Raw genomic sequence first — 56,170 nt, 5'->3', positions numbered from 1 at the left:
GGACCGGCAAGACCATCGTCCTGGTGTCCCACGACCTCAACCAGGCCGCCCTGTACGCCTCGACGATCGTCGCCCTGCGCGACGGACGCGTGGTCAGGCAGGGCACGCCGCACGAGGTCCTCACCGAGCAGACGGTCGCCGAGGTCTTCGGACTCGACTGCCTGGTCGTCCCGCATCCCCGCGCCGACCGGCCCCAGATCTTCCCGCTGGGCCGCCGGCACCTCGACCCCACCAAGGAGAACCACCCGTGCTGACCCACCCCGCCGTCAGAGCCCGCACCCGCGGCGCCCTCGCCCTCACCGCCGCCCTCACCCTCGGCCTGCTCACCGCGTGCGGCGGCGGCGACTCCGGCGGGGACGACGACACGCCCGCCAAGGACACCCGGGCCGGCAAGGGCGGCGCCTACCCGGTCGAGCTGTCCAGCGCGTGGGGCTCCACCGAGGTGAAGAAGAAGCCGGTCAGGGTCGCCACCGTCTCCGACGGCGACACCGCCATCGCCCTCGCCCTGGGCCTCGTTCCCGTCATCAGCCCCGACGCCGAGGACGGCGCGAAGCCCGCCGCCCACAAGCAGCGCGCCCTCGACAAGCTCGGCGTGAAGAAGCTCAAGACCTACGACGACACCGACGGCACCGCCTACGAGCAGATCGCCGCCGAGGCACCCGACATCATCCTCGGCGTCAACACCTGGGAGATGGACAAGGACTACGACAAGCTCGCGCCCATCGCCCCGGTCGTCACCTACACCGACAAGAAGCAGGCCGACACCATGACCTGGGAGGAGCGCCTGCGCACCGCGGCCAAGGCGCTGGGCATGACCGCCGAGGCGGAGCAGGTGGTCAAGGCCGACGCGAAGGTCACCGCCGACGCGGCCGCCGCGCATCCCGAGTTCAAGGGCAAGACGTACACCTACACGGTGGTCCACCCCGAGCAGATCAGCTTCATGTCCTACGCCGAGCAGGACCCGGGCGTCTTCGAGCAGCTCGGCTTCACCAAGACCGACAAGGCGAAGGACTACGGGCCCGACAAGAACGGCGTCAGCCTGGAGAACCTCGACCAGCTCGACGCCGACGTGCTGCTCGTCACCTACCCGTTCGGCGACCGCGGCGTGCTCAGCCCGAAGGAGCTGGAGGGCAACAAGCTCTTCCGCTCGCTCAAGGCCGTCAAGGGCAAGCACTTCGTGGTGGTCCCCTCCGACAACAACCTCGCCTCCGCCATCGCCTACCCGGACGCGCTGAGCGCCTCCTGGGTCACCGAGCAGCTGACGCCGCTGCTCGTGAAGGCCGTCGCGGGTAAGTAGCCGCCACGCGGGCGGCACACGCCGGCCGGGTCAGGCGTCGAGCAGCGTGCCCCCGGGCATGCCGAGCCGGCGCCGGGCCCGGCCGATCGTGTCGGCGCGGTGCGCGACGACGATCAGAGTCCGGTCCTCGGCCGCCGCCGCCAGCGCCTCCTCGATCCGGGCGGCCGTGCCGTGGTCGACGCCGGCCGTGGCCTCGTCCAGGATCAGCACCGCCGGGTCGGTCAGGAAGGCCCGGACGATCGCCACGAGCTGGCGCTCGCCCGCCGACAGGCTCCGGTCCGTCACCGGTGTGTCCAGCCCCGCGGGCAGCCCCGCCACCCACGCCGACAGCCCCAGCCGCGCCACCCCGGCCGCGACGCGGCCCCGGTCGGTCCCGCCCGCCCCCGGCGCGAGGTTCTCCACCAGCGTGCCCCGCACCAGCGCGACTTCCTGCGGCACCAGCACGATCCGCTCGCGCAGCGCCACCGGGTCGAGGGCGGCCAGGTCGTGCCCGGCGTAGGTGACCCGGCCCCGGTCCGGGGCGTACAGGCCGGCCAGCAGCTTGCCGAGGGTCGACTTGCCCGACCCGGTCTCGCCCACCACGGCGAGGCGGTCACCGGCAGGGACGGTCAACGAGAACCCGTCCAGCACGGCGCGCCCACCGGGCAGGTACCCGAAGCGGACACCCTGGGCGCACAGGTCCCCTCGGACGGGCAGCGCCACCGGGTCCCAGACCGGCCCGGACACCGGCTCGGCGGCGTCGATCAGGTCCAGGAGCCGGCCCAGCCGCACGTGCGCCTCCCGGGCGTCGCCCACCGCGCCCACCAGCTCCTCGAAGCGCAGCAGCAGGTCCCGGGTGGCCAGCACGAACACCACGGCCGTGCCGGCGCTCAGTAGGTCCCGGCCCACCAGGAACGCCCCCAGCACCACCAGGACGGCCAGCGCCCCGGCCTGCACCAGCGCGAGCCGGTTGAGCACCAGTTCGGCGCGCACCTGCACCCCGCGCGCGGCGAGGAGCCGCTCGTTGTCCCGCCCGAACCGCGCCAGCCAGCGCGGCACGCTCCCGCTGGCCCACAGCTGCTCCCGGGCCGGCAGTGACTCCCCGAAGGTGGCGGCCACGTCCGCCTCGGCCTCGGCGAGCCGCGCGTAGGCCGGGCCCGCCCGGTGGTGGAAGGTCCGTACGACGACGAACGCGAGCGGCACGAACACCGCCAGCAGGGCGAGGGCCAGCGGCCAGCAGGCGGCCAGCAGCAGGGCGACGGTGAGGCCCAGCACCGCAGCGGCCGAGACCAGGTCGGGCAGCGTGCCACCGGCGAACGCGGCCAGGCCGCTGATCTCACCGGTGAGCCGGCGGTGCAGCTCGCCGTCGCGGTGCCGCTCCAGGAAGCGCAGCGGGGCGGCGCCGACCGAGGCGGTGGCCCGGTCCCGCAGCGCGGCCAGCACCCGCTCGCCTGCCCGCACCAGGGTGGTGCGCGACAGCCACACCAGCGCCGAGGCGACGACGGTGAGCAGCAGCAGGAGCCCCAGCCGGCGCGGCAGCCCCGCCCGGTCCCCGTCCGCGGCGGCGTCCACGACGAGCCCGGTGACGGCGGTGGACCCCACCGCGAGCGCCGCCCCGCCGAGGTTCAGCATCCCTGTCCCGACCACCTCCCACCGCACCGCTCCCGGCACCAGCGCCAGCGCCCGCCGGAACACGCCCCGCCGTGCGACCTCCGCCGCGGGCGCGGGCGACCCGCCCTCACCGGTGTCCCGTACCGGAGCGGACCCCGCCGGGGGTGGCGACATCGATGCGGACGCGTCAGACATGGCGGGGATCCGTCCTCGGGGCGGGCAGGGTGACCTCGTGGTCGGCCAGGGCGCGGACCGCCGGGGAGTGCGTGGCGAAGACGACCACGCGCCCCGCGGTCGCCGCCCGCAGCCGGGCGAGCACCGCGGCCTCCGTGGCGGCGTCCAGCGCGGAGGTCGTGTCGTCGAACAGCAGGACGGGGCTGTCGTGCAGCAGCGCCCGGGCGAGGGCGACCAGTTGCCGCTGACCGCCCGACAGGGCGCGCCCGCGCACCCCCACCTCGGTGCCGGTGCCGTCCGGCAGCCCGGCGAGGGCGAGGTCGAGGCCCGCGGCGCGGCAGGCCCGGTCCAGCGCGTCGCGCGGGTGGTCGCCGGTGAGCAGCAGGTTCTCGGTGACCGTGCCGGTCAGCAGCAACGGCGCCTCGGGCACCAGGCCCACCGTGAGGTGCGGCGCACCGCGCAGCGGCCGGCCGTCCAGCGTGGCCGTGCCCGACGCGGGCAGCAGCCCGGCCAGCGCGCGCAGCAGCGAACTCTTGCCGCTGCCGGTCGGCCCGGTCACCGCGACCCACTCCCCGGCCCGCGCGCTGAGCGCGAAGGGCCCCAACGCGTCCCGCCCGGCCCGGCACACCGTCAGCCCGGCGACCTCCAGCACACCCTCCGCCACCGGCCCCCGCGGACGAGGCACACCACCCGGCGCCGACCCGGGACCCGGAGCCGCGCCGGCGCCCGAGACCACGCCGATGCCCCGTGCCGTGCCGGGGGTCGATGCCGCGCAGGTGTCCGGGGCCGGCCCCGGTGCCGCGGCGGCGAAGGCCGAACCGGGTCCGTGTGCCGTGGCGCCGCCGGGGGCCCCGTCGGCGTCCGGCGCCGAGTCACCCCCGGTCGCGCCCTCGGAGAGGACCACGGCGATCCGCTCCGCCGCGACCACCGCGTCCGCGCGGTCGCCGAGGCGGGCCACCGCGGCCCCGACGGCGACGGCGACCGTGCCCATCCACAGCACGAAGGCGGTCAGTTGGCCGACGCTGATCCGTCCGTCGAGGACGGCGCCGCCGCCGGCCAGCAGGCCCACGACGACGGCGAGCCGCGGCACCGCGAAGGCCGTCGCCTCCCACAGCGCGGAGACGCCGCCCAGGCGCAGGGTCTGCCGGGTGACCTCCGCGCTGTCCCGCCGGTGCCGGGCGACCATCACCCGGTCCGCGCCCACCCCGCGCAACGACACCATGGCCGACAGCAGTTCGCCGACCGTCCCGGACCGCCGGGCGTGCGCCTCGGCGAGCGCGGCCGAGCGGGCCCCGTAGAGCGGCGGGAAGACCCGGTTCACCAGCAGCACCGGCACGGTGAGCGCGGCGACCAGCAGCAGCACCGGGTCGAGCCCCGCGAGCGCCGGTCCGAGGAGCAGCACCGTCGTGCCGATGACCACCCAGGTGGTCAGCCCGTGCACCCAGTACACGACGCTCTCCACGTCCCGCCCGGCCCGCGTGGTCAGGTCCCCGGCGTCGGTGTCCGGCTCGCCGGGGCCGTCCACCGGCCGGGAGACGTCCTCGAGCACCGCCCGCAGCAGCCGCGTCCGCAGCCACGCCCCGGCCTCCGCTTCGGCGAGGTTGCTCCACAGCTGCCAGCCCCGCATCCCCGCGTACTCGGCGCAGGCGACGGCGAGCAGCGCGCCCGCGAAGCCGGCGGCCCGCGCCGGGTCGGCCCGGCGGATCGCGGAGTCGACGGCGAGGCCGAGCACCCAGGGCAGGGCGACGAAGGCGCACTGGCGCAGCACGGCCCAGGCGACCGAACGCACCAGCTGCGGACGGGCCCGGCGCAGGCACCGCCGCAGCAGCACCGCGCCCGCCGCGCGGGACGGCCGGGCGCGAGCGGGGGAGGTAAGGAGAGGAAGCGGCACCGCAGCACCGTAGGACCGCCGCGGCCCGCCCGGTCGAAGCCGCCGGGCCGGCCCATCGAAGCGGGCGGCCTTTCGCAGGCCCCCTGGGCGCCGGCGCCCGCGCAGTGGCAGGAAGGCGGACGGCTGGTTGGATGCGCCCCGCCCCGCGCCGCCTAACCTGAGCGGGCCCGTCCGCACCTCTAGGAGCCCTCCGCATGAGCACCCGCAACCCCCGCCCGGTCGTCACGTTCCCCATCGTGCTCAGGGAACTGACCGTGCTCGGCGTCCGGGACGTCACGCCGGGCATGCGCCGGGTGACCCTCGGCGGGCCGCAGCTGGGAGCGTTCCGCAAGGCGGGCCTCGACCTGCCGGCCCTCAGCACCGAGGGCTTCGACGACCACGTGAAGTTCTTCTTCGCCGAGCCCGGCGCCGGCGCCCCGGTCCTGCCCGGGCAGAACACCGCCAGCCTGGACTGGCCGGCCGACGCCCGCCCGCTGACCAAGGACTACACGCCGGTCCGCTACGACCCCGAGCGCGGCGAGATCGACTTCGACTTCGTGCGGCACGCCGGCGGCGTCGCCTCCGGGTGGGCCGAGTCCGCCCGGCCCGGGGACGTCACCTGGATCGCCGGCCCGAAGATGTCCCACGGCCACCCCGAGGGCGCCGACTGGCTGCTGGTCGTCGGCGACGAGACCGCGCTGCCGGCCATCGCGCGCTGGCTGGCCGAGATGCCGGCCGGCACCCGGGCCCGGGTCTTCGTCGAGGTCGGCGACGACAGCCACCGCCAGGAGCTGCCCACCGAGGCGGACGCGGAGGTCACCTGGCTGGTGCGCGACGGGGCGCCCGCCGGGACCACCACGCTCCTGGAGGACGCCGTCCGCGCCATGGAGTGGCCGCCCGGCGAGGTGTTCGCCTGGGCCGCCGGCGAGGCCGTCACCCTCAAGGGCATCCGCCGCCTCCTGCACGCCGAACGGGGCGTGCCGCGCGAGCGCACCGACATCACCGGCTACTGGCGCCGCACCGCCCGGCCCGACACCGCCCGGCCCGATGCCGTGCCCGCGGCGACGGCGGCCGACGAGGAGCAGCCCGACCCGCACGAGCGGCTGCACGAACTCACCGACCTGGCCCCGGGCCTGGCGATCCGCACGGCGGTGACCATCGGCCTGGTCGACCACGTCTACCGGGGCGTGCGCACCCTGCCAGCGCTGGCCGCCGCCACCGGCACCGACGAGCGGGCCCTGTCCGCGCTGCTCGCCTACCTGACCGACCTGGAGGTCCTCGCCGTCGACGCGGACGGCCACCGCCTGACCCCGGTCGGCGAGGAGCTGGTCGAGGACGACCACTCCCTGGCGGAGTACGACCTCACCGGCGCCCAGGCCGCCTTCGACCTGTCCCTGGCCGGCCTGCCGGAGGCCCTGCGCACCGGCCGTCCGGGCCACCGCACCGCCACCGGCGCCACCCTGGCCGACGCCCTCGCCGCCGACGAGCACCTCGGCGGCACGGCCCGCGCCGCCGTCGAGGAGGAGGCCGTGTGGATCGCGCCCGGCGTCCGCGCCGCCCACGACTGGGCGTCCGCAGGCGCGGTGACACTGGCCGGCAGCGGCGCGGGGGCCGTCGCCAACACCCTCGCCACCGCCTTCCCCGACCTGCGGCTACGGGTCTGCGCGCCGCCGTCGGTGCTGCGCACGGTCGCCGACGTGGTCCTGGACCCCCCGGCGCGCGCCCGCGTCGACCTGGTCGCCCGCACCGGCCCGGTCCCGCCCGGCACCACCACCGTGCTGCTCTGCAAGGCCCTGGACGTCCTGCCCGACGAGGACGCGGTACTCGTCCTGCGCGAGAACGCCGCCGCGCTCGCCGAGGGCGGCACCCTGCTCCTGGTCGAGCAGGTCGAGGGCCCGGACGGCCTCACCGGCGACCCGGAGGCCGCGCTGCACCACCTGCGCCTGACGGCGGCGTTCGGCTCCGGCCTGCGCACCGCCGCCGGCGTCGAGGCCCTCGCGGCCGACGCCGGCCTGACGGTGCGCGCGTGCCGCGACATCGGCTGGGACCACCGACTGTGGGAGCTGGCGCCGCGACAGCCCTGACCATGCCCGCCGGAGGCGGGTGCCCGACACGGGGGTGTGGGCACCCGCCTCGCGGCGTCACGTGGGAGCGGTACCACGCACGGCCGCGAAACCCGTTCGCGACCGTTGACACCCCCGGCGGGTCTGCCGGACCGTGATGCCGCTCCCCGCCGCCCTTGCCGCCCGGAGGACCGCCATGTCCCGCAGGCATCCCCGCCCCGCCCTGCCGGCCGGCGGGTCCGGCAAGGTGACCCTGCACATGGTCGCCGCCGAGGCCGGGGTGTCCGCCTCCACCGTCTCCAAGGTGCTCAACGGCCGCGTGGACGTCTCCGCCGAGACCAAGGAGCGCGTCGCCGCGGTCATGGACTCCCTCGGCTACCGGCGCCGCCCCGCTCGCCGCGCCGGCACCGCCGTCGAGCTGGTGCTGAACGAGATCGACAGCCTCTGGTCGGTCGAGATCATCCAGGGCGTCGAGGAGACCCTGCGCGCGGCGGGCGCCACCCTCGTGCTGTCCGCCGTGCACGGCCGGGACGCCGACACCCGCCAGTGGCTGGACGGGCTCGCCGCCCGCCGCAGCAGCGGCGCCATCCTGGTGGTCGCCGCACTCACCCCGCACCAGGGCCGCCGGCTCACCGCCCTGGACGTGCCCCTCGTCCTGATGTTGCCCGGCCACAGGCCGTGGAAGACCCGCTCGGTGGCGTTGAAGCCGAACCAGTCGGCGCCGGTGTGGTCGATGGGGGCTCCGGCTGCCGCGGCGACCGGGATGGCGGGAGGGCGTCGGCGGCCATGCGCCGATTCCCGACGGTTGTACCGGTAACCGGCTGCGGTGTTTTCGGACATCCCCTCGGCTCCGGCCGAGGCGTGCGGACCGCCTGCGGACCGCTCAGGCGGGCAGCGCGACGGTCAGGTCCACCTCGACCAGTTGCCCGGTGAAGCCCAGCTGGGCGACGCCCAGGAGCGTGCTGGCGGAGGTGAACGCCGGTCCGAGGGCGGAGGTGGTGAGCCGCTGCCACACGAGGCTCAGATCCGCCCGGTCGTCGCTGCGCACGTAGATCACCGAACGCACCACGTGCGGCGGCCGGGCGTCCACCGCCGCGAGGGCGGCGAGTGCGTTCACGACGACCTGATCGACCTGGGCGTCGAGGGAGTCGGCTCCGACGAGGGAGCCGGCCTGGTCGAGGGGGCACTGCCCCGCCAGATAGGCCGTGCGGCCGGTCTCCACCACGGTGATGTGGTGGTAGCCCGGCGTCTCGTGCAACTGATCGGGGTTGATACGGCTGATCTTCGTCGTCATGCCGCGAGTCTGACCGCTCCGCCGTCGGCGCGCACCGGGATTTGTGCGCCCCCCCCGGGTGCGGCGCGGGCTCGAGGACGGTCCGCCGCCTCCTTGGGCGGCGTCACCTCGCCGCACCGCCCGCGGCAGCGCATGGCGTCCCTCACACCCGCTTCCCGCAGAGCATCACGCTCTGCTACAGATGGCAGGGTCCGTACGTTCCGCGTCGAAAGTCCCGTCATGCACCCCGGCCCGAGTGCCCGCCCCCGGCTCCACGCCTTCGACCTAGACCTCACCCGCGAGGAGGCCCGGCGGCGGGCCGAAGTGGTGGCGGCGATGGGGGACGACTGGGACCCCGTGGCGGTGCTCGAGCAGGAGGAGGCCGCTCACGCGCTGCTCTACTCCGGCCTCGACGCCGAGCAGGAGCGGACCTACGCCATGCTCGTCGAGGCCGGAGTACTGCCCGGGCGGGAGCAGGACAAGGGCGATGCGGCTTCCCATTGACCCGCAGGCCGACCGGGCCCGCCGGGCCTGGGTCTCCTGCCCCGGCTGCGACGACGCCCGCGACTGCGGCACCTGTGCCGACCGGCGCAACTGCCCCCGCCACTGGCGCTACCTGATCGCCAACGAGGGCCCCCGCGTCCACCTCCAGTGTCCCGGCTGCACCCACACCTGGACCCTGGACACCCGCGCCGGATGACTCCCTAGCAGATCCGCGGGAGCTGCTCGCCGAGCGGCATGTCCACCACCCGCGTACCGCCGAGGCCGGTGCGGGCGACCACCATGCCGGGGTGCTCCGGCACCGTCTCCCCGATGACCGCCGCCCCGGCGCCCAGCGGATGCGCCCGCATCGCCGCCAGCACCTCCTCGGCGTGCTCCCGGGGCACGAAGGCGACGAGCTTGCCCTCGTTCGCCACGTACATCGGGTCCAGGCCCAGCATGGCGCACGCCCCGGCCACCGCCTCCGGCACCGGCACCGACCGCTCGGTGATCCGCACCCCGCACCCGGAGCCCTGCGCGATCTCGTTGAGCGAGGCCGCCAAGCCGCCCCTGGTGGGGTCGCGCAGCACGTGCAGGTCCCGGGTGACGCCCAGCATCGCCTCCACCAGGCCGGCCAGCGGAGCGCAGTCGCTGCGCACGTCGGCCTCGAAGCGCAGGTTCTCGCGCTCGCTCATGACGGCCACGCCGTGCAGCCCGACCGGCCCGCTGACCAGCACCACGTCCCCGGGGACCACGCGCTGGGGGCGCAGGTCGACGCCGTCGGGCACCAGGCCCACCCCCGCGGTGTTGATGTACAGCCCGTCCCCGCTCCCGGCCTCCACCACCTTCGTGTCCCCGGTGACCACCCGCACCCCGGCGGCATGCGCGGCGGCGCCGAGCGCGTCGGCGACCCGCGCCACCGTGTCGATCTCGACGCCCTCCTCCAGGATCAGCCCGCAGGAGAGGTAGGCCGGGCGGGCCCCGCTCATGGCGAGGTCGTTGACCGTGCCGTTGACCGCGAGGTCGCCGATGGAGCCGCCGGGGAAGAACAGCGGGCGCACCACGAAGGAGTCGGTGGAGAAGGCCAGCCGCGCCCCGCCCAGCTCGAAGACCGCGGAGTCGGTCAGCGGCTCGCCTGCCGCGCCGCCCAGCGCGGGCAGCACCACCTGCTCGACCAGCTCGGCGGACATCACCCCGCCGCCCCCGTGCCCCATGACCACCCGGGGCCGGTCCCGCAGCGGCGCGGGACACGTCCAGGACAGCATGTCCGGGGACGGCGACGGGACTTCGGTCACGTCAGACAACGGAGGTCTCCTTCTCGCGCGCCGGCAGCTCGAGGCGCCGGTAGAGGTAGTACGCCGCGCACGCGCCCTCGCTGGAGACCATCGTCGCGCCCAGCGGGGAGCGCGGCGTGCAGGTCGTCCCGAAGGCCTCGCACTCGTGCGGCTTCAGCAGCCCCTGGAGCACCTCGCCGCTGCGGCACGCCTCGGGCTCGCGGGTGGCGATGGAGCCGACCTGGAAGCGGTGCTCGGCGTCGTACTCCCGGTACCGCTCGGACAGCCGCCACCCGCTGCCCGGGATGACCCCGATGCCGCGCCAGGCCCGGTCGGTCACCTCGAAGACGTCCTGAAGCATCCGCCGGGCGGCCGGGTTGCCCTCGGCGGCGACCGCCCGCTGGTAGGCGTTCTCCACCCGGTGCTCGCCCCGCTCCAGCTGGCGCACGGTCCGCCGCACGCCCTCCAGGATGTCCAGCGGCTCGAACCCGGTCACCACGATCGGCACCCCGAACCGCTCGGCCAGTTCCGGGTACTGCCCGGTGCCCATGACGCTGCACACGTGCCCGGCGGCCAGGAAGCCCTGCACCCGGCAGCGCGGCGACTGCATGATCGCCTCGATGGCCGGCGGGACCAGCACGTGCGAGACGAGCAGGCTGAAGTTGCGGATGGAGTGCTTCGCGGCCTGGTGGACCGTCATCGCGTTCGGCGGCGCGGTGGTCTCGAAGCCGATGCCGAAGAACACCACCTCGCGGTCCGGGTTCTCCCGCGCGATCCGCAGCGCGTCCAGCGGCGAGTACACGACCCGCACGTCGCCGCCCTCGCTCCGCACCTGGAACAGGTCCCGGTCGGTGCCCGGCACCCGCAGCATGTCGCCGAAGGAGCAGAAGATCACCCCGGGCCGGGAGGCGATCTCCAGCGCCTTGTCGATGACCTCAAGGGGTGTCACGCACACCGGGCACCCGGGCCCGTGGATCAGCTCGATCTCCTCGGGCAGCAGCTGGTCCAGGCCGTGCCGGATGATGCTGTGCGTCTGCCCGCCGCACACCTCCATCAGGGCCCAGGGCCGGGTGACGGTCGCCCTGATGTCGTCCAGGAGCCGGGCGGCCAGCGCCGGGTCCTGGAACTCGTCGATGTACTTCACCGCTCCGCCTCTCCCGCGAGCTCGGGCCCGCCGTCCATCAGCGCCGCCTGCTCCCACGGGTCGCCGAACTCCTCCTGGAGCATGCCGAGTTGCTCGAACAGCTCCAGGGTCTGCCGGGCCGACTCCTCGTCCAGCCGCTGCAGCGCGAAGCCGACGTGGACGATGGCGTACTCGCCGACCTCCAGGTCGGGCAGGTACTCCAGGCACACCTCCTTGACCACGCCGCCGAAGTCGACGGTGGCCATCCGGGTGCCGTCCCGTTCCTCGACCGTCAGTACCTTGCCGGGTACCGCCAAGCACATCCGCGTTCTCCTCAGCCTCAGTCGTGACCGTGATGGGGGTCGTACGGGGCTCCGGCGCGGGCCGCCACGACCAGCTGCCCCAGGGCGAGGCCGCCGTCGCCCGGCGGGACCTCCCCGTGTCGCAGCACCCGGAAGCCGTCCGCCGTCAGGCCGCGCGCGCAGGCCGAGGACAGCAGCGTGTTGGCGAAGACGCCGCCGGTCAGCCCCACGGTCGCGAGCCCGGTCGCCTCGCGCGCAGCGGCGGCGACGGACCGCACCAGCCGGGCGACGGCGAGGTGGAAGCGGGCGGCGATCACGCCGGCGGGCACCCCGGCGCGTACGTCCTCGACGACCGCGGCAAGGAGCGGACCCGGCGACGCCGTGAGCGGCCCTTCCGCCTGGGCGAGCCGGAAGGCGTAGCGCGGGTCCTCGGCCACCTCCCCGGCGCCCACCGCGGCCCCCTCCAGCTCGACGGCGGCCTGCGCCTCGTACCCGGCGCGGTGGCACACCCCCGCTAGGGAGGCGACGGCGTCGAAGAGCCGCCCCATGCTGGAGGTCGGCACACAGGCGAGACCGGTCTCCAACTGCCTTCTCAGCACGTTGATTTCCCCCGCCGGACAGGCCAGCGCGCAGGGCAGATCCGGGTCGGCCGGCAGGTCCGCCGCGTGCAGATGGGCCAGCGCCATCCGGTACGGCCGCCGCACCGCCGTGTCGCCGCCCGGCAGCGGCACGTACGCCAGATGCGCGAAGCGCCGGAACCCCGCGTAGCCGGCGACCAGCACCTCACCGCCCCACACCGCACCGTCCGCGCCGTGCCCGGTGCCGTCGAAGGCGACGCCGATCACCTGCTCGCCGTCCGGCACGCGGTGCTCGGCCAGCAGGGACGCGACATGCGCGTGATGGTGCTGGACCCGGACGACCGGACGCCCCGCCGCGTGCCGCCGGGCCCAGGCCCCCGACCGGTACGCCGGGTGCGCGTCGGCCGCCAGCAGGCCGGGCCGCACCCCGGTGACGGACTCCAGCTGCCGCTCCGCGCGGCCGAACGCCTCCTGCGTGGCGAGGTCGTCCATGTCCCCGACGTGCGCCGACAGCCACGCCTTGTCGCCCTCGCCGAGGCAGAACACGTTCTTGAGGTCGCCGCCGACCGCGAGCGCCGGGCCGACGGGGAAGGGCAGGGCGACCGGCAGCGGGGCGTACCCGCGCGAGCGGCGCAGCACCAGCGGTCGGCCGTCGCAGACCCGGACCACGGAGTCGTCGCAGGGCACGTGGACCGGCCGGTCGTGCGTCAGCCAGGCGTCCGCGAGACCGGCCAGCCGCTCCAGGGCCTCGCCGTCGTCGGTGACGATGGGCTCCCCGGAGCGGTTCCCGCTCGTCATCACCAGGAGCCGGGGCGCGTCCGCACCGCCGAGCCCGCCGAGCAGCAGATGGTGCACGGGGGTGTACGGCAGCAGCACGCCGAGGTCGGGGCTGCCGGGGGCGACGGCGTCGGCGGGCACCGGCAGCCCCGGCGTGTGCCGCAGGCCGTCGCGGCGGCGCAGCAGGACCACGGGCCGGGTACGCCCGGTGAGCAGCGCGCGCTCGACGTCGTCGACGCGCACCAGGTGCCCGACGTCCTCGACCCGCGCCGCCATCAGCGCGAACGGCTTGTCGCCCCGGGCCTTGCGCCGGCGCAGCTCCGCGACCGCGTCGGCCCGGGTGGCGTCGCAGGCCAGGTGGTAGCCGCCGAGCCCCTTGACGGCGAGGACGCCCCCGGCGGCCAGCACCGCCCGCGCCCCCGCGACGGGGTCGCCCGCCTCCTCGCCGTCCGACGTGACGAGCCGCAGCCGGGGGCCGCAGGCCGGGCAGGCGACCGGCTGGGCGTGGAAACGGCGGTCGGCGGGGTCCTCGTACTCGCGGGCGCAGTCCGCGCACAGCGGGAAGCCGGCCATGGTGGTGTGATCGCGGTCGTACGGCAGCCCGGTGACGATGGTGAAGCGCGGACCGCAGTGCGTGCAGGCGATGAACGGGTGCCGGTGGCGCCGGTCCGCCGGGTCGGCCAGCTCGGCGAGGCACTCCGCGCAGGTCGCGGTGTCCGGTGCCACGAGGGTGCGCGCCGGGCCGCCGGACCGCGAGGCCACGATGCGGAAGCCGCGGTCGCCGTCCGCCGCCGCGCAGGGCAGCTCGGCCGTCTCCACCGACTCCACCACCGCCAGCGGCGGCGCCTCGGCCGACAGCCGCGCGCAGAAGCCGTCCACCGCGGCGGACGGGCCCTCCACCTCGGCCACCACGCCGTCACCGGTGTTGGTGACGTGCCCGGTGAGCCCGCCCCGCACGGCGAGGGCGTACACGAAGGGCCGGAAGCCGACGCCCTGCACCACCCCGCGCACCACGACCCGGACGCGGCGCGCCGGTGCGGTGGGCGGGGGCGGCGCCGTGGCGTCGGCCTCCGTGCTCACGCCTCGGCCCGGGCCATCACCGGTGCGTGGACCGCGTCGCCGCCGGCCGCCGCGAGGGCCCGGTCGACCAGCACCCCGGCGCCCTCGCCGGTGCGCACCGAGGTGAGGACCACCTCGACGCCCGGGTTGACCTGCTGGACGTTGGCGCGGAAGGCGGCCTCGTCGAAGTCGGCCGGGCCGGCCAGGTCGGACTTGGTGACCAGCACCAACTGGGCCAGGCCGAAGGCGGTCGGGTACTTCAGCGGCTTGTCCTCGCCCTCGGTGACGGAGGCGAGCACGACCCGCAGCGACTCGCCGAGGTCGTAGGAGGCCGGGCAGACCAGGTTGCCGACGTTCTCCACGAAGAGCAGGCGGGTGTCCTCGGGCAGCCAGTCGTGCAGGTGCCCGGCGAGCATGTCCGCCTCCAGGTGGCACAGCCCGTCCGTGAGGACCTGCTTGACCGGCACGCCGGAACGGGCCAGGCGGGTGGCGTCGTTCTCGGTGGCGAGGTCCGCGGTGAGGGCGGCGGCGGTGACCCCGCGCTCCCGGGTGAGCCGCAGCTCGCGCTCGAGGAGCGCGGTCTTGCCGCTGCCGGGGCTGGAGAGCAGGTTGACGACCGTCGTGCCGCGGTCGTTGAGTTCGGTGCGCAGGACGCCTGCCGCCATGGTGTTCCTGGCGAGCACCGCCTGCCGGAGGTCGACCGTCCGGCACATCGTCAGTTCTCCTTCGCGGGGGAGGGGGAGGGTGAGGTGGAGGCCGTCGTACGGTCCCCGGCGTCGTCGGCGGACCAGCGGACCTCGGTGATGGTGAGTTCGCGGCCGGCCACCAGCTCCGTGGCGGCCGAGCGGCAGCCGGGGCAGACCAGGTCCGGCGGCATGCCGGTGGCCCAGGTCCGCGCGCACGGCCCGCAGTGGGCCCGGCCCGGGACCGCCTCGGTCAGCAGCCTGGCGCCCTCCAGGACCGTCCCGGCGCAGGCCAGGTCGAAGCAGAAGTCCAGGGCGTCGGAGACCACCCCGGCCAGCTCGCCCACCTCGACGCGCACCTGCTCCACGCCGTGGGCGCCGCGCTCCCGGGCGGCCCGCTCGACCTGGTCCACGACCGACAGGGCGACGGACATCTCGTGCATCGTCTGCTCCGTCCTGCGGCCGGCTCCGGGTCGTGGTCATTAGAGGGGTGACGGGACGGCCGGGCCGGGCGGCACGCCGGTGCGGCGCGGCCACGTGGCCCGTTCGGACGCCGCCGGGCTCGGTGTCACATGCGGCGGATGCGCAGGTAACGCCGCACGTCCGGCCAGAAGTTGACGAAGGCCACCGCCAGCGCGGTGGCGGCGGCGACACCGGCCGCGGTCTCGCTGATGAGGCGCTTGTTCATGGTGCACGCTCCGGGTTCGGTGGGAGGTGAGGGTTCCTGCTGGTCACACGACGGCTTCGTCACCGACGAGGTCCAGGACCACGTCGACGGCCTCGGGGACGGCGGCGGTCACCGGGGGGCTCAGGCCGATGCCCTCCTCGACGGTCGCGGGTTCGCAGCCGACGACCAGGGTCCGCCGCGGAGGCGCCGCGCCCGTGCCGGCGCACAGGGTGTCGAGCAGCGCCAGCACCGCGTCCGGGGACATCCGGTGGCCGTCCAGGGGCAGGGTGCCCGGCGCGGCCGGGGCGACGTCCTGCTCGGCGGCGTCGATGACGTAGAGGGTGCCCGGCTCGCCGCCCCGCGCGGTGGCGTCGAGGATGACGAGGGTGTCGTAGCTGTCGAGCAGCTGGTAGGCGAGGTGGACACCCCGGATGCCGATGTCGGCCACCTCCACGCCGGCCGGCAGCTCCCGTCGGCCCAGGCAGCGGGCCGCCTCGACGCCGAAGCCGTCGTCGCCGAGGAAGATGTTGCCGACCCCGGCGACCAGGATGCGGGCGGGTGCGGTCACGGTGCCGCCTCCTCGACATCCTCCGCGATGTCCTCTGCCACGGCGACCTCGTCGGGCTGGAAGTACAGGAACCGGCCCTGCTCGCGCCGGATGTCGGCGCCCGGGTCGTCCTCGACGGTGACCGCGATGTGCGTCCCGCCGTCGACGTCGTGCACCACGGCCTCCACCAGCGCGGTGCGCCCGTCGAGGAACAGGTCCTGCGCGTCGCTGTGCCGCAGCCGGGGCCGCAGCACGACGCGACTCCCGGCACGGACCGGCCGCCCGTCGACCAGCACGGAGTCCCGGCCCGGATCCACGGAGGCGTCGGCGGCGGGGTCCCACCAGGGGACGTCGGGGCGCGGCACCCCACCGGCCCCGGCGCCCCCACCGGCCCCGGCGCCCGGCCCGAGGGCGATGCCTCCGGCCGAGCCGAGGCCGTCGCCTGGTGCGGACCCCGCGCCTGGTCCCGAGCCGAGGCCCGGACCATGGCCGAGGCCCGGCTCGTAGCCGGCGCCTTCACCTGGCGCAGAGCCCTTGCCCGGCCCGTGGCCGCCGTCCAGCCCGTGGCCGCCGCCCGGCCCGTGGCCGGCGGTGCCGGCGTGTGCCGTGCCGCTGCTCGGCGCGGGTCGGGCGTCCGCCGTTGTGCCGGGGGCCGGCCGCGTGGCACCGCCCGCCGCCGAGGCCGGTCCGCCCGCCCCCGCGGTGCCGTCCGTGACCTCGCGCAGCCCCCGCACCGCCCCGTGCAGCCGCTCCAGCATCTCCGCCGGCATCGAGTCCGTCAGGTCGATCACCGCGGCCGCCCGGTCGTCCGTGCCGCGGGCCTCGCGTTTCTCCTCGTCGGTGAGGGTGGCGGTGCGCAGGGCGAGGATCTCGTCGATCTCCGTGGCGTCGTAGAGGGCGCCGGGGCTCTCGGGGGCGATGGCCGGGTGGTCCTCCAGGATGATCGGGGAGGACAGCACCAGGTCGCGCGAGCCGCCCTCGCCCGCGAGCACCGGCCAGGTGTGCAGGTTGCGGCAGGCCCCGACCGCGCCCTTGGCCCACTCCGGGGGGTCGGTCAGCGACAGGAAGCCGCCCGCGTCCAGGTGCAGCAGGGTGTGGGCGGCCACCAGCGAGCGGGACAGCGCCGCGTCGCGGCCCGCGCCCGCCTCGGGGGTCCAGTCGCCGGTGTTCTCCACGGTCACCGAAAGGCGCTGCGTGCTGTACGGGCCCTCCAGCGGCAGCGCCGCCAGGCGCAGTACGCCGCCGATCTCCTCGCGGCGCCGCACCAGCCGGCCCACGATCTCCCCGGACCCGTCCGTGACCGGCTCGGTCTCCTCGGCCGCCGGCCGCGTGAAGGGGTGGACGACGCCCTCGCCGGCCAGCTCCGCCACCGGCACGGCCAGCCGGACGCACTCCTCGCGGCCCTCGTCCCAGGGCACCAGGACCCGATCGGTCAGGTGCAGCTCGGCCACCGTCTCGAACTCCCCGCCCGGCAGCGCCCGTTGCACCGTGCGGCGCTGGGCGTGCAGGAAGCGCACCTCGACGGCGAGGACGGCGCCCCGGCGGGGCTCCATCAGCACCTCGGTGTGCTGGTGGTCGTGCTCGGCCGCGGTCGCCGTCCAGGCCGGCGGCACCAGCACGCCGAACTGCCAGCGCAGCCGGTTCTTCGCGGCCGAGGCCCGGTACGGGTACAGCACGTACCCCTCGAACAGCACGGCGTCCGCGACGTGCCGGCCCGCCGCGAGACGGGCCTCGGTCGCGGCGGCGAACGTGGCCGGGGTGGTCACGGTCATGGGGTCCTCCCAGAAACCGGTGCGGGGGTGGCCGCCAGCAGGTGCTCCACCGTCGCCTCCCAGGACGGCAGCGCGTGCCGCGAGCGGTGGGCGAGCAGCGCGTCCATCGCGTCCCGGGGCAGCCGCAGCCACCCGGACCCCGGGAAGTGCTGCTCGACCATCTCCCGCCAGGTCGCCACCGGCATCCGGAACGACGCCTCCCGGTCCCACGGCACCGGCTCCACGTGGAAGCCGCCGGCCCCGGTGAAGGCCGTGCCGGAGAACAGCATCAGCAGCGGCACCTCGCCCTCCTGGAGCGCGTTGAAGTAGCGCGTGGAGGCGATGTCCATGTCGTAGGTGCAGGGCACGACGAGATCGGTCTCGGTCTCGCCGGTGAAGCCCTGCACCATGGACGAGACCTGGGCGAACTGCACGGGGTTGAGGCTGCCGCCCCAGCGCGAGCGCTCCCCGAACAGGTCGCCCAGCGCCTCGCCCTCGTCGCCCGAGTAGCCGCGCCGCGCGGGCTCGATGCGGATCTGGGTGCGCAGCGCGAGGGCGTGCACCCGGGTGTCCGGGCTCGCGGTGATCCGCAGCCGGAACACCAGCGTCGGCCCCGCCGCGTACGCGTCGGCGCGCACGCCGGTGCAGGTGAAGTCGAACCGGGTCACTCGCCGTCCCCTCGGAGGTCGCGTGGGAGGTCGCGGGCCCGCTCGCGCACGTGCGCGAAGAAGGCCGCCAGGTCGGCGCGGGCCTCGGCGCCGCCGTCGAAGCCCTGCCAGGTCAGCCGCATCCGGCCGACCAGCTCGTAGCAGATGTCGATCGGCACCAGGAAGCACTCCACCCGGCCCTCGTGCCGGCGCAGCAGCAGCGCCTCGACGTCGGGGCGGAGCTGCCCGGCCAGCGCGGTGCCGTCCAGGACGGACGCCCAGCTCTCCTCCTCCAGCTCGCTCTCGGTGGCGCCCGCCGGGCTCGGGTAGAGCGCGACCAGCTTGTCGAGGGCGGAGTTGCGGAAGAAGAAGGCGACGCCGACGGGGATCCGCAGCCGCTCCCACGCCTGCTCGTCGACGCGGTGCGCGGGATCGGCCAGGTACCGGTCGGGTACGGCGCGGAACCGACCGCCGCCCGCCACGCCGGACCCGGCCACGCCGGACCCGGCCTCGCCTGACCCGGCCTCACTGGACCGGTCGAGCAGCGTGGCGCACGGCCCGCACGCGCAGGCCAGCGCCCGCCGCTCCACGTCCACCAGATGCCGGTGCCCCTCGCCCACCACCGCCGCGCACAACTCGCACCGCTCCTCACGCGGCCCCCGGGGCGCGGCGAACCGGGCGAGCCCCCGAGGCGCGGCGGCCGTGCCCGGCACGGCCGGGTGGACGCTCACCGGGGCGTCACGGGGTGCGAGGCGCCCGCCGGGGCCGCCGCGGCGGGCGGGGCGGTGCCGATCTGGAGCAGCACCGGTTCCTTCGGCGCCTCCTCGACCGTCACCGTCGTCACCTCGGGGGCGAAGCACGCCAGCGACGCGCGGGCCGCCTCCTCGACCGAGTCGGCGGAGCCGCCGCAGCCGCAGCCGCCGGACCCGGTGGAGCGCAGCCGCAGTGTGCCCGTGGCCGCGTCGAAGCCGGCGTTCTCCACCGGGCTCGGCAGGTCGTCCAGGGCCCGGGCGATCCGCACGGCCACGTCCTCCGGGTGCAGCCCGTGCAGCACCAGCAGGCTCGCCACCAGGCCGTCGCCGGCCAGCTGGTCCAGGGCCTCCGCGGCCGGGGCGCCCGGATGGCGGCCCAGCAGCTCCATGACGCGGGCGAACCCGGCGCCGTAGAACTCCATGAGCACGCGCACCAGTTCCTCGGCCGACTCGCACACCTCGCGGTCGCCGGAGGCGGCGAGCCGGTCCAGGACCTCCTCGACCCGCCGCCCGGCCGTCGCCGCGTCCACCCGGCCCGCCGCCGGCGTCACCGCGCCGCTCATCCGCCCAGCCCGCTCAGGCCGGTCGGCATGTGCATGGTTTTCACCGTCCGGCCGTCACCGACGTACATGTGCACGCCGCACGGCAGACACGGGTCGAAGCTGCGCACCGCCCGCATGATGTCGATGCCCTTGAAGTTCTCCGGGGTGTTCTCCTCGAAGATCGGCGTGTTCTGCACCGCGTCCTCGTACGGGCCCGGGGTGCCGTAGGTGTCGCGGGTGGAGGCGTTCCACGGGGTCGGCGGGTACGGGTGGTAGTTGGCGATCTTGCCGTCCCGGATCACCATGTGGTGGGAGAGCACCCCGCGCACCGCCTCGGTGAAGCCGCAACCGATCGACTCGTCCGGCACCTCGAACTTCTCCCAGGTCTGGGTGCGCCCGGCCCGCACCTCGGCCAGGCCCTGCTCCGCGCAGTGCAGCGCCACCGCGGCGGCGTACGCCTGGAAGTAGGTGCGCGCCCGGTTGCGCTCCAGGGCGTTGCTCCACTTCGGGATCTTCCACTCGAAGGTGGTCTCCGGCTTGGTCAGCGTCTTGGGCAGGTTGATGACCACGCTGTGCCCGGTCGCCTTGACGTAGCCGATGTCCACCAGGCCCGACAGCGCGGTGGACCACAGCCGCGCGATGGGGCCGCCGCCGGTGTCCAGCGGCAGGTGGTCCTTGCCGTCGAACCAGCGCGGCGACATCACCCAGCTGTACTTGTCGTCGAAGTTCCGCTTCTGCGGCGCCGGGATGGTGTGCTGGTTCCACGGGTGGCGCGGGTCGACCGGGTTGCCCAGCGGGTCGTGGGTGACGAACTGCTCCTGGCCCGCCCAGTCCTCGTAGTACGAGCTGCCGAGCAGGATGCGGATGCCGAGGTTGATCTCGGTGAGGTCGTTGGTGACCAGCTTGCCGTCCACGACCACGCCCGGGGTGACGAACATCCGCCGGCCCCAGTCGCTCATGTTGGCGTAGGTGAAGTCGCAGTACTCCGGGTCGTTCAGGGCGCCCCAGCAGCCGAGCAGCACGCGGCGGCGGCCGACCTCCTCGTAGCCGGGCAGCGCCTCGTAGAAGAAGTCGAACAGGTCGTCGTGGAGCGGCACGACGCGCTTCATGAACTCCACGTAGCGCATCAGGCGGCTCATGTAGTCCGTGAAGAGCTGGACCGAGCCGATGGTGCCGACGCCGCCCGGGTACAGCGTGGAGGGGTGCACGTGGCGGCCCTCCATCAGGCAGAACATCTCCCGCGTGTACCGGCTGACCTGGAGCGCCTCGCGGTAGAACTCGCCCTCGAGGGGGTTGAGCGAGCGCATGATGTCGGCGATGGTGCGGTAGCCGTGCTCGCCGGCGTGCGGCGCCTCGGTGCGCTCGGCCAGCTCAAGGACGCCCGGGTTGGTCTCGCGGACCATCTTCTCGCAGTAGTCCACCCCCACCAGGTTCTCCTGGTAGATGTTGTGGTCGAACATGTACTCCGCGGACTCGCCGAGGTTGATGATCCACTCACCGAGGTGCGGCGGCTTCACCCCGTACGCCATGTTCTGCGCGTACACCGAGCAGGTGGCGTGGTTGTCGCCGCAGATGCCGCAGATGCGGCTGGTGATGAAGTGCGAGTCCCGCGGGTCCTTGCCGCGCATGAAGACGCTGTAGCCGCGGAAGACCGACGAGGTGCTGTAGCACTCGGCGACCCGCTTCTGCTTGAAGTCGATCTTCGTGTGGATGCCGAGGCTGCCCACGATCCGGGTGATCGGGTCCCACGCCATCTCCACCAGGCCGGTGCCGTCACCGGACTTCGTCGAGGTCGCCATTGTGTCGGTGCTGCCCTTCGTCGGTCTGTCGGCGGGAATCAGGTGCGGTGCGGTCCGGGCGCGGCGCTCGCGGTCACCACGGCGGGCGGTAGCCGGTGGTGATCTCGCGGCCGGTGTGCCGCCACTTCGGCTCCTTGTCCACCGTCTTGGCGGTGAGCGTGCGGAGCCGGCGGATCACCGCGCCGTAGGCGCCGCTGGCCGTGCTGGAGAACTTGCCGCCGGGCGGCTCGTCCATGAACGGCATGAACTTGTCGGGGAAGCCGGGCATCGTGCAGGCGATGCAGATGCCGCCCACGTTCGGACAGCCGCCGATGCCGTTCATCCAGCCCCGCTTGGGCACGTTGCACTTCACGACCGGACCCCAGCAGCCCAGCTTCACCAGGCACTGCGGGGAGTCGTACTCCTGCGCGAACTGGCCCTGCTCGTAGTAGCCGGCGCGGTCGCAGCCCTCGTGCACGGTGGCGCCGAACAGCCAGTTGGGGCGGAGCTTGTCGTCCAGCGGGATCATCGGCGCCGAGCCGACGGCCTGGTAGAGCAGGTAGGTGAGGGTCTCGGCGAAGTTGTCCGGCTGGATCGGGCAGCCCGGCACGCAGACGATCGGGATGCCGGCCCCCGACTTCCACTCCCAGCCCAGGTAGTCCGGGACGCCCATCGCGCCGGTCGGGTTGCCGGCCATCGCGTGGATGCCGCCGTACGTGGCGCAGGTGCCGATCGCGACCACGGCCAGCGCCTTGGGCGCGAGGCGGTCGATCCACTCGCTGGTGGTGATGGGCTGACCGGTCTCCGGGTTGTCGCCGAACCCGGACCAGTAACCCTCCTGCTTGATCGACTCGTTCGGGATGGACCCCTCGACGACCAGCACGAACGGGTCGATCTCGCCGCGCTCGCCCTTGAAGAACCACTCGATGAAGGTGTCGGCGCCGCCGACCGGGCCCGACTCGAAGTCGATCAGCGGCCAGTGCACGGCGATCTTCGGCAGCCCGGGCAGACCGCCCAGGGCGATCTCCTCGATGCTGGGCTGCATGGCGGCCGTCAGGGCGACGGAGTCACCGTCGCAGCTGAGCCCGGCGTTGATCCAGAGGATGTGGATCGGCTTCTCGGCCGAGCCGATCTCGGCGGACGCCTCGGCCTCGGTGCCGGTGTCCGGGGGTGCTGCGCTCATCGACGCCTCCTGGGGAGGGTTGCGGCAGAGCCGGTGGTTCGGCCTGGTTCCCTGCCCAGGGTCGGGCTCCCGGAGGAGTGCCGCACCCGAGCGGGTCCGTCGTACGGCTGGACGGGTGACGCCCGCGGTGGCGGTGTCCCGGCGGCCACGTGTGATGGTCGGGCATCCGGCCGCGCCGCCCGGGGCGCCGATCCCGCGCGCTCACCCGCAGGGATGACGATTCCGGCCACATGGCCCGCGCACGCCGCGCCGGATGCCGAAATGCCCGGGTACGTCCCCGGTGCGAGACTCGGTACCAGGACCCGGGGAACCGCACGGATGGGGACGGATCGGATCATGGCCGAGCAGCACAAGCAGGGCGACGCGCACCACGGCTGGTCGCCGGACGTCGACGCGCAGCACACCGAGGACAACCCCAGCGCCCACCGGTCCTTCCACGCCGAGGAGCACGCGCCGGACAAGGGCCGCGGCCGCAGGCCCTCCGACGCCGAGCGGGGCCAGGTCCCGGGCGACACGGTGGAGAGCGACCACCGCGGTGGCGAGGAGCACGCCCGCAAGGGCGACAACGGCATGCACGGCAAGGGCGGACGCGGCCGCTCCGGCCGCCCCACCGGCACGAAGGACGACTCGGCGTTCACGGGGGTCGACCCGGACGACGGGACATCGGGCCACCGGCCGGGCTGACCCGGCGCAGGGGCGCCCGGCCCACCCGGCACGATGCGCTCGGTCGGGTGCCCCGTAGAGTTCGGGCACCACGCCCGTTCGAATGCCGAGGTAATGCCCCGTGACCGCCGCCGACCCGATCGCAGTGGTGACCGTCGTCGGGATCGGCGCCGACGGGTGGCCGGGGCTGACCGAGGCCGCGCGGCGGGCCCTGCTGGACGCCGACGTCGTGCTCGGCGGGCCGCGGCAGCTCGCGCTGCTGCCGGGGGAGTGCGGGGCGGAGCGGGTGGCCTGGCCCTCGCCGCTGCGGCCCGCCGTGCCGGGGCTGCTGGCCGCCCACGCCGGGCGGCGCATCGCCGTGCTGGCCAGCGGCGACCCTCTCTTCCACGGCATCGGCCGCGCCCTCACCGAAGAGCTGGGCGAGGGCCGCCTGCGCGTCCTGCCGCACCCCTCCTCCGTCTCCCACGCCTGCGCCCGCCTCGGCTGGCCGGTGGAGGACGTCGAGGTCGTCACCGTCGTCGGCCGCCCCACCGCCCGCCTCGCCGCCGCCCTGCACGACCGGCGGCGCCTGCTCGTGCTCAGCGCCGGCGCCGCCACCCCCGCCGAGGTCGCCGCCCTGCTCCGCGACCGCGGCTACGGGCCCAGCCCGATGCGGGTCCTGGAACAGCTCGGCGGCCCGAGCGAGACCACCTCCGGCTGGACCCCCGCCGAAGAGTGGAACCGCCTCCCGGGCGACCCCCTCAACGTCGTCGCCGTCGACCTCCGCCGCGCCCCCGGCGCCCCGCGCCTCGGCGCCGTACCCGGCCTGCCCGACGAGGCGTACGAGCACGACGGCCAGCTCACCAAGCGCCACGTGCGCGCCGCCACCCTCGCCGCGCTGGCCCCCGCCCCGGGGGAGCTGCTCTGGGACGTCGGCGGCGGTTCCGGCTCGATCGCCGTCGAGTGGCTGCGCACCCACCCCGCCTGCCGGGCGGTCACCGTCGAACGCGACACCGCCCGCGCCGACCGCATCCGCCGCAACGCCGACCGGCTCGGCGTCCCCGGCCTCCGGATCGTCACCGGTGCCGCCCCGGCCGCCCTCGCCGAACTGCCCCGCCCCGACGCCGTGTTCATCGGCGGCGGTCTCACCGCGCCCGGACTGCTCGAGACCTGCTGGGCCGCGCTGCCGCCCGGCGGACGGCTCGTCGCCAACACCGTCACCCTGGAGTCCGAGGCCCTGCTCGCCGACGCCCGCCGCCGGCACGGGGGCGACCTGGTCAGGCTCGCCGTGGCGCACGCCGTGCCCGTCGGCGGCTTCACCGGCTGGCGGCAGGCGATGCCGGTGACCCAGTGGGCCGTGGAGAAACCCCACGGACAGAACGAGCCCCTCGCGGGAACAGCAGGAGCGGACAACACATGACGGTGTACTTCATCGGCGCGGGCCCCGGCGCCGCCGACCTGATCACGGTGCGCGGCGCCCGGACCCTGGCCGCCTGCCGGGTCTGCCTCTACGCGGGCAGCCTGGTGCCCCGCGACCTCCTCGCCGAGTGCCCGCCCGGCGCCCGCCTCGTCGACACCGCCCACCTCACCCTGGACGAGATCACCGCCGAGGCCGTCCGCGCCCACGAGGCCGGCGAGGACGTGGCCCGGCTGCACTCCGGCGACCCCTCCGTGTTCAGCGCGATGGCCGAGCAGATGCGCCGCCTGGACGCGGCCGGCGTGCCCTACGAGGTCGTCCCCGGCGTGCCCGCCTTCGCCGCCGCGGCCGCCGCCCTCAAGCGGGAGCTGACCGTGCCGACGGTCGGCCAGACCGTCGTCCTCACCCGCGTCGCCCAGCAGGCCACCCCCATGCCCGAGGGCGAGGACCTGGCCACCCTCGGCCGCAGCGGCGCGCTGCTCGTGCTGCACCTGGCCGCCCGCTACGTCGACCGCGTCGTCGCCGAACTGCTCCCGCACTACGGCCCCGACTGCCCCGCCGCCGTCGTCGCCTACGCCTCCCGCCCCGACGAACTGGTCATCCGCGGCACGCTCGCCGAGATCGCCGGCCTGACCAAGGAGGCCGGCGTACTGCGCACCGCCGTCATCCTGGTCGGCCGGACGCTGGGCGCCGAACAGTTCCGCGACAGCCACCTGTACTCGGCGGAACGGGACCGGCACGTCTGCTGACCCGGCCGTCGGGAACGGCTCACGCCACCGCGCTGCGGCCCACCACGACCCCGGCGCGGTCGACGCAGACCACGTCCACCGCCACCGGCGCCCCGCGCAGCACGGCCAGCGCCTGGTCCCGGGCCGCCACCGCGACCAGGTCGCCCAGCGGCACCCCGGCCTCCTGGCAGAGCCGCAGCGCGGCGAGCCCCGTGTTCGCCCCCGCCACCGCGCCGGCCAGCGCCTCGCCCCCGCCGCCCCGCCGGGCCAGCTCGGCCAGGAAGCCCAGGTCGACCTGGGAGCGGGCGGAGTGCAGGTCGAGGTGGCCTGCGGCGAGCTTGGACAGCTTGGCGAAGCCCCCGCACACGGTCAGCCGGTCCACCGGGTGCCGCCGTACGTATTTGAGCACCGCCCCCGCGAAGTCGCCCATGTCCAGCAGGGCGTCCTCGGGCAGCCCGTACTCGGCGACGACCGTCCGCTCCGAGGTGGACCCGGTGCACCCGGCGACATGCGTGCGCCCCGCCGCCCGGGCCACGTCCACCCCGCGCCGGATCGAGTCGATCCACGCCGAGCAGGAGTAGGGGACCACCACACCCGTGGTGCCGAGCACGGAGAGGCCGCCGAGGATGCCGAGCCGCGGGTTCCAGGTGGAGCGGGCGATCTCCTCGCCGTGGTCGACGGAGACGGTGATCTCCACGTCGCCGCGGCCGCCGTACCGCGCGGCGACCCGGGCGACGTGCTCGCGCATCAGCTGCCGCGGCACGGGATTGACCGCCGGCTCCCCGACCGGCAGCGGCAGCCCGGGCCGGGTGACGGTGCCGACGCCGGGCCCGGCCCGGAACACCACCCCCGCCCCGGCGGGCAGCGCGCGCACCGTCGCCCGGACCAGCGCGCCGTGCGTGACGTCCGGGTCGTCACCGGCGTCCTTCACCACGCCGGCCATGGCCCTCGCATCGGCCGGCCCCTCGCCGGCCAGTTCTTCGACCGCCAGCGCGAAGGACGGGGTCTGGCCGCGGGGCAGGGTGATCGTCACCGGGTCGGGGAAGTCGCCGGTGAGCAGCGCGGTGTACGCGGCCGTCACCGCCGCCGTCGCGCAGGCGCCGGTCGTCCAGCCGGGGCGCAGACCGGTGTGCTTGAGTTGGGCGCCGCGACCGCCGCGGGGCTCGCCGCTCACGCCGTACCGCTCTTGACGACCTCGAAGGAGACACGCCCGCCGTGCACGTACTGATCCTGGGCGGCACCACCGAGGCCCGCGGGCTCGCCGAGCTGCTGGCCGCCGAGCCGCTGCCCGGGCTGCGGGTGACGAACTCCCTGGCCGGCCGGGTGGCCGCGCCCCGGCTGCCGCCGGGCGAGGTGCGCGTCGGCGGCTTCGGGGGGGCCGAGGGACTCGCCGACTGGCTGCGCGGGCACGCCGTGGACCTCCTCGTCGACGCCACCCACCCCTTCGCCGGCACCATGAGCTTCCACGCCGCGCGGGCAGCCGAGGCCGCCGGCGTGCCGCTGCTGGCGCTGCGCCGGCCCGGCTGGCGGCCGGTGGAGGGGGACGACTGGCACGAGGCGGGCTCGCTCGCCGAGGCCGCCGCGCTGCTCCCGGCGCTCGGCCGCCGGGTGTTCCTGACCACCGGGCGCACGGGCCTGTCCGCCTTCGCCGGCCTGGACGACCTGTGGTTCCTCGTCCGCTCCGTCGACCCGCCCGAGGCGCCGCACCCGGCGCGCATGGAGGTGCTGCTCGACCGGGGCCCGTTCACCCTCGACGGGGAGCGGGAGGTGCTGCGCGCGCACCGGATCGACGTGCTGGTCACCAAGGACAGCGGCGGCGCGGCCACCGCGCCCAAGCTCCGGGCAGCCCGGGAGGCCGGGCTGCCGGTGGTCGTGGTGCGCAGGCCGCGGGTGCCGGACGGGGTGCGCGAGGCGGGGGAGCCCGGTGAGGCCCTCCGGTGGGTGCGTGAAGCGCACGCCCGCCGCCTTCACGCCTCCGGGTAGCGGCGCGGCGTCCAGACGACCTCCTCGCCGTCCCCGCGCCGTACCACCCGGGTCTGCGAGGAGCCGACCAGCAGGATCGTCCGCATGTCGACCTCGGCCGGGTCCAGGTCGCCGAGGCCGACGATCCGCACCCGCTCCCCGTCGCCGCCGACGTCCCGGGCGAGGACCACGGGGGTGTCCGGCGCCCGGTGCTCCAGGAGCAGGTCCCGGGCCTTGCCGACCTGCCAGGTCCGGCTGCGCGAACCGGGGTTGTACAGCGCGAGCACCAGGTCGGCGGCGGCGGCGGCGCGCAGCCGCTCGGCGATGACCTCCCAGGGCTTGAGCCGGTCGGAGAGGGAGAGCACGGCGTAGTCGTGCCCCAGCGGCGCGCCGGCCCGGGCTGCGGCGGCGTTGGCGGCCGTCACCCCCGGCAGCACCCGCACCGGCACGTCCGCGTACTCGGCCGCCGAGGCGACCTCGAGCACGGCCGTCGCCATCGCGAAGACGCCGGGATCGCCGCCGGAGACGACCGCCACCCGGCGTCCCCGCCCGGCCAGTCGCAGCGCGAACTCGGCGCGCTCGGCCTCGACCCGGTTGTCGGAGCCGTGCCGCACCTGGCCCGGGCGCACGGGCACGCGGTCCAGGTAGGTCGTGTAGCCGACCAGGTCGTCGGCGGCGGCGAGCACGCCGCGCGTCTCGGGCGTGAGCCAGAGCGGCCCGGCGGGGCCGGTCCCCACGACGGCTACCTCGCCGCTCCCCGCCCGCGCCGGGGGCGCCGTTCCGGCCGCCGTCGGCAGCGCGGCGACCCGGCTCGGCAGCACCGCCACCGAGAAGTACGGCACCGACTCCGCGTCCACGTCGGCGAGCGGCGCCGTGCGCTCACCGGCCATGGTGGCCCGCTCGACGTACCGCGCCTCCGGGAGCCGGCCGGCGTCGTGCAGGGCCCGGCGGACCTTGGGGAAGGTGCGGCCCAGCTTCATCACCACCGCCGCGTCCGTCGCGGCGAGGCGGGCGGTCAGCTCCTCCTCGGGCAGCGTGCCCGGCAGGATCGTCAGCACCTCCTCGCCCTCCGCGAGCGGCGTGCCGAGGCGGGCGGCGGCGGCCGACACCGAGGTGACGCCGGGGACGACCTCGGTGTCGTAGCGGTGGGCGAGCCGCTTGTGCATGTGCATGTAGGAGCCGTAGAACATCGGGTCGCCCTCGGCGAGGACGGCGACCGTGCGGCCTGCGTCGAGGTGGGCGGCGAGCCGCGCCGCCGCCTCGGTGTAGAAGTCGTCCATGGCGCCCTGGTAGCCGCCGGGGTGGTCGGTGGTCTCCGTGGTGAGCGGGTAGACCAGCGGTTCCTCGACGTGGTCGGCGCGCAGATGGGCGGCGGCGATGGAGCGCGCGATGGACCGTCCGTGCCGGGCGCTGTGGTACGCGATCACGTCGGCGCCGGCGATGGCCTCGACGGCCCGCACGGTCATCAGGGACGGGTCGCCGGGCCCGAGCCCGACCCCGTACAGCTTGCCGCTCGTGCCGGCGCTCGGCTCGCCGCGCATCCCGGCGCTCATCCCGCCGCTCGTCCCCCCGCTCACTCTTCCTCGCTCGCGATCGCGTTGAGCGCGGCAGCGGCGATGGCGCTGCCGCCGCGACGGCCCCGTACGACCAGGTGCTCAAGGCCGGACGGGTGGCCGGCCAGGGCGTCCTTGGACTCGGCGGCGCCGACGAAGCCGACGGGCACGCCGATGACGGCGGCGGGGCGCGGGGCACCCGCCTCGATCATCTCCAGCAGCCGGAAGAGGGCGGTGGGCGCGTTGCCCACAGCCACCACCGCGCCCTCCAGGCGGTCCCGCCACAGTTCGAGCGCGGCGGCGCTGCGGGTGGTGCCCAGCCGCGCCGCCAGGTCCGGCACGGCCGGGTCGGAGAGCGCGCACACCACGTCGTTGCCGGCCGGCAGCCGCTTGCGGGTCACGCCGCTCGCCACCATCTGCACGTCGCACAGGATCGGCGCGCCGGCACGCAGCGCGGCCCGGGCGTCGGCCACCACCCGGGGGCTGAAGGCGAGGTCGCGGACGAGGTCGGTCATCCCGCAGGCGTGGATCATCCGGACCGCGACCTGGCCGACGTCGGCCGGCAGCGCGGCGAGGTCCGCCTCCGCGCGGATGGTGGCGAAGGACTCGCGGTAGATGGCCGCGCCGTCCTTCTCGTAGTCGTACGTGGTCACGGTGGTTCTCTCGCTGCTCTCGGTGGGCGTCGGGGGCTGGGCGGGGGTACGGCTCAGGGGTTGAGCGCCGCCAGGGCGGCGGCGAGGTGGTCGGGGTCGTCCAGGGCGGTGCCGTGCGGCGGGCGGCCCTCGGCGGCGACGGTGAGGCGGTAGCCGCCCCCGGGTTCGGCCACGGCGTCGACCCGGTCCCCGCCGGGATGCCCGCAGCGGCGCTCGCAGCCGGACCAGTACACGGGCAGCGGGGAGCGTCGGGCGGCGTCCAGTGCCCGGGTCGCGTCGGCCCGTACGTCGGTACGTGACTTGGCGCACCCGGGGCGGCCGGCGCAGGCGCCGACCCGGAGCCAGGGGGAGCGGGGGTCGGTGACGAGGCCGGCGGCACCCAGCCGGGCGAGGGCGCCGGGGTCCTGGTCGGCTGCGGCCGGCACGACGACCCCGCGCCAGGGCGTCAGGCGCAGCTCTCCGGCGGGCCCCTCGGCGGCGAGGCGGAGCAACTCCCACCACGCGGCGCCGGTGAGGCGTCCGAAGGGGACGTGGACGCAGAGTGCGTCGCCGGCGCGTCCGGGCGCCGGTCCGGGCGTCGTCTCGGCGGGTGCCTCCGTGAGGCGGGCGGCGGCGATGCCGGCAGCGGCCAGCCGCCCGGCCACCGCGCCCAACAACTGTTCCTCGGAGACGCCCAGTTCGGCCACCCGCCAGACCCGCGCACCGGCCCGCCCGGCGACCTCCAGGAAGGTCTCCGCGGCCAGCACCGCCGCCCGGGGCGCGTCGTCCCCGGCCAGTGCCAGCGCTCCCCGGGCCCCGCCCAGGAAGAGCACCGCCTCCCCGTCGCCGAAGGCCCGCAGTGTCACGTCCGCACCCGACGCGGCAACGTCTCCGCGCCCGTCGTCCAGCGCGAACAGGAACCGCCCCGACAACCCCCGCGCCGCCTCGCTCGCGCACAGCACGGCGTCCAGCTCCGTCAGCCAGGGCCGGACGTCCCGCAGGCCGCGCCCGTCAAGACCTGACAGCGGCGAGGCGACGACGTTGCGCACCCGCTCGTGCCCGGGCGAGGGCAGCAGCCCGGCCGCGTCGAGCCGCGCGGCCAGCTCCGCCCCGCACCCCTCACCGAGCCCGCGCAACTGCAGGTTGCCCCGCGACGTGAGATGCAACTCCCCGTCGCCCAGCTCCCGGGCCGCCTCCGCGAGCGCCCGCGCCTGCGCGACGGTCAGCACGCCGCCCGGCACCCGCACCCGGGCCAGCGCCCCGTCGGCGGCGGCGTGCAGCCGCAGGGCCCCCGGGCAGGCGTCGCCGCCGGGCCGCGGCAGGGCCGCTGCCTGGGCCGACGAGGGGAGGGGGGCCGTGGACATGGCGGCGAGCATACCGACCATCACACCGGTCAGCCGTTCGGCCCTCCACCTGCGGCCCTTACTATGCTCATCACTATGCTCATCGGCGGACCGACCCGGTCCGCCATCGCCACGACGGCGACAGGGGAGGAAGCCCGGTGCGATTCCGGCGCGGTCCCGCCACTGTGAGTCCGGCCACCCACGGCCGGGCGAGCCAGGAACTCCCGCCGTCCGACACCACCCGGGGCGCGGACACCCCGAGGAAGGCCGACGCCGCATGATCCTTCTGCTGTCGACGTCCGACACCGACCTGCTCAGCGCCCGCGCGGCCGACGGCCCAGTGCCCTACCGGTTCGCCAACCCCGCCCGCCTCGCCCTGGAGGAGCTGCCCGCCCTCCTGGAGGGCGCCGACCTCGTCGTCGTACGGCTCCTCGGCGGCCTGCGCGCCTGGGAGGACGGCCTCGACCTGCTGCTCGCCGACGGCCGCCCGGTCGTCGTCCTCACCGGCGAACAGGCCCCGGACGCACAGCTGATGGCCGCCTCCACCGTCCCGGTCGGCATCGCCGCCGAGGCGCACGCCTACCTCGCGCACGGCGGCCCCGGGAACCTGGAGCAGCTCGCCCGCTTCCTCTCCGACACCGTCCTGCTCACCGGCCACGGCTTCGCCGCGCCGGCGCCCGCCCCGGCCTGGGGCCACCTGGAGCGCACCCCGCGCGCGGGCATCGACGGCCCGACCATCGCCGTCCTCTACTACCGCGCCCACCACATGAGCGGCAACACCGGCTTCGTGCACGCCCTGTGCGAGGCCGTGGAGGACGCGGGCGCCCGCCCGCTGCCGCTGTACGTGGCCTCCCTGCGCACCCCCGAGCCCGAGCTGATCGAGGAGCTGCGGGCCGCCGACGCCATCGTCACCACCGTCCTCGCGGCGGGCGGCACCAAGCCCGCCGAGGCGTCGGCCGGCGGCGACGACGAGTCCTGGGACGCCGGCGCCCTGACCTCCCTCGACGTGCCGATCCTCCAGGCCCTGTGCCTGACCGGCTCCCGCGCCGCCTGGGAGGAGAACGACGAGGGCGTCTCCCCGCTGGACGCCGCCACCCAGATCGCGGTGCCCGAGTTCGACGGCCGCCTGATCACCGTGCCGTTCTCCTTCAAGGAGATCGACGCCGACGGCCTCCCGGCCTACGTCCCCGACCCCGAGCGCGCCGCCCGGGTGGCCGGCATCGCCGTACGCCACGCCCGGCTGCGCCACATACCGGCGCCCGACAAGCGCCTCGCCCTCGTCCTCTCCGCCTACCCGACCAAGCACTCCCGCATCGGCAACGCGGTCGGCCTGGACACCCCCGCCAGCGCGGTCGCCCTGCTGCGCCGACTGCGCGCCGAGGGCTACGACTTCGGCGACACCCCGGTGCCGGGCCTGGAGTCCGGCGACGGCGACGAGCTGATCCGCGCGCTCATCGAGGCCGGCGGCCACGACCAGGACTGGCTCACCGAGGAGCAGCTCGCCCGCAACCCGGTCCGCATCCCGGCCGCCGACTACCGCCGCTGGTACGCGAACCTGCCCGCCTCCCTGCGCGAGGCGGTGGAGGAGCACTGGGGCCCGGCCCCCGGCGAGATGTTCCTGGACCGCAGCCGCAACCCGGAGGGCGACATCGTCCTGGCGGCCCTCCGCTTCGGCAACCTGCTGATCCTGATCCAGCCCCCGCGCGGCTTCGGCGAGAACCCGATCGCCATCTACCACGACCCGGACCTCCCGCCGTCCCACCACTACCTCGCCGCCTACCGCTGGATCGCCGCCTCCCAGGAGGACGGCGGCTTCGGCGCCGACGCGATGGTCCACCTCGGCAAGCACGGCAACCTGGAGTGGCTGCCCGGCAAGAACGCCGGCCTCTCCGCCGCCTGCGGCCCCGACGCGGCCCTGGGCGACCTGCCGTTGGTCTACCCCTTCCTGGTCAACGACCCGGGCGAGGGCACGCAGGCCAAGCGCCGCGTCCACGCCACCCTGATCGACCACCTGGTCCCCCCGATGGCCCGGGCCGAGTCCTACGGCGACATCGCCCACCTGGAGCAACTCCTCGACGAGTACGCCCAGATCGCCGCGATGGACCCGGCGAAGCTGCCCGCCATCCGCGCCCAGATCTGGACCCTTATCCAGGCCGCCCGCCTGGACCACGACCTCGGCCTGGCCGACCGCCCCGACGACGACGGCTTCGACGACTTCCTGCTCCACGTCGACGGCTGGCTCTGCGAGGTCAAGGACGCCCAGATCCGCGACGGCCTGCACGTCCTCGGCGCCCCGCCGGCCGGCTCCGCCCGCGTGGACCTGGTCCTGGCCATCCTCCGGGCCCGCCAGATCTGGGGCGGCACCCAGGCCCTGCCCGGCCTGCGCGAGGCCCTCGGCCTGGACGAGTCCGCCGCGACCCGCACGACGGCCGACGCGGCGGAGGAGCGGGCGCGCGCGCTGGTCCAGGCGATGGACGACGCCGACTGGGACCCGGCGGCGGTCCCGACGGAGCACGGCGAGGACGTGGCCGCGGTGCTGTCGTTCGCGGCCCGCGAGGTGATCCCCCGCCTCACCGCCACCACCGCCGAACTGGACCACTCCGTCCGGGCCTTGAACGGCGGCTTCGTGCCCGCCGGTCCCTCCGGCTCCCCCCTCCGCGGCCTGGTCAACGTCCTGCCGACGGGCCGCAACTTCTACTCCGTCGACCCGAAGGCGGTCCCGTCCCGCCTGGCCTGGGAGACGGGCCAGGCGTTGGCCGACAGCCTCCTGGAGCGCTACCGCACCGACAACGGCGACTGGCCCACCTCGGTCGGCCTGTCCCTGTGGGGCACGAGCGCGATGCGCACGGCGGGCGACGACATCGCGGAGGCTCTGGCCCTCCTCGGCATCCGCCCGGTCTGGGACGACGCGAGCCGCCGGGTGACGGGCCTGGAGCCGATCCCTTCTTCGGAGCTGGGCCGCCCCCGCATCGACGTCACCCTGCGCATCTCGGGCTTCTTCCGCGACGCCTTCCCGCACACGGTCGGCCTGCTGGACGACGCGGTCCGCCTGGCCGCGTCCCTGGAGGAACCGGCGGAGTCGAACCACGTACGCGCCCATGTCCAGGCCGACTTGGCGGACCACGGCGACGAACGCCGGGCCACCACCCGCATCTTCGGCAGCCGCCCCGGCACGTACGGCGCGGGCCTGCTCCAGCTCATCGACTCCCGCGACTGGCGCACGGACGCGGACCTGGCGGAGGTCTACACGGTCTGGGGCGGCTACGCCTACGGCCGCGAGCTGGACGGCCGCCCGGCCCGCGAGGAGATGGAGACGGCCTACAAGCGCATAGCGGTGGCGGCGAAGAACACCGACACCCGAGAGCACGACATCGCCGACTCCGACGACTACTTCCAGTACCACGGCGGCATGGTCGCCACCGTCCGCGCCCTGCGCGGCACGGCCCCCGAGGCGTACATCGGCGACTCCACCCGCCCAGAGACGGTCCGCACCCGCACCCTGGTCGAGGAGACCTCCCGCGTCTTCCGCGCCCGCGTGGTCAACCCCAAGTGGATCGAGGCGATGCGCCGCCACGGCTACAAGGGCGCCTTCGAACTGGCCGCGACGGTCGACTACTTGTTCGGCTACGACGCGACCACGGGCGTCATCGCCGACTGGATGTACGACAAACTCACGGAGACGTACGTCCTGGACCCCGCCAACCGCGAGTTCCTCCAGGCGGCCAACCCCTGGGCCCTGCACGGCATCGCGGAACGCCTCCTGGAGGCGGAGTCCCGCGGCATGTGGGAGAAGCCGGACCCGGCGGTGCTTGAGGCGCTGCGACAGGTCTACCTGGAGGCGGAGGGCGACTTGGAGGACGAGGGCTGACCTCAGTGGGCCGGCCCCGGCGCGAGCCGGGTGAAGTACTCGGTGCCGATGATCTCGTCGCGAGCGCCTTCCGGCAGACGGGCGAGCAGGCCGGGCAGCGACCTCTCCCGAGGGGCCCCAGCGCGCCGACGCCGGACTCCGGGTGCGTGGCGCAGTACACGGCACTCGCCCGCCACGGCGCTCCCGCCCAGGGGTGCCGGCGGGCGGATGCCGCTTCCTGGACGGCGAGAACGGTGAGCTGGTGGGTGCGGCGGTGGTCGGGGTGACCGGTCAACTGGCCGACGGCATCGTGCGTGACCACGACATCGGGCCGCAGCTCCCGAACGTGGCGAACCAAGGCGCCGACCACCTCGTCCGGGTCGGCGTCGACGAGCCGGGGGCGCCCGGGAGCCGCAGCCGGGTTGCGGGCGTCCCCGTACCCCAGCATGCGGGCCTCGCCCACGCCGAGTTCGCGCACGGCGTCCGCCAGCTCAGCGGCCCTGGGACCGTCCGTCGCCCACGTCATCGCGACCACGGCGGTGCGCACGCCCGCCGCGGCGAACCGGGCGAGCACGGAGGAGACGGAGGCGGGCATCATGGGAAGATCCTTCCTCATCCAGGTTCGGCCGAGGACGGGAAGCACCATGGTGAACGACACCGACCTGCGGCACCTGCGCCGCTGCGTGGAACTGGCCGCCGAGGCCTTGGAGATGGGCGACGAGCCGTTCGGCTCCGTGCTCGTCGCCGCGGACGGCACGGTCCTCGCCGAGGACCACAACCGCGTGGCGTCCGGTGACCGGACCCGGCACCCGGAGTTCGCCCTGGCCCGCTGGGCCGCGGCGAACATGCCCCCCGAGGACCGAGCCGCAGCCACGGTCTACACCTCCGGCGAACACTGCCCCATGTGCGCCGCCGCCCACGGCTGGGTCGGCCTCGGCCGCATCGTCTACGCCAGCTCCTCCGCCCAACTGACCACCTGGCTGACCGCCCTGAACGCCCCCACCCCTCCGGTACGCCCCCTCCCGATCCAGCAGATCGTCCCCGGCCTCCCGGTGGAGGGCCCCGTCCCCGGCCTCGCTGAGCAGGTACGCGATCTGCACCACCGCTTCCACGCAGCACCGTGAGGGGAAGCGCCCCGCGAGCCACTCCGCCTGCGCGGGGACCACATCGTTCCTTGGTGCTGGCGTGAGTCGGGATGCTGCGTCGGCACGGCGCGAGCGGCGGCCGGCATGGCTCGGGGTGGACGTACACGGTGGGCGCGGCGCCCGACCCGCATTCGGGGTCGATGGCCCGGTGCTAGCCCTCGATGGGCTGACCGCAGCAGTCGCAGAGGCGGGTCATCGGCGTCCCTCCCGGACAAGTCGGTAGAGGGCCCGGATCGTCTCGCACAGCTCGGGGGCGTCGGTGCACTGCTCGCACATCGGGGCGTGCTCGAAGAGGGCGCGGTGTGCCTGCGCGCCCGCGTGCCGGCGGCAGGCGCGCGGCCACCACCGGCCGGCCTCGCCGGTCCGCTCGCCGAGGTCCACGGCCGTGTCCGCGTGCAGCTGCTCGTCGCCCCAGACGCAGACCGCGCCACGGCGCTGGTCGGGGGTGAGCGTCTCGAACGGGGGGAGAGCGAGCCTCTGTGCGACCTGCTCCGGTTGCGCCGAGGTGCTCATGCTGCGCCTCCCTGCCGGAGCGCCTGGGCCAGGCTGAGGGCGACGTCCGAGCGGACGCGGCCGAGTTCGACCAGGGCGAGGTGGGGCGAGGCGGCGTCGACGGAGGTGGCCATGCCGGGGACCGTACGGAGGGGCGACAGGCTTGTGCCATGCGATGTTCTCGAATGTTCTCGCACCTTGGCTGGATGTTCTCTCGTGTTCCCGTGCGGGCGCGCGCAAGCTGTGGAGAGGAACCTGACGCGTGGCCATGCTGAAGGCGACAGCAATCCCCCGGGAGGGAATCCCCATGGCTCGACGACTCAGGTTCACCGGCACCGACAGCAAGAACGGCGGCTGCCCGGCAGTGCACGAGGACCTCGACAGCGGTGAGATCATCGTCCAGGGGCGGCCGGTCGCCGACCCCGCGGACCTGCGCCAGCTCCAGCACCTCGGCCCGGACGACATTGCGGTGGCCGTGCCTCGCGAACTGCTCGTCAACCACGGCCCGAAGGAGATGCGACGGGTGCCTGAGCTGATCGGCCTGGAAGAGTTCGGCAGGCTCTTCCACCACTTCGAGCACTCGGCCTGGCACCTGGAGACCCGCCGCGGGTACGCCTCCGACCGTGAGGACGAGGGGTACGCCATCTTCCAGGAGACCGGCGCCGCGCCGATGGACCTGGACAGCGACTGGTGCCGGAACACCACCGCGCAGACCACCGCGGGGAAGTACGTCGGCCGCGTCCGTGTCGTCGACCAGCCGCCCACCGACGGCCAGCGCTTCCTCCTCTCCTACGCCCGCTGCAACGCGGCCACCGGCGAGGACGCCCGGAACCTGTGGCGGGCCGACGCCGAGCACGCGCACCTGCCGGACGAGGACTTCTGGCTGTTCGATTCCCGGCTCGTCGCGATCCTCCGCTTCGATGACCAGGACGTGCTCCACGACGTCGAGATCGTCACCGAGCCCGCCGAAGTCCTCCGCTACTGCCAGGCCCGCGACGCGGCGGTGCACGCCTCGATGCCGTACGACGCGTTCGCCGCGCAGCTGACCGACTGACCGGGCGCCGGTGAGCACGGACTACCAGCACGCAAGAGAGGCCCTCGGCGTTCGCCTGCGCGAGCTGCGCCTCTCCGCGGCCGGTGGCCGCCTCACCGGCCCCCGCCTCGCCGGGCGTCTCGGCTGGCCCCACTCGAAGGTGTACAAGCTGGAGGGCGGCCGGCAGACCGCCGTGGCCGACGACCTCCGCGCCTGGGCGGTGGCCGTCGGCCATCCGGACGTGACCGACGAACTCCTCGCCCGGCTAAAGGGCTTCGAGTCGCACATCCGGTCCTGGCGCCGCCAGCTCGCCGCGGGCCACCGCCCCGTCCAGGACACCTGGAACCTCGCCGTCGCTCGCGCGCGAACCATCCACGTCTTCGAGGAGTCCGTGGTCCCGGGCATGCTCCAGACTGCGGACTACGCGCGGGCCATCTTCCTTCGGTACGCCGACCTGTACGGCACCACCCGGGACACCGAGGCCGCCGTGCGGTCCCGCATGGAACGCCAGTCCTGGCTGTACCAGGGCGGTCGTCGTCTTCACACGCTCGTGTGGGAGGCCGCGCTCCACGCGCTCGTCTGCCCGCCCGCTGTGCTCGTCGCGCAGCTCGACCGGCTCGCCGGGACGATCGGCATGGACACCGTCGAGCTGGGTGTCATCCCGTTCGGGGCGTCGCTCCGGGTCCCGGCCGCGAACGGGTTCTGGATCCTCGACGAGCAGCTCGTCATCGCCGAGGACTGGCACGCCGAACTCTGGCTGGAGGACACCGAGACAGTCGCCTCCTACCTCCGAGTGTGGGAGACACTGCGGCACTCCGCGGTGTACGGGGCGGAGGCGCAGAGCGTCATCGGGCGGGCTCGGCGGGGGCTCAGCCTGCGGGCATGACGAAGCGGCCCCCGCCGCCCGCCCGAGGTGCGCCTCGTGCCAGGTGGCCTTCTCGTCGCGCTCGGCGCCGATCTGCTGGTCCTTGTCGGCGCGCAGGTCGTAACCGCACCGGTCTTCAGGACGATCGCTGAGACCACGGCGACGAGGCAGGCGAGGACGGTATTGATGAGGGGGCCTGCTGCTCGGCTGAGAGGCCAAGGCCGCAGGCGGCGGCGAGCGGCCCACCCCCGCGGGCGCCTCCCTGGTCGGGCAAGTCGCAACCGACCCAGCCCGCTTCTCCAAACGGGTTGATCACGAGCAGGACCCGATCGGTAACCTCTCGAACCAGGTCAGGCAATCAACTGATCGGACCTCCCCGCTCCCGCGACCCCCGAGGTGACGACCCCGTGTTCACCACCCGCCCCACCCTCCAAGGCACCTTCGGCATGGCCTCCTCCACCCACTGGCTGGCGTCGCAGGCCGCGATGGCCGTGCTGGAGGACGGGGGCAACGCCTTCGATGCCGCCGTCGCCGGGGCGTTCGTGCTGCATGTCGTCGAGCCGCATCTCAACGGGCCCGCCGGTGAGGTGCCGATTCTGTTCGCCAGGGCGGGGGGCGGCGTCACCGTGCTGTGTGGGCAAGGGGTCGCGCCGGCCGGGGCCACCCCGGCCCATTACCGGGGGCTCGGGCTCGACCTCGTGCCCGGGACCGGGCCGCTCGCCGCCGCCGTGCCCGGTGCCTTCGACGCCTGGATGCTGCTGCTGCGCGACCACGGGACGAAGTCCCTCGGCGAGGTGCTGAAGTACGCCATCGGGTACGCCGAGCACGGGCACCCGCCCGTCGAGCGGCTCGGGGCCACCGTCGAGACCGTGCGGGAGTTGTTCGAGACGGAGTGGACCTCCTCGGCTGCCGTCTACCTCCCGGGCGGCCACTCGCCCCGTCCCGGCGCGCTGTTCCGCAACCCCGCCCTCGCCGGCACCTGGAAGCGGTTGCTCGCCGAGACCGCCGGTGCGGGGAGTAGGGAGGCGCGGATCGACGCCGCTCGGGCGGTCTGGCGGGAGGGGTTCGTCGCCGAGGCACTCGTCCGGCAGGCCGGTCGGCTCACCATGGACACCAGTGGTGCTCGGCATCGATCCACGCTGAGCGGCGACGACCTCGCCGGGTGGTCCGCCGGCTACGAGGCGCCGGTGACCTACGACTTCGACGGCTGGACCGTGTGCAAGGCCGGGCCCTGGAGCCAGGGGCCGGTGCTGCTCCAGCAACTCGCGCTGCTGCCGAAAGAGCTGCCGGCGTACGGCTCCGCCGAGTACGTCCATCTGCTCGTCGAGGGCTCCAAGTTGGCCATGGCCGACCGCGAGGCATGGTACGGCGACGCCGCCGACGTGCCGGTCGCGGAGCTGCTCTCGCCCGCGTACAACGCCGAACGGCGCGCACTCGTCGGCGACAAGGCGTCCTTCGAGCTGCGGCCCGGCAGCCCCGGTGGGCGGGAACCACGGCTGAGCGCCCACGCCCTCGCCCCCGCCCCGGCGAGGGAGGGGTTCGACGCCCTCGGCATCGGAGAGCCGACCGTCGCCAAGGGGCCCGCCTCTCCCGTCCCCGGCGAGCCGGAGGTCGGTGCCGACGGGGGCACCCGCGGCGACACCTGCCACCTCGACGTCGTGGACCGCTGGGGAAACATGGTCGCCGCCACTCCCAGCGGCGGCTGGCTCCAGTCCAACCCGGTCGTGCCCGAACTGGGCTTCCCGCTCGGCACCCGCCTCCAGATGGCCTGGCTGGACGAGGGGCTGCCCAACACGCTCACGCCCCGCCGCCGGCCGCGCACCACGCTCACGCCCTCGCTCGCCCTGCGCGGCGGCGAACCCGTCCTCGCCTTCGGCACCCCGGGCGGCGACCAGCAGGACCAGTGGCAGCTGCACTTCTTCCTCGCCGTCGCCCTCCGCGGGCCCGTGCGCGGCGGGCTCGACCTGCAAGGCGCCATCGACGCCCCGAACTGGCACCAGGACAGCTTCCCCGGCTCCTTCTATCCGCGCGGCATGCGCGCCGGCAGCGTCACCGTGGAGGAGAGGATGCCGGTGGACGTCGTCGAGGAGCTGCGGCGGCGCGGGCACGACGTCACGGTGGGTGCGGCGTGGTCGGAGGGGCGGCTGTGCGCCGTCGCGCGGGATCCGGAGAGCGGCGTGCTGTCGGCCGCGGCCAACCCGCGCGGGATGCAGGGGTACGCCGTCGGACGTTGAGCGCCGCGAGAGGGGCAGGCGAATTCACGCCCCGTCCACCCGCCGTGCACCACCCCGCTGCGGGCTGTCAGTGCCGCGTGCTCTCATGGAGCCATGATCGAGGACAACGAAACCATCGACGAGTTTCTCGCCCGGCACACCGACGACGTCGCAGAAGCCGTCCGCAAGGCCGCCGCGCAGGAGATCATGCCGCGCTGGCGGCGGCTCGCGGAGCACGAGGTCGACCAGAAGTCCGGCCCGCACGACCTGGTCACGGACGCCGACCGCAAGGCCGAGCAGTACCTCACCGAGGTGCTCGGCGCCCTGCTGCCCGGTTCCGTGGTGGTGGGGGAGGAGGCGGTGCACGCCAACCCCGCGACGTACGAGGCGGTGCGCGGCCCGGACCCGGTGTGGATCGTCGACCCCGTCGACGGCACCCGCCAGTTCGTGCACGGCGACGCCGGCTTCTGCACCCTCGTCGCCCTCGCCCGGCACGGCACGCTCCTCGCCTCCTGGACGTACGCCCCCGTCACCGACCGCCTCGCCACCGCGATCCGCGGCCGGGGCGCCCACCTCGACGGCGAGCGGCTGTGGGCCGGCCCGCCCCAGCCCGGCCGGGAGTTGAGCGTCGCCACCTCCCACCCCGACTTCACCACCGACGAGCAGAAGCGCTCCCTGCTCGGCCTGCGCACCCCCGGCGTGGCCCCCCGCCCCTGCGGCTCGGCCGGCCTGGAGTACCTCGCGGTGGCCCGCGGCGAGCTGGACGCCACCGCCTTCAGCTGGGAGGCCGCCTGGGACCACGCGGCCGGCCTGCTGCTGGTCGAGGAGGCCGGCGGCACCCACCTCACCCGCACCGGCGAGCCCTTCCGCATCACCGGCGGCAACGAGCTGCCCTTCACGGCGGCCCGGGACGCGGCGACGGCCCACCGGGTGGTGGGCCTGCTGGCGGGGGAGGAGGCGGGGGAGGAGACCTGAGACGTGAGCCCGTCGGAGGCGGGCATATCCTGATCCCCAGGAGCCGTCCATCGGCCGACGAAGGGGTCGGCCGGCGAAGGAGTCGGAAGGTGCCGGCGATGCTCGACGCGGTCGTGGTGGGAGCGGGGCCGAACGGACTGACGGCCGCCGTGGAGCTGGCCCGCCGCGGCTTCTCCGTCGCCCTCTTCGAGGCCCGGGACACCGTCGGCGGCGGCGCCCGCACCGAGGAGCTGACCCTGCCGGGCTTCCGGCACGACCCCTGCTCCGCCGCGCACCCGCTCGGGATCAACTCCCCGGCCTTCCGCGCCCTGCCCCTGAAGCGATACGGCTTGGAGTGGCTGCACGCCGACCTGCCCATGGCGCACCCCTTCCCGGACGGCAGCGCCGCCGTGCTGTCCCGGTCGGTCGGCGAGACCGCCGCGTCCTTCGGGCCGCGCGACGCGGGCGCGTACCGCAGGCTGGTCGAGCCCTTCCTGCCCCGCTGGGACACCCTGGTCCGGGACTTCATGTCCCTGCCGGCCACCGCGCTGCCCCGCGACCCGTTCACCCTCGCCCGCTTCGGCCTGGCCGGGCTGCCGCCGTCGACCTGGCTGACCCGCCGCTTCCGCGACGAGAAGGCCAAGACCCTCTTCGCCGGCCTCGTCGCCCACGTCATGGCCCCGCTCGGCGGCTTCGCCACCGGCGCCGTCGGCCTGGTCTTCGCCCTGGCCGCGCACGCCCGCGGCTGGCCCGTCGCCCGCGGCGGCTCCCAGGCGATCTCGGACGCCCTCGCCGCGTACTTCGAGGACCTCGGCGGCGCCGTCCACACCGACTACGAGGTCAAGCGCCTGGACGACCTGCCGCCGGCCCGGGCCTACGTCTTCGACACCTCACCCACCGCCCTCGCCCGCATCGCCGGCCTCGGCGACACCTACGCGCGCTACCGCTACGGACCCGGCGTCTTCAAGCTCGACTACGCCCTGGACGGCCCCGTGCCCTGGACCGCCGAGGAGCCCCGGCGGGCCGGCACCGTGCAGATCGGCGCCGACAGCGCGGAGATCGGCACCGCCCTGCGCGCCGCCTCCCGCGAGGGCCGTGCCCCGGAGCGGCCGTTCCTCATCACCGTCCAGCCCAGTGTCATGGACCCGACCCGGGCGCCGGCCGGCCGGCACGTCTTCTGGGCCTACGGACACGTCCCGAACGGCTGGACCGGCGACCTCACCGACGCCGTCGAGCGCCAACTGGAGCGTTTCGCCCCCGGCTTCCGCGACCGCGTCCTCGCCCGCGCCACCGCGGGGCCGCCCGAACTGGCCGCCCGCAACGCCAACTACGTCGGCGGCGACATCGCCACCGGCGCGGTCTCCGGGCTCCAGCTGCTGCTGCGCCCCAAGGCCACCCCGTTCCCGTACGCCACCGCGCACCCGGCCGTCTTCCTCTGCTCCTCGGCCACCCCGCCGGGCCCCGGGGTACACGGCATGTCCGGCCACAACGCGGCGAAGGCCGTCTGGCGAAGGCTGAGGCAGACATGACGACCACGATCCATCTCACCCGGGGCGACATCACCCGCGTCGACGCCGACGCGATCGTCAACGCGGCCAACTCCTCGCTCCTGGGCGGCGGAGGCGTGGACGGCGCCATCCACCGGCACGGCGGCCCCGCGATCCTGGAGGAGTGCCGCGCCCTGCGCGCCTCCCACTACGGCAAGGGCCTGCCCGCCGGCCAGGCCGTCGCCACCACGGCCGGCGAGCTGCCGGCGCGCTGGGTGATCCACACCGTCGGCCCCGTCTGGGCGGCCTCCGAGGACCGCTCCGACCTCCTCGCCTCATGCCACCGGGAGTCCCTCCGGGTGGCCGACGAACTCGGCGCGCGGACGGTCGCGTTCCCCGCGATCTCCACCGGCGTCTACCGCTGGCCCCTGGAGGACGCCGCCCGCATCGCCGTCGAGACCGTGCGCTCCACGCCGACGGCCGTCGAAGAGGTGCGGTTCGTGCTCTTCGACGACCGGGCCTACGAGGCGTTCAGCCGGCAGGCCGGCTGATCCCGGCGGTCACCGCAGGGCCGTGATACCGGCCAGGACGAGGTCCACGCCCGCCAGGAACTACTCGCGGTCGTCGTGGTCGCGGAGCTGTCCGGCGACGGCCCGGGTGAAGGCGTACTCCGCCGGGTCGAGCCGCTCCCACGCGCTCGACGCCGCGTCCAGGAAGCCGGCGCGGGTCTCGCGGGGGCCGAGCGCGCGTCCGCTCTCGCTGTTCGCCGCGTTCTGCCCGGCGGCGCCGAAGACGTAGTGCATCAGGGCCGAGGTGGGCTCCCCCTCGCCCGCATCCTGCACGTCAACGGCATCCCGTCCGCCGTCCACGAGGCGGACCCCTCGCCCACGTCCCGCCCGCAGGGCGGCATGCTCGACATCCACGAGCACAACGGCCGGCCGGCCCTGGCCGCCGCCGGACTCACCGACGGATTCCGCGCCCTCGTCCTGGAGGGCCGGCAGGCCTCCCGGGCCCTCGCCCCGGACGGCGGCGTCCTGCTCGACGAGCCCGACGACGGCACGGGCGCCCGCCCCGGGGTCCAGCGCGGCGAGCTGCGCCGGCTCCTGCTCGACTCGCTGCCCGCCGGCACGGTGCGCTGGGGTCACAAGGTGACCGGCGTCCGCGCACTCGGCGAGGGCCACCACGAGGTGGCCTTCGCGAACGGCACCCGCGTCGAGACCGGCCTGCTCGTCGGAGCGGACGGCGCCTGGTCGCGGGTGCGGCCGCTGCTGTCGTCCGCGAAGCCGGTCTACACCGGGACCTCGTTCATCGAGACCTACCTCCACGACGCCGACACCCGGCACCCGGTGGCGGCGAAGGCCGTCGGCGGCGGGGCGATGTACGCGCTGGCACCGGGCAAGGGCATCCAGGCCCACCGCGAGGCGGGCGGCACGCTGCACACCTACGTGGCCCTCCAGAAGCCGATGGCCTGGTTCGAGGCCATCGACCTCGCCGACCCCGGAGCCGTCGCAGGGGTCGTCGCGCGGGAGTTCGGGGACTGGGCGGGCGAGCCGACGGCGCTGTTCACCGACGGCGGGACGACGCCGGTGCTGCGCCCCCCGCACACCCTGCCCGCCGACCACCGCTGGGACCGCGTACCCGGTGTCACCCTGCTCGGCGACGCCGCGCACCTCATGATCCCCTCCGGGGAGGGCGCCAACCTCGCCATGTTCGACGCCGCCGAGCTGGGCAAGGCCCTCGCCGCCCACCCGGGCGACACCGAGACCGCCCTCGCCGCCTACGAACGCGACCTCTTCCCCCGCAGCGCCGAGGAGGCGCACGAGGCCGACCACCTCCACGAGCTGATGTCGGGCCCCGACTCCCCGCACGGGCTGCTGAACCTCATCGCCCCTCGGCGGTAGCCGGCCGCGCCCGCCCGGACGTCTGGCACCGGCCCTGGCCCGGGTCCGGCGCCGCCACCTATGCTCCGATCATGGACGACCCCGTACCCACCGCCCGCGAACTGGTGCGGGACCGGTTCCCCGCCGCCCGGGCGGCCTTCCTCGCCGGCAGCGTGCTGACCGACCGCCGGACGCCCACCTCCGACCTGGACATCGTCGTCCTCCTGCACGGGTCGTCCGGCCTCGGCCGGGAGAACCTGGTGTACCGCGGCTGGCCGGTGGAGCTGTTCGTGCAGAACGAGGCCGTCTGGCACGGATTCGCCGACCGGGAGACCGCGAAGCGGAGTTCGCCGCTGCTCGCCATGTGCGCCGCGGGGCTGCTCCTCGTGGACGCGGACGGGCTCGGCGCCGCGCTGCAGGCCGAGGCGCGGGAACGGCTGGCCGCGGGCCCGCCGCCGCTCTCGGACGCCGAGCGGGACCACCAGCGGTACTTCCTGACCGACCTGCTCGACGACCTGCGCGGCTGCACGGACCCCGCCGAGCGGCTGTACCTGGTGGCGCACACGCTGCAGCGCGCGTCGGAGTTCGCCCTCCTGGCCGGCGGGCACTGGCTCGGCGGGGGCAAATGGCTGTCCCGGCGGCTGGCCGACGCCGACCCCGCGACCCACCGGGCGCTGTCCGAGGCCGCCGCGCGGGCGATCGCCGGGGACGGCGGCACGGAGGGCTTCGCCATGGTCGTGACCGAGGTGCTGAACCTCGGCGGCGGCCCGCTGTGGGAGGGGTACGCCGTGCGGTGAGCGGGCGGTGCGCGTCCCCTGCCGGAAACGCGCACGCCCCGGGCCCGCGGGCCGAACCGCGTACGGCTCGCCCTGCCGGCCCGGGACGCCGAGCACTCAACGGCAGTTGATGACGAGTGACGTGACCACGGTGCAGGTGCGGACGGCGGTGTCGTTGGCGGGTTCCGGGTCGGTGGGGGAACTGGCGGTGCGCGTCGCGGTGACGGTGTAGGGCAGGCCCAGGGTGAGCGTGCCGACGGGGACGCTGAAGGCGCGCGTGGCGGTGGCGCCGGGTGCCAGGGCTCCCAGCGTGCAGGTGACCTTGGCCGCGGCGGTGGCGCAGGAGCCGCTGGTGGCGGCCATCGCGGCCGGGAGGGCGGCCGTGACGGTGGCGGAGGTCAGGGCCGAGGGGCCGTTGTTGGTGACGGACAGGGTGTAGTCGATACGTCCGCCCAGCAGGCCGGGGACGCCGGTGGCCGTCAGCGCCACGGCCAGGTCGGCGCGGGCGGGCAGGGGAGCGAAGGCGATCCCGGCCGGACGGCTGCCGACGGTGAGGGTGGACGCGACGGTGCTGGTGGCGGCGGCGATCACCGTCACCGTGTCGCTGCCGGCGTCGGTGACGTACGCCCGGGTGCCGTCCGGGGTGAAGGCCACGGCCTCCGGTCCGGGCCCGGCCGGGACCGTCGCGGTGACCTGGCCGGTCGACGTGCCGATCACCGAGACGGAGTTGCTGCCGCTGTTGGCGACGTGGACGCGGGTGCCGTCCGGCGAGACCGCCACTCCGTGGGGGGCGGTGCCGACCCGGATGAGCGAGGCCACCGTCGCCGTGGCCGTGTCGACCACGGCGACCGAGCCGCCGTTGACGAGGGCGACGTAGGCGTGGCCGCCGGCCGGGTCGAAGGCCAGGCCGTACGCGTGCGCGGGCAGGGGGATGGAGCCGGTGACGGTGTCCGTGGCGGTGCTGATCACCCACAGCGTGTTGGTGTCGCTGTCGTTGGTGACGTAGACCTGGGTGCCCGCCGGGTTCACGGCCACGGCGACGGGGCGGACGCCCACGGCGAGGGTGGCGGTGACGGCATTGGTCGCCGTGCTGATCACGGAGACGGTGTTGTCGCCCAGGTTGGTGACGTACACCCGGGCGCCGTCGGGAGTGACGGCCACCGCGTACGGCAGGGCGCCGACCGGGACGGTGGCGGTCACGGCCCCGGTGGCGGTGCTGATCACGGAGACCGTGCCGCTGTCGGTGTCGGCGACGTACGCCCTGGTGCCGGCCGGGTCCACGGCCACACCGTGGGGTGAGGCGCCCACCGGGACGGTGGACGTGGTGGTGCCGCTGCCGCTGTCGACCACCGAGACGGTGCCGGAGCCGCTGTTGGCGACGTACGCCAGGGGACCGGCCGGGTCGGCGGCGGCGGCGACGTCGGCGGTGGCCAGGCCGGCCACGCCGGTGGCGGCCAGGAACATGCTCACCACCAGGGCGGAGAGCCGGCGCCGCGGTCTGGCGCGTAATGGACGGACGAGCAAGGTCACGAACATCGGGGTCCCTTCCTCCGGGTCCGCACCGCCCCGGTGGTGGCCTTGAGGGCCCCGTGCGCCGGGGGTGCGGTCACACGGTCCCACCTCGGGCCGCCGACCCGCCACCGTCCGGCGGCGGCCGGTCCGAGGTCAGTCGGCGGCGGCCTTGAGCAACAGCTCGTGCAGCGTGGCCAGTTCGCCGGGGGAGAGCCGACCCAGGGTCGCGGTCAGCACCCCCTCCACCACCTCGGCCCCCGCGCGGTACGCCGCCTCGCCCTCCTCGGTGAGGTGGTGCCGCACGGCGCGCCCCGCGCCCTCCTGCCGGCTGATCAGGCCGCGGTCGGCCATGCGGCGGGCCAGCTCGCCCATCGACTGGTCCGTCTGGAAGGTGAGCTGGGCCAGTGCGTGCAGCGAGGCGTCCGGCCGCTGGTGGAGGTGGCGGAGCACGTCCCACTGGACGAGGGACAGCCCCGTGGCCGCGCCCAGCGCCCTGTTGTTCTCGCGGTGGTGGCGCCACTGGAGCCGTTTGACGGCGAGCCCCACGTCCTGCAACGACGGTGTCATCCGGCTAGCTTAGCAAGGAACCTTATCTAAGGAACCTTGCCAAGGGCGTGGAGTTGTAACTAAGGTTCCTTACCTAGCAACCCGCACTCGGCAGATGGAGCCCCACATGAACACCCTCACCGTCGACGGCACGCCCGTCGCCCACACCGACCACGGAACGGGCCGTCCCGTACTCCTCCTCCACGGCGGCGGCGGGCCGGCCACGGTCGAGCCCTGGGCGCGGCGGCTGGCCGCCTCCCGCGATGCCCGGGTCGTCACCCCTGTGCACCCCGGCTTCGACGGCACCCTGCGCCCCCAGTCCCTGACCTCGGTCGCCGGCCTCGCCGCGCTCTACGCCGGCCTCCTGGAGCGCCTCGACCTGCGCGACGTGACCGTGGTCGGCAACTCTGTCGGCGGGTGGATCGCCGCCGAGCTGGCCGTCCTGGCCCCGGGGCGGGCCGGCCGCTACGTCGTCGTCGACGGTGTCGGGGCGCGGGTCCCCGGGCATCCCGTCGCCGACTTCTTCTCCCTCACCCCCGCCGAGGTGGCCGACCTGGCCTACGCCGACCCCGCGGCCCACTTCGTCCACCCCGACGCGCTCCCGCCCGCCGCCCGGGAGGCGCTGCCCGGCAACCGGGCCGCCCTGGAGCTGTACGCCGGCCGCGCCATGAGCGACGACACGCTGCTCGACCGGCTCGCGCGGGTCACCGACCCGGCGCTGGTGGTGTGGGGCGAGGCCGACCGCGTCGTCACCCCCGCCTACGGGCGGGCGTTCGCCGAAGCCATCCCCGGCGCCGCGTACGCCCTGATCCCGGACGCGGGCCACCTCCCGCAGATCGAGCGGCCCGAGCGACTCGCCGACCTGGTGTGGGGCTTCACGAGCCGCCGATGACGATGACCCGGCGCCCGCGCGTGTGGCCGGCCCGGCTGTCCCGGTGGGCCGCCGCGGCCTCGGCCAGCGTGTACGACTTCTCGACCGGGATGTGCAGCCTGCCCCGCGCGATGAGGTCCGCGGCCTCGGCGAGGGCGTCCGGCACGCTCCCGGCCGCGCCCGAGAACCGGACGCCGAGGCCCGGGGCCCCGAGGTCGGCGATGGAGACCACCTTGCGCGGGTCCCCGGTCAGCTCGACCAGCTCGCGGATCACACCCGAGCCGGCCAGGTCGAGGGCCGCGTCGACGGTGCCGAGCCCCCGCACCCGGTCGACCCAGCCCTCGCCGTACGTCGTGGCGAGGGCGCCCAGGCCGCGCAGGTACTCCTGGTTCGCGGCCCCGGCCGTGCCGATCACCTTGACGCCCCGCTCCCGGGCGATCTGCAGCACCGCCGATCCGACGCCTCCCGACGCCCCGCTGACCAGCAGCGTCTGCCCGGACCGCACGCCGACCTCGCGGACGACGCGCAGCGCCGTCTCCACCACGGAGGGGTATCCGGCCGCCTCCGCGAAGGTCAGCCCCGCGGGCAGGTGGGCCCAGGCCGAAAGCACGGCGAACTCGGCGTAGGTGCTCGCCCCCTCGCCGAACACGGCGTCACCGACCGCGACCCCCTCGACGCCCGCACCGACCTCGTCCACCACCCCGGCGGCGTCGAGGCCGACCCCGGCGGGCAGCGAGAGCGGATGCGCTCCCAGGATCTGGCCCTCGCGCAGCCTCCAGTCGACGGGGTTCACCCCCGCCGCCCGCACGGCGACGCGAATGCGGCCGGGACCCGCGTGGGGCTCCTCGGCGTCGATCAGCTGGAGGACCTCGGGGCCGCCGAACTCGGCGAAGCTCACTTTCTTCATGCCCCGACCGTAACCCTAACGGTTAGCGTTTCACAACGGTTCCAGTTTCACACTTGATAGCGTGAGCGCATGACCGTGCCGACCGGACGTCGCGAACGCAAGAAGGCCGCGACGCGCCAGAAGATCGCCGACACCGCCCTGCGGCTCTTCCTGGAGCGCGGGTACGACGCCGTGGGCATCCGCGAAGTGGCCGCCGAGGCCGACGTGGCCGTCACCACGCTGTTCGCCCACTTCGCCTCCAAGGAGGCCCTGGTCTTCGAGCGGGACGACGACTTCGAGCGGCGCCTCGAGCGGGCCGTCGCCGACCGTGCGCCGGACGAGCCGCTCGTGCCCGTGCTGCGCCGTGAGATCCACGCCCTGGTGCGCCACTGCACGGCGGAGGGGGCCGCCCCGGTCTGGCGCATGATCGACGACTCCCCCGACCTGCGGGAGTACGAGGAGTCGATGCGGCTGCGCCATGCGGACTCGCTGGCCGCCGCCATCGCCGCCGACGCCGGCCCGGCCCGGTCCGCGACGGCGTGCCGGACGCTCGCGAGGTTCACGGTCGACGCCTACTCGCTGGCCCGCGAGGCCCACGATCCGGACGGTGCGGTGGACGAGATCTTCCGGATGATCGAGGCGGCCTGGGAGGTCGCCGGTGGCCGGTAGAAGGACGCTTGCCTAAAACCTTTAGGAAGAAACCGAACAGGGCTGTAGGGTCGCGCCATGAGTCATCAGCCCGACTGGATCACCACCCCCCTCACCCCCGCCCTCCTCCGCGGCCACCTCGACCTGGAGCGCACCCCGCACGGCCTGCTCCCGCACCGGCTGCCCGGCCGGGCCCGCCGCCAGATCCCCGACCAGCAGCTCGCCGTGGTCGAGGCGCAGCCCTCCGGGGTGCGGCTGGTCTTCCGTACCCGGGCCACCGCCGTGGAGCTGGACACCCTGCCCACCAAGCGGGTCTACGAGGGCTTCCCGCCCCCGGCCGACGGCGTCTACGACCTGCTGGTCGACGGCCGCCTCGCCGCGCAGGCCACCGTCGCCGGCGGGAACGTCCGCCTGATCACGGACATGGTCACGCAGCGGGCGGAGCTGCGCGAGGGGCCCGCCGGCACCGCCCGGTTCACCGGCCTGCCGGCACGCGACAAGGACGTCGAGATCTGGCTGCCGCACACCGAGATCACCGAGCTGATCGCCCTGCGCACCGACGCCCCCGTCGAGCCCGCCCCGGACCGAGGGCGCCGGGTGTGGCTGCACCACGGCAGCTCCATCAGCCACGGCTCGAACGCCGAACACCCCACCGGGACCTGGCCGGCCCTCGCCGCGGCCGGCGGCGGCGTGGAGCTGGTCAACCTCGGTTTCGGGGGCAGCGCGCTGCTCGACCCGTTCACCGCCCGCGCGATGCGGGACACCCCCGCCGACCTGATCAGCGTCAAGCTCGGCATCAACATCGTCAACGCCGACGCGATGCGCCTGCGCGCCTTCGGCCCCGCCGTCCACGGCTTCCTGGACACCCTCCGCGAGGGCCATCCGCACACCCCGCTGCTGGTCGTCTCGCCCATCCTCTGCCCGATCCACGAGGACACCCCCGGCCCCACGGCCCCCGATCCCGCCGACGGGACTCCGCGGTTCAAGGCCGCCGGCGACCCCGCCGAACGCGCCTTCGGGAAGCTGACCCTCGCCGTCATCCGCGCCGAGCTGGCCCGCATCGTCGCCGAGCGGTCCGCCGACGACCCGCACCTGCACCACCTCGACGGCCGCGAGCTGTACGGCGAGCGGGACCACGCCGAGCTGCCCCTGCCCGACGCACTGCACCCCGGCCCCGAGGCGCACCGCCGCATCGGCGAGAACTTCGCCCGGCTCGTGTTCGGTACAGGTGGCGCGTTCGCCGCCGGAGCACCCGCCTCCGAGGAGCACCTCCCCACGATCCAACAGATCCGACGGGGTGATTGATTCGGTTGTGTTCGGGTCCTAGGGTGACCCTGGTCCTGCGACCCCAGCGTGCGAAGAGCTCTCCCCACGAGCCCCCACGGAAGCACACGGAAGGCCCACGGTCATGCCGCACTCGCCCGTGTCACCCGCCGCCCCCCACCCCCGCGTCCCGGTCAGCCGGCGCCGTCTCCTGGAAGGCGGCGCCGCCGTCCTCGGCGCCCTCGCCCTGCCCGCCGCCTCCGGTGCCGCGCGGGCGGCCACCGGCCCCGCGCCGGCCGAAGGCACCCCCGCCTGGGCCGACTTCGGCGTCTTCCAGCTCGGCACCGAGCCCCCGCACACCACGCTCATGCCGTACGCCGACACCGAACAGGCCCTGGCCGGCGACCGCACCCGCTCGCCCTACCGGCTCGGCCTCGACGGCCCCTGGAAGTTCGCCTACGCCGACCGCCCCGACGACCGGGACCCCGACTTCCACCGCACCGACACCGACGACAGCGACTGGGAGACCATCCCCGTGCCGTCCGTGTGGCAGCTGCACGGCCACGACCGCCCGATCTACCTGAACGTCACCTACCCCTACTGGGGCCCCAACGGCCGCGGCGAGGAGCCCCGGCCGCCCGCCGCCCCGACCCGCCACAACCCGGTCGGCCAGTACCGGCGCACCTTCACCGTGCCCCGCCACTGGACGGGCCGGCGGACCTTCCTGCACTTCGAGGGCGTCAAGTCCGCCCACTACGTGTGGATCAACGGCGAACTCGTCGGCTACCACGAGGACTCGTACACCCCCGCCGAGTACGACATCACCGAGCACCTGAGGCCCGGCACCAACCAGATCGCCGTCGAGGTCTACCGCTACGCCGACGGCGACTGGCTGGAGGACCAGGACATGATCCGGCTGAGCGGCATCTTCCGCTCGGTCCACCTCTACTCGACCCCCGCCGTGCACCTGCGCGACTTCCGCCTCGACACCCCGCTGGACGACGCCTACACCGACGCCGAACTCGACGTCACCGCGCACGTGCGGGCGTACGGCGGCGCCACCGGCCGGTACACCGTGGAGACCCAGCTCTACGACCGGCGCGGCCACGCCGTCTGGTCCCGCCCGCTGCGCCAGAGCGCCGACCTCGGCACGGTCCGCGCCGGCGAGGACGTCACCGTACGGGCGGCGAAGCCGGTGCGGGCGCCCGACCTGTGGTCCGCCGAGCAGCCGCACCTCTACACCGCCGTGCTGCGGCTGCGCGACCCGGCCGGCAAGGTGGTGGAGACCCTCTCGCACCGCGTCGGCTTCCGCGAGTTCGCGCTCAGGGACGGCCTGATGCGCATCAACGGCCGGCCGGTCTCCCTGCGCGGCACCAACCGCCACGAGATGCACCCCGAGCGCGGCACCGCGCTCACCCGCGAGGACCTCGTCGGCGACATCACGCTCATCAAGCGGCTGAACATCAACAGCGTCCGCACCTCGCACTACCCCAACAGCCCGCTGTGGTACGAACTCGCCGACGAGTACGGCCTCTACCTCGTCGACGAGACCAACCTGGAGACCCACGGCATCCGCGACGAGTACCCCGGCGACCACCCGGACTGGACCCGCGCCTGCGTCGCCCGCGCGCAGAACATGGTGCACCGCGACAAGAACCACGCCTCGGTCGTCATCTGGTCGCTCGGCAACGAGGCCGGCGGCGGCAGCACCTTCACCGCCATGCACGACTGGATCCGCTCCTACGACACCACGCGCGTCATCCAGTACGAGGGCGACGACCGCCCCGGCGTCAGCGACATCCGCTCGGAGATGTACGACACCCCCGCCCGCGTCGAGCAGCGCGCGCTGGACGGCTCCGACACCCGGCCCTACGTGATGATCGAGTACGCCCACTCGATGGGGAACTCCACCGGCAACCTCAAGGAGTACTGGGACGTCGTCCGCGCCCACGACGTCCTCCAGGGCGGCTGGATCTGGGACTTCGTCGACCAGTCGCTCACCTGGCCCGTCCCCGACCGCACCCTGCTCACCGAGACAGGACCCGGCCGCATCCGCGGCGAGATCCAGAACCCCAGCGGCGGCCTCGACCCGAGGACCGGCCTGCACGGCGGCACCGTCTTCGCGCGCGACGCGAGCCTGGACCTCACCGGCTCCCTCACCCTGGAAGCCTGGATCACCCCCGACGTGCTCGGCTACCACCAGCCGGTCATCGCCAAGGGCGACACCCAGTACGCGCTCAAACAGAACGGCCGCACCCTGGAGTTCTTCATCCACGCCGGCGGACAGTGGGCCACCGCCACCTGGCCGCTCCCCGACGACTGGACCGGCACCGAGCACCACATCGCCGGAGTCTTCGACGCCGAGGCAGGCACCCTCACCCTCCACGCCGACGGCACCCAGCGTGCCAGCGCCGCCACCACCCTGCGCCCCGCCGTCAACACGGCGGCCCTCTCCCTCGCCACCGACGTCGACAACCCGGTCCGCGAGTTCAGCGGCACCATCCGCCGCGCCGCCGTCCACGCCCGCCCCCTCACCGCCGCCCAACTCGCCGACACGGGACGCGGACCCGGCGACGACGGCGTCCGCTTCTGGTTCGACGCCGCCACCGCCGAGGTCACCAGGAAGCGCCCCAAGGACAGGACCTTCTTCGCCTACGGCGGCGACTGGGGCGACAACCCCAACGACGGCGCCTTCGCCGCCGACGGCATCGTGACCGCCGACCGCGGCCACACCGGCAAGGCCACCGAGGTCAAACGCGTCTACCAGGCCATCCACGCCACCCGCCGCCCCGGCGGCGACCCCGGCGCCGTCACCCTCACCAACGAGTACCTCTTCACCGACCTGCGCGCCTACGACGGCCACTGGGCGCTGGTCGCCGACGGGCGCACCGTCCGGCGCGGACGCCTCACCCGCGACCAACTCGCCGTGGAGCCGCGGTCGCACAGGGACATCACCCTGCCGGTGCGCCCACCGGCCGACCCGGAGCCCGGCACCGAGTACTTCCTCGAACTCTCCTTCACCACCCGGGAGTCCACGCCCTGGGCGAAGGCCGGCTTCGAGGTGGCCCGCGAGCAACTCCCGCTGGACTCGGGCGCCCCGGCCGTCACCCCCGTACGCCTCGCCACCGTGCCGGCCCTGCGCCACGAGGAGCGCGAGGGGCATGTCACCGTGCGGGGGCGGGACTTCTCCGTCACCCTCGACAAGCGCTCGGGCACCCTCACCGACTACCGGGCCGCCGGCACCCGGCTGCTCACCTCCGGTCCCGTGCCCAACTTCTGGCGCGCGCCCACCGACAACGACCGCGGCAACGGCCAGCACGTCCGCAACCAGACCTGGCGCGACGCGGGCACCCGCCGCCGGGTGACCGGCGTCGCGGTGCGCGCCCTCGGCGGCGACCGGGCCGTCGAGATCAAGGTCACCGGCACGCTGCCCACCACCGTCGAGTCGGCGTACACCACCACGTACACGGTGTTCGGCAACGCCGAGATCCGCGTCGACCACACCCTCCACCCCGGCGCCGCGAGCCTGCCCTACCTCCCCGAGGTCGGCTCCCTGCTGTTCCTGCCGCGCGGCCTCGACCGCCTGCGCTACTACGGTCGCGGCCCCGAGGAGAACCACTGGGACCGCAACGACGGCACCGACGTGGGCCTGTGGTCGTCCACCGTGGACGAGCAGTGGACGCCCTACATCCGGCCGCAGGAGAACGGCAACAAGACCGACGTCCGCTGGATCGCCCTCACCGACGGCCGCGGCCGGGGCCTGCTCGCCACCGGCGAGCCCCTGCTGGAGGCGAACGCCTCCCGCTTCACGCCGGAGGACCTGTCCACCGGCGTCCGGCACGCCCACCAGCTCACCCCGCGCGACGCGGTCGTCCTGCGCCTGAACCACCGGCAGATGGGCGTCGGCGGCGACAACAGCTGGGGCGCCCACACCCACGACGCGTACAAGCTGTTCGCCGACCGGGACTACGCCTACACCTACCGGCTGCGCCCGCTGACGGACCCGGAGGAGGCGGCGGCCCTGTCCCGCCGGCCGACGGCGCTGGAGTAGCGGGAGCCGGGGTAACCGGGCCCCATGGGAGACATCCGGGTGGGCGCCTGTTCCTGGACGGACCGTCAGCTCGTGGCGAGCGGCTGGTACCCGCCGGGGCGGCGGGACGCCGAGGGGCGGCTGCGGCACTACGCGACGCGGCTGCCCGTCGTGGAGGTGGACGCCGGGTACTACGCGCTGCCCAGCCGCCGCAACAGCGACCTGTGGGTGGAGCGCACGCCGGACTCCTTCCGCTTCGACGTGAAGGTCTTCTCGCTGCTCACCGGCCACCCCACCCGCCCCGAGGCGCTCCCCGCCGACCTGCGCGCCCGGCTCGGCGGCGCCGACCTCGCGGCGCTGCGGCGCGGCCGGGCGGGCGACGCCCTCCTCGACGAGGTGTGGGAGCGCTTCGCCGACGCGGTCGAGCCGCTGCGGGCGGCCGGCCGCCTCGGGGCGGTGCTGTTCCAGTTCCCGCCCTGGTTCGCGCCGGGACCCGCCGCCGAGGACGCCCTGCGGGAGTGCGCGCGCCGCACCGCCGGCCGGCCGCTCGCCGTCGAGTTCCGGCACCCGGGCTGGTGGACTGCCGCCGAGGCCGACGCCACGGCCGCGCTGCTCGCCGGGCTCGACGCCACCGCCGTCGGCGTGGACACCGTCCAGGGGGCCGCCGGTTCCCTGCCGCCGGTGCTGCCCGTCACCCGCCCCCGCCTCGCCGTCGTCCGCTTCCACGGCCGCAGCCCGGCCTGGGGGAGGGGCAGCAAGGAGGACCGCTTCCGCCACGACTACGACGTGACCGAGCTGGCCGCCTGGGTGCCCCGGCTGCGCCGGGCGGCCCGGCGCACGGACGAACTGCACGTACTGTTCAACAACTGCTGCGCCGACGCGGCGGTGCGGGCGGCGGAGACGATGCGGGGCCTGCTGGCGACGCCCGCGTGAAACGGGGCCTAGGTGTATTGACCCGCAGCGTTGTTCACACGGCTGATCGGTGGCTTGCCTCCGAGTGCGGTGTGGCCGCGGTGGTGGTTGTAGGTGTGCAGG

50 protein-coding genes, 2 pseudogenes and 1 riboswitch (1 of these 53 cut by a window edge) are annotated in these 56,170 nt (G+C 75.0%); of the genes and pseudogenes, 25 read left to right on the top strand and 27 right to left on the bottom strand.

Annotated elements, in window-relative coordinates:
* Both ACGFZL_RS28425 and ACGFZL_RS28420 read left to right on the top strand, forming a co-directional pair.
* On the top strand, window positions 1-254 hold the 3' portion of the coding sequence (locus tag ACGFZL_RS28425; RefSeq protein ID WP_393696118.1) for an ABC transporter ATP-binding protein. The gene continues 538 nt to the left of window position 1, outside the view; the window shows 254 of its 792 coding nt (coding positions 539-792); its start codon lies beyond the left edge, outside the window; it ends in the stop codon at window positions 252-254.
* Window positions 248-1,297 (top strand): ABC transporter substrate-binding protein, encoded by a 1,050-nt coding sequence (locus tag ACGFZL_RS28420; protein ID WP_393695953.1) that lies wholly within the window; start codon window positions 248-250, stop codon window positions 1,295-1,297. The genes ACGFZL_RS28425 and ACGFZL_RS28420 overlap by 7 nt, the downstream gene beginning before the upstream one ends.
* A 30-nt stretch (window positions 1,298-1,327) precedes the next feature.
* Here the strand turns inward: ACGFZL_RS28420 and ACGFZL_RS28415 are convergent, their stop codons facing one another.
* On the bottom strand, window positions 1,328-3,082 hold the full coding sequence (locus tag ACGFZL_RS28415) for an ABC transporter ATP-binding protein (protein WP_393695951.1): 1,755 nt from the start codon (window positions 3,080-3,082) through the stop codon (window positions 1,328-1,330).
* Window positions 3,075-4,952 (bottom strand): ATP-binding cassette domain-containing protein, encoded by a 1,878-nt coding sequence (locus ACGFZL_RS28410; RefSeq protein WP_393695949.1) that lies wholly within the window; start codon window positions 4,950-4,952, stop codon window positions 3,075-3,077. Before ACGFZL_RS28410 ends, ACGFZL_RS28415 begins: the two co-directional genes overlap by 8 nt.
* A 194-nt stretch (window positions 4,953-5,146) precedes the next feature.
* Between ACGFZL_RS28410 and ACGFZL_RS28405 the strand changes: the two genes are divergently transcribed.
* Both ACGFZL_RS28405 and ACGFZL_RS28400 read left to right on the top strand, forming a co-directional pair.
* The gene (locus ACGFZL_RS28405; RefSeq protein WP_393695947.1) at window positions 5,147-7,015 is read left to right on the top strand and encodes an SIP domain-containing protein; all 1,869 of its coding nucleotides are present in this window, start codon (window positions 5,147-5,149) and stop codon (window positions 7,013-7,015) included.
* A 175-nt stretch (window positions 7,016-7,190) separates the two neighbouring features.
* Entirely contained in the window at window positions 7,191-7,811 is a 621-nt protein-coding gene (locus ACGFZL_RS28400) for a LacI family DNA-binding transcriptional regulator (RefSeq protein ID WP_393695945.1), read from the top strand.
* 66 nt (window positions 7,812-7,877) lie between these two features.
* Here the strand turns inward: ACGFZL_RS28400 and ACGFZL_RS28395 are convergent, their stop codons facing one another.
* Window positions 7,878-8,288: a RidA family protein gene (locus ACGFZL_RS28395; RefSeq protein WP_393695943.1), complete on the bottom strand. Its 411-nt coding sequence runs from the start codon at window positions 8,286-8,288 to the stop codon at window positions 7,878-7,880.
* A gap of 219 nt (window positions 8,289-8,507) precedes the next feature.
* On the opposite strand from ACGFZL_RS28395, the gene ACGFZL_RS28390 reads away from it, so the two are divergent.
* Window positions 8,508-8,771 carry a DUF6400 family protein gene (locus ACGFZL_RS28390; RefSeq protein ID WP_393695941.1) on the top strand — a complete coding sequence of 88 codons (264 nt, stop codon included), beginning with the start codon at window positions 8,508-8,510 and terminating at the stop codon, window positions 8,769-8,771.
* Window positions 8,755-8,967, top strand: a complete 213-nt coding sequence (locus ACGFZL_RS28385) for a hypothetical protein (protein WP_393695939.1) — start codon at window positions 8,755-8,757, stop codon at window positions 8,965-8,967. The genes ACGFZL_RS28390 and ACGFZL_RS28385 overlap by 17 nt, the downstream gene beginning before the upstream one ends.
* Window positions 8,968-8,971: 4 nt before the next feature.
* On the opposite strand, the gene hypE is transcribed toward ACGFZL_RS28385, so the two are convergent.
* The 14 genes from hypE to ACGFZL_RS28315 form a co-directional block, all read right to left on the bottom strand.
* Window positions 8,972-10,012, bottom strand: a complete 1,041-nt coding sequence (gene hypE / locus ACGFZL_RS28380) for a hydrogenase expression/formation protein HypE (RefSeq protein ID WP_393696116.1) — start codon at window positions 10,010-10,012, stop codon at window positions 8,972-8,974.
* Between the two features lie 31 nt (window positions 10,013-10,043).
* The gene (hypD, locus tag ACGFZL_RS28375) at window positions 10,044-11,165 is read right to left on the bottom strand and encodes a hydrogenase formation protein HypD (RefSeq protein WP_393695937.1); all 1,122 of its coding nucleotides are present in this window, start codon (window positions 11,163-11,165) and stop codon (window positions 10,044-10,046) included.
* Window positions 11,162-11,467: a HypC/HybG/HupF family hydrogenase formation chaperone gene (locus ACGFZL_RS28370; protein WP_393695935.1), complete on the bottom strand. Its 306-nt coding sequence runs from the start codon at window positions 11,465-11,467 to the stop codon at window positions 11,162-11,164. The genes hypD and ACGFZL_RS28370 overlap by 4 nt, the downstream gene beginning before the upstream one ends.
* A 17-nt stretch (window positions 11,468-11,484) precedes the next feature.
* Window positions 11,485-13,881: a carbamoyltransferase HypF gene (gene hypF, locus ACGFZL_RS28365; RefSeq protein WP_393695933.1), complete on the bottom strand. Its 2,397-nt coding sequence runs from the start codon at window positions 13,879-13,881 to the stop codon at window positions 11,485-11,487.
* On the bottom strand, window positions 13,878-14,573 hold the full coding sequence (gene hypB, locus ACGFZL_RS28360) for a hydrogenase nickel incorporation protein HypB (RefSeq protein ID WP_355170105.1): 696 nt from the start codon (window positions 14,571-14,573) through the stop codon (window positions 13,878-13,880). The genes hypF and hypB overlap by 4 nt, the downstream gene beginning before the upstream one ends.
* A gap of 2 nt (window positions 14,574-14,575) precedes the next feature.
* Entirely contained in the window at window positions 14,576-14,986 is a 411-nt protein-coding gene (hypA, locus tag ACGFZL_RS28355; RefSeq protein WP_393695931.1) for a hydrogenase maturation nickel metallochaperone HypA, read from the bottom strand.
* A 125-nt stretch (window positions 14,987-15,111) separates the two neighbouring features.
* Window positions 15,112-15,231 (bottom strand): DUF6893 family small protein, encoded by a 120-nt coding sequence (locus tag ACGFZL_RS28350; protein ID WP_393695929.1) that lies wholly within the window; start codon window positions 15,229-15,231, stop codon window positions 15,112-15,114.
* Between the two features lie 43 nt (window positions 15,232-15,274).
* The gene (locus ACGFZL_RS28345; RefSeq protein ID WP_393695927.1) at window positions 15,275-15,778 is read right to left on the bottom strand and encodes a hydrogenase maturation protease; all 504 of its coding nucleotides are present in this window, start codon (window positions 15,776-15,778) and stop codon (window positions 15,275-15,277) included.
* Window positions 15,775-17,529 (bottom strand): hypothetical protein, encoded by a 1,755-nt coding sequence (locus tag ACGFZL_RS28340; RefSeq protein WP_407078459.1) that lies wholly within the window; start codon window positions 17,527-17,529, stop codon window positions 15,775-15,777. Before ACGFZL_RS28340 ends, ACGFZL_RS28345 begins: the two co-directional genes overlap by 4 nt.
* A complete protein-coding gene (locus ACGFZL_RS28335) occupies window positions 17,526-18,176 on the bottom strand; it encodes a DUF6084 family protein (RefSeq protein ID WP_393695925.1) in 651 nt (216 codons plus the stop codon). Before ACGFZL_RS28335 ends, ACGFZL_RS28340 begins: the two co-directional genes overlap by 4 nt.
* Window positions 18,173-18,886 carry a DUF5947 family protein gene (locus ACGFZL_RS28330; RefSeq protein WP_393695923.1) on the bottom strand — a complete coding sequence of 238 codons (714 nt, stop codon included), beginning with the start codon at window positions 18,884-18,886 and terminating at the stop codon, window positions 18,173-18,175. Before ACGFZL_RS28330 ends, ACGFZL_RS28335 begins: the two co-directional genes overlap by 4 nt.
* On the bottom strand, window positions 18,883-19,470 hold the full coding sequence (locus tag ACGFZL_RS28325; RefSeq protein ID WP_393695921.1) for a hypothetical protein: 588 nt from the start codon (window positions 19,468-19,470) through the stop codon (window positions 18,883-18,885). Before ACGFZL_RS28325 ends, ACGFZL_RS28330 begins: the two co-directional genes overlap by 4 nt.
* Window positions 19,467-21,248, bottom strand: coding sequence for a nickel-dependent hydrogenase large subunit (locus tag ACGFZL_RS28320; protein WP_393695919.1), 1,782 nt, complete (start codon window positions 21,246-21,248; stop codon window positions 19,467-19,469). The genes ACGFZL_RS28325 and ACGFZL_RS28320 overlap by 4 nt, the downstream gene beginning before the upstream one ends.
* A 73-nt stretch (window positions 21,249-21,321) precedes the next feature.
* Window positions 21,322-22,410 carry a hydrogenase expression protein HypE gene (locus ACGFZL_RS28315; RefSeq protein WP_355170122.1) on the bottom strand — a complete coding sequence of 363 codons (1,089 nt, stop codon included), beginning with the start codon at window positions 22,408-22,410 and terminating at the stop codon, window positions 21,322-21,324.
* Between the two features lie 336 nt (window positions 22,411-22,746).
* Between ACGFZL_RS28315 and ACGFZL_RS28310 the strand changes: the two genes are divergently transcribed.
* The 3 genes from ACGFZL_RS28310 (at window position 22,747) to cobM (ending at window position 25,218) form a co-directional block, all read left to right on the top strand.
* Window positions 22,747-23,094, top strand: coding sequence for a hypothetical protein (locus tag ACGFZL_RS28310; RefSeq protein WP_393695917.1), 348 nt, complete (start codon window positions 22,747-22,749; stop codon window positions 23,092-23,094).
* A 100-nt stretch (window positions 23,095-23,194) separates the two neighbouring features.
* Window positions 23,195-24,472, top strand: a complete 1,278-nt coding sequence (cbiE, locus tag ACGFZL_RS28305) for a precorrin-6y C5,15-methyltransferase (decarboxylating) subunit CbiE (protein WP_393695915.1) — start codon at window positions 23,195-23,197, stop codon at window positions 24,470-24,472.
* A complete protein-coding gene (gene cobM / locus ACGFZL_RS28300; protein WP_393695913.1) occupies window positions 24,469-25,218 on the top strand; it encodes a precorrin-4 C(11)-methyltransferase in 750 nt (249 codons plus the stop codon). Before cbiE ends, cobM begins: the two co-directional genes overlap by 4 nt.
* Window positions 25,219-25,237: 19 nt before the next feature.
* On the opposite strand, the gene ACGFZL_RS28295 is transcribed toward cobM, so the two are convergent.
* Entirely contained in the window at window positions 25,238-26,371 is a 1,134-nt protein-coding gene (locus ACGFZL_RS28295) for a cobalt-precorrin-5B (C(1))-methyltransferase (RefSeq protein WP_393695911.1), read from the bottom strand.
* A gap of 41 nt (window positions 26,372-26,412) precedes the next feature.
* Between ACGFZL_RS28295 and ACGFZL_RS28290 the strand changes: the two genes are divergently transcribed.
* A complete protein-coding gene (locus ACGFZL_RS28290) occupies window positions 26,413-27,180 on the top strand; it encodes a cobalt-precorrin-6A reductase (protein ID WP_393695909.1) in 768 nt (255 codons plus the stop codon).
* Here the strand turns inward: ACGFZL_RS28290 and ACGFZL_RS28285 are convergent.
* The 3 genes from ACGFZL_RS28285 to cobG are packed head-to-tail and all read right to left on the bottom strand — an operon-like array spanning window position 27,165 to window position 30,708.
* Complete coding sequence (locus ACGFZL_RS28285) at window positions 27,165-28,712, bottom strand: precorrin-2 C(20)-methyltransferase (protein WP_393695907.1); 1,548 nt, start codon at window positions 28,710-28,712, stop codon at window positions 27,165-27,167. The two genes, ACGFZL_RS28290 and ACGFZL_RS28285, sit on opposite strands and share 16 nt — an antisense overlap.
* A 20-nt stretch (window positions 28,713-28,732) precedes the next feature.
* Complete coding sequence (locus tag ACGFZL_RS28280; protein WP_355170136.1) at window positions 28,733-29,365, bottom strand: precorrin-8X methylmutase; 633 nt, start codon at window positions 29,363-29,365, stop codon at window positions 28,733-28,735.
* Between the two features lie 53 nt (window positions 29,366-29,418).
* Complete coding sequence (cobG, locus tag ACGFZL_RS28275) at window positions 29,419-30,708, bottom strand: precorrin-3B synthase (protein WP_393695905.1); 1,290 nt, start codon at window positions 30,706-30,708, stop codon at window positions 29,419-29,421.
* 126 nt (window positions 30,709-30,834) lie between these two features.
* Window positions 30,835-30,911, top strand: a riboswitch (cobalamin riboswitch).
* Between the two features lie 53 nt (window positions 30,912-30,964).
* Here cobG and cobN point away from each other — a divergent pair.
* Window positions 30,965-34,555 (top strand): cobaltochelatase subunit CobN, encoded by a 3,591-nt coding sequence (gene cobN / locus ACGFZL_RS28270; RefSeq protein WP_393695903.1) that lies wholly within the window; start codon window positions 30,965-30,967, stop codon window positions 34,553-34,555.
* Between the two features lie 283 nt (window positions 34,556-34,838).
* On the opposite strand, the pseudogene ACGFZL_RS28265 reads toward cobN, so the two are convergent.
* Window positions 34,839-35,060 (bottom strand): annotated as a pseudogene (locus tag ACGFZL_RS28265) (PIG-L deacetylase family protein); the annotation flags it as partial.
* 118 nt (window positions 35,061-35,178) lie between these two features.
* Between ACGFZL_RS28265 and ACGFZL_RS28260 the strand changes: the two are divergent.
* Window positions 35,179-35,658, top strand: coding sequence for a nucleoside deaminase (locus tag ACGFZL_RS28260; RefSeq protein WP_393695901.1), 480 nt, complete (start codon window positions 35,179-35,181; stop codon window positions 35,656-35,658).
* A gap of 213 nt (window positions 35,659-35,871) precedes the next feature.
* Here the strand turns inward: ACGFZL_RS28260 and ACGFZL_RS28255 are convergent, their stop codons facing one another.
* Window positions 35,872-36,192 (bottom strand): hypothetical protein, encoded by a 321-nt coding sequence (locus ACGFZL_RS28255; protein WP_393695899.1) that lies wholly within the window; start codon window positions 36,190-36,192, stop codon window positions 35,872-35,874.
* A gap of 286 nt (window positions 36,193-36,478) precedes the next feature.
* Here ACGFZL_RS28255 and ACGFZL_RS28250 point away from each other — a divergent pair, with 286 nt between their 5' ends.
* The 6 genes from ACGFZL_RS28250 (at window position 36,479) to ACGFZL_RS28225 (ending at window position 43,274) form a co-directional block, all read left to right on the top strand.
* Entirely contained in the window at window positions 36,479-37,225 is a 747-nt protein-coding gene (locus ACGFZL_RS28250) for a DUF6879 family protein (protein WP_393695897.1), read from the top strand.
* A 10-nt stretch (window positions 37,226-37,235) separates the two neighbouring features.
* Window positions 37,236-38,090: a helix-turn-helix domain-containing protein gene (locus ACGFZL_RS28245; RefSeq protein WP_393695895.1), complete on the top strand. Its 855-nt coding sequence runs from the start codon at window positions 37,236-37,238 to the stop codon at window positions 38,088-38,090.
* A 386-nt stretch (window positions 38,091-38,476) separates the two neighbouring features.
* Entirely contained in the window at window positions 38,477-40,303 is a 1,827-nt protein-coding gene (locus ACGFZL_RS28240) for a gamma-glutamyltransferase family protein (protein ID WP_393695893.1), read from the top strand.
* A 93-nt stretch (window positions 40,304-40,396) separates the two neighbouring features.
* A complete protein-coding gene (locus ACGFZL_RS28235; protein ID WP_393695891.1) occupies window positions 40,397-41,257 on the top strand; it encodes an inositol monophosphatase family protein in 861 nt (286 codons plus the stop codon).
* 98 nt (window positions 41,258-41,355) lie between these two features.
* A complete protein-coding gene (locus ACGFZL_RS28230) occupies window positions 41,356-42,765 on the top strand; it encodes a phytoene desaturase family protein (RefSeq protein ID WP_393696112.1) in 1,410 nt (469 codons plus the stop codon).
* Window positions 42,762-43,274, top strand: a complete 513-nt coding sequence (locus ACGFZL_RS28225; protein ID WP_393695889.1) for an O-acetyl-ADP-ribose deacetylase — start codon at window positions 42,762-42,764, stop codon at window positions 43,272-43,274. The genes ACGFZL_RS28230 and ACGFZL_RS28225 overlap by 4 nt, the downstream gene beginning before the upstream one ends.
* 63 nt (window positions 43,275-43,337) lie before the next feature.
* On the opposite strand, the pseudogene ACGFZL_RS28220 reads toward ACGFZL_RS28225, so the two are convergent.
* A pseudogene (locus tag ACGFZL_RS28220) lies at window positions 43,338-43,544 on the bottom strand (TetR/AcrR family transcriptional regulator); the annotation flags it as partial.
* Between ACGFZL_RS28220 and ACGFZL_RS28215 the strand changes: the two are divergent.
* Both ACGFZL_RS28215 and ACGFZL_RS28210 read left to right on the top strand, forming a co-directional pair.
* The gene (locus ACGFZL_RS28215; RefSeq protein ID WP_393695887.1) at window positions 43,521-44,624 is read left to right on the top strand and encodes an FAD-dependent oxidoreductase; all 1,104 of its coding nucleotides are present in this window, start codon (window positions 43,521-43,523) and stop codon (window positions 44,622-44,624) included. The pseudogene ACGFZL_RS28220 and the gene ACGFZL_RS28215 sit on opposite strands and share 24 nt — an antisense overlap.
* A gap of 71 nt (window positions 44,625-44,695) precedes the next feature.
* Window positions 44,696-45,400 (top strand): nucleotidyltransferase domain-containing protein, encoded by a 705-nt coding sequence (locus ACGFZL_RS28210; protein ID WP_393695885.1) that lies wholly within the window; start codon window positions 44,696-44,698, stop codon window positions 45,398-45,400.
* Between the two features lie 96 nt (window positions 45,401-45,496).
* Here ACGFZL_RS28210 and ACGFZL_RS28205 read toward each other — a convergent pair whose 3' ends face one another.
* Both ACGFZL_RS28205 and ACGFZL_RS28200 read right to left on the bottom strand, forming a co-directional pair.
* The gene (locus ACGFZL_RS28205) at window positions 45,497-46,915 is read right to left on the bottom strand and encodes a beta-propeller fold lactonase family protein (protein ID WP_393695883.1); all 1,419 of its coding nucleotides are present in this window, start codon (window positions 46,913-46,915) and stop codon (window positions 45,497-45,499) included.
* A gap of 129 nt (window positions 46,916-47,044) precedes the next feature.
* On the bottom strand, window positions 47,045-47,458 hold the full coding sequence (locus ACGFZL_RS28200) for a MarR family winged helix-turn-helix transcriptional regulator (RefSeq protein WP_393695881.1): 414 nt from the start codon (window positions 47,456-47,458) through the stop codon (window positions 47,045-47,047).
* A 106-nt stretch (window positions 47,459-47,564) separates the two neighbouring features.
* On the opposite strand from ACGFZL_RS28200, the gene ACGFZL_RS28195 reads away from it, so the two are divergent.
* The gene (locus tag ACGFZL_RS28195) at window positions 47,565-48,329 is read left to right on the top strand and encodes an alpha/beta fold hydrolase (protein WP_393695879.1); all 765 of its coding nucleotides are present in this window, start codon (window positions 47,565-47,567) and stop codon (window positions 48,327-48,329) included.
* On the opposite strand, the gene ACGFZL_RS28190 is transcribed toward ACGFZL_RS28195, so the two are convergent.
* Window positions 48,313-49,215 (bottom strand): NADP-dependent oxidoreductase, encoded by a 903-nt coding sequence (locus ACGFZL_RS28190; protein ID WP_393695877.1) that lies wholly within the window; start codon window positions 49,213-49,215, stop codon window positions 48,313-48,315. The genes ACGFZL_RS28195 and ACGFZL_RS28190 overlap by 17 nt on opposite strands.
* Window positions 49,216-49,284: 69 nt before the next feature.
* On the opposite strand from ACGFZL_RS28190, the gene ACGFZL_RS28185 reads away from it, so the two are divergent.
* The 4 genes from ACGFZL_RS28185 to ACGFZL_RS28170 all read left to right on the top strand — a co-directional run bounded on the left by ACGFZL_RS28185 (window position 49,285) and on the right by ACGFZL_RS28170 (window position 56,068).
* Window positions 49,285-49,863, top strand: a complete 579-nt coding sequence (locus tag ACGFZL_RS28185) for a TetR/AcrR family transcriptional regulator (protein ID WP_393695875.1) — start codon at window positions 49,285-49,287, stop codon at window positions 49,861-49,863.
* 57 nt (window positions 49,864-49,920) lie between these two features.
* Window positions 49,921-51,147 (top strand): GDSL-type esterase/lipase family protein, encoded by a 1,227-nt coding sequence (locus ACGFZL_RS28180; RefSeq protein WP_393695873.1) that lies wholly within the window; start codon window positions 49,921-49,923, stop codon window positions 51,145-51,147.
* Between the two features lie 103 nt (window positions 51,148-51,250).
* A complete protein-coding gene (locus ACGFZL_RS28175; RefSeq protein WP_393695871.1) occupies window positions 51,251-55,156 on the top strand; it encodes a glycoside hydrolase family 2 TIM barrel-domain containing protein in 3,906 nt (1,301 codons plus the stop codon).
* Window positions 55,157-55,180: 24 nt separating this feature from the next.
* Window positions 55,181-56,068 (top strand): DUF72 domain-containing protein, encoded by an 888-nt coding sequence (locus ACGFZL_RS28170; protein ID WP_393695869.1) that lies wholly within the window; start codon window positions 55,181-55,183, stop codon window positions 56,066-56,068.
* Window positions 56,069-56,170: the final 102 nt, after the last annotated feature.

The organism is Streptomyces sp. NPDC048182 (assembly GCF_043202555.1).
Lineage (GTDB): Bacteria > Actinomycetota > Actinomycetes > Streptomycetales > Streptomycetaceae > Streptomyces.
Note: the sequence above shows the minus strand (reverse complement) of the source record. Positions and strands in the feature narration are given on the sequence as shown.

Bases quoted from the DNA above. Each gene is read 5' to 3' on its own strand.
- ACGFZL_RS28415 (WP_393695951.1), bottom strand. From the start codon at position 3,082: ATGTCTGACGCGTCCGCATCGATGTCGCCACCCCCGGCGGGGTCCGCT.
- ACGFZL_RS28405 (WP_393695947.1), top strand. From the start codon at position 5,147: ATGAGCACCCGCAACCCCCGCCCGGTCGTCACGTTCCCCATCGTGCTC.
- ACGFZL_RS28400 (WP_393695945.1), top strand. From the start codon at position 7,191: ATGTCCCGCAGGCATCCCCGCCCCGCCCTGCCGGCCGGCGGGTCCGGC.
- ACGFZL_RS28395 (WP_393695943.1), bottom strand. From the start codon at position 8,288: ATGACGACGAAGATCAGCCGTATCAACCCCGATCAGTTGCACGAGACG.
- ACGFZL_RS28390 (WP_393695941.1), top strand. From the start codon at position 8,508: ATGCACCCCGGCCCGAGTGCCCGCCCCCGGCTCCACGCCTTCGACCTA.
- ACGFZL_RS28385 (WP_393695939.1), top strand. From the start codon at position 8,755: ATGCGGCTTCCCATTGACCCGCAGGCCGACCGGGCCCGCCGGGCCTGG.
- hypE (WP_393696116.1), bottom strand. From the start codon at position 10,012: ATGCTGTCCTGGACGTGTCCCGCGCCGCTGCGGGACCGGCCCCGGGTG.
- ACGFZL_RS28370 (WP_393695935.1), bottom strand. From the start codon at position 11,467: ATGTGCTTGGCGGTACCCGGCAAGGTACTGACGGTCGAGGAACGGGAC.
- hypB (WP_355170105.1), bottom strand. From the start codon at position 14,573: ATGTGCCGGACGGTCGACCTCCGGCAGGCGGTGCTCGCCAGGAACACC.
- hypA (WP_393695931.1), bottom strand. From the start codon at position 14,986: ATGCACGAGATGTCCGTCGCCCTGTCGGTCGTGGACCAGGTCGAGCGG.
- ACGFZL_RS28350 (WP_393695929.1), bottom strand. From the start codon at position 15,231: ATGAACAAGCGCCTCATCAGCGAGACCGCGGCCGGTGTCGCCGCCGCC.
- ACGFZL_RS28340 (WP_407078459.1), bottom strand. From the start codon at position 17,529: ATGACCGTGACCACCCCGGCCACGTTCGCCGCCGCGACCGAGGCCCGT.
- ACGFZL_RS28325 (WP_393695921.1), bottom strand. From the start codon at position 19,470: ATGAGCGGCGCGGTGACGCCGGCGGCGGGCCGGGTGGACGCGGCGACG.
- ACGFZL_RS28320 (WP_393695919.1), bottom strand. From the start codon at position 21,248: ATGGCGACCTCGACGAAGTCCGGTGACGGCACCGGCCTGGTGGAGATG.
- ACGFZL_RS28315 (WP_355170122.1), bottom strand. From the start codon at position 22,410: ATGAGCGCAGCACCCCCGGACACCGGCACCGAGGCCGAGGCGTCCGCC.
- ACGFZL_RS28310 (WP_393695917.1), top strand. From the start codon at position 22,747: ATGGCCGAGCAGCACAAGCAGGGCGACGCGCACCACGGCTGGTCGCCG.
- cobM (WP_393695913.1), top strand. From the start codon at position 24,469: ATGACGGTGTACTTCATCGGCGCGGGCCCCGGCGCCGCCGACCTGATC.
- ACGFZL_RS28285 (WP_393695907.1), bottom strand. From the start codon at position 28,712: ATGAGCGCCGGGATGCGCGGCGAGCCGAGCGCCGGCACGAGCGGCAAG.
- cobG (WP_393695905.1), bottom strand. From the start codon at position 30,708: ATGTCCACGGCCCCCCTCCCCTCGTCGGCCCAGGCAGCGGCCCTGCCG.
- cobN (WP_393695903.1), top strand. From the start codon at position 30,965: ATGATCCTTCTGCTGTCGACGTCCGACACCGACCTGCTCAGCGCCCGC.
- ACGFZL_RS28260 (WP_393695901.1), top strand. From the start codon at position 35,179: ATGGTGAACGACACCGACCTGCGGCACCTGCGCCGCTGCGTGGAACTG.
- ACGFZL_RS28255 (WP_393695899.1), bottom strand. From the start codon at position 36,192: ATGAGCACCTCGGCGCAACCGGAGCAGGTCGCACAGAGGCTCGCTCTC.
- ACGFZL_RS28250 (WP_393695897.1), top strand. From the start codon at position 36,479: ATGGCTCGACGACTCAGGTTCACCGGCACCGACAGCAAGAACGGCGGC.
- ACGFZL_RS28235 (WP_393695891.1), top strand. From the start codon at position 40,397: ATGATCGAGGACAACGAAACCATCGACGAGTTTCTCGCCCGGCACACC.
- ACGFZL_RS28230 (WP_393696112.1), top strand. From the start codon at position 41,356: ATGCTCGACGCGGTCGTGGTGGGAGCGGGGCCGAACGGACTGACGGCC.
- ACGFZL_RS28225 (WP_393695889.1), top strand. From the start codon at position 42,762: ATGACGACCACGATCCATCTCACCCGGGGCGACATCACCCGCGTCGAC.
- ACGFZL_RS28210 (WP_393695885.1), top strand. From the start codon at position 44,696: ATGGACGACCCCGTACCCACCGCCCGCGAACTGGTGCGGGACCGGTTC.
- ACGFZL_RS28205 (WP_393695883.1), bottom strand. From the start codon at position 46,915: ATGTTCGTGACCTTGCTCGTCCGTCCATTACGCGCCAGACCGCGGCGC.
- ACGFZL_RS28200 (WP_393695881.1), bottom strand. From the start codon at position 47,458: ATGACACCGTCGTTGCAGGACGTGGGGCTCGCCGTCAAACGGCTCCAG.
- ACGFZL_RS28195 (WP_393695879.1), top strand. From the start codon at position 47,565: ATGAACACCCTCACCGTCGACGGCACGCCCGTCGCCCACACCGACCAC.
- ACGFZL_RS28190 (WP_393695877.1), bottom strand. From the start codon at position 49,215: ATGAAGAAAGTGAGCTTCGCCGAGTTCGGCGGCCCCGAGGTCCTCCAG.
- ACGFZL_RS28185 (WP_393695875.1), top strand. From the start codon at position 49,285: ATGACCGTGCCGACCGGACGTCGCGAACGCAAGAAGGCCGCGACGCGC.
- ACGFZL_RS28180 (WP_393695873.1), top strand. From the start codon at position 49,921: ATGAGTCATCAGCCCGACTGGATCACCACCCCCCTCACCCCCGCCCTC.
- ACGFZL_RS28175 (WP_393695871.1), top strand. From the start codon at position 51,251: ATGCCGCACTCGCCCGTGTCACCCGCCGCCCCCCACCCCCGCGTCCCG.
- ACGFZL_RS28170 (WP_393695869.1), top strand. From the start codon at position 55,181: ATGGGAGACATCCGGGTGGGCGCCTGTTCCTGGACGGACCGTCAGCTC.